Genomic DNA, 56,227 nt, shown 5'->3' with positions numbered 1-56,227 from the left:
CCTTCGACAAGTGCTTCACGGGGCGTCGAGACCCGACGATCAAGGACACGTTCATGCGGGATCCCGAGGTGCTTGAGTACGTCCTCAAGGTCGCCCTTGAGCTGCCCGACTTCGACGACTTCATCGTCGGAGCGAAGGCCGTCGAGCTCGGCGAGGACGTGAAGCTCAATAACGATCCGGTTCGGGCTTGGTGGTCGGAAGTCGGCGATCGACTGCTTTCATCTGTGCTTCCCGTCGAGTTCCTCTTCGCACTGTTTTGCGCGTGGTTCAAGAAGACGAATCCGTCGGGCCGCGTGATCTCATATCGGAAGTTCCGCGACCGTCTCAAGTCGATCGTGGACGGCGAGAACCCGCAGCGGTTCAGGTTGATGGGTCGTGATGAGAACCCAATCTCTTGGGGACAGTACTGGACGGGCGAGCCGGTGATGAATGAGTACAAGTTAACGATCGCGGTGGAGTGGGCAGAGACCTTTTTCGGCAACCCGACGTTCTTCAACAATCGTCCGCGCGGTCGGGGCCTTGTGCGGCTGACCTCGACGACGGCGATAACGACCGACGAGGACGTGCAGCCTGAGGAGCAGCAGCCGGTGCGTGCCGTCGACGAGCGGATCGTGATGGCTGAGACTGCCACACAGGAGGAGCTCCACGAGGGGGCCGAGCAGGCCGCAACGGCGTTCCTCGCCGGACAGACGATCAACACAACCAACAACTAGGAAAGGACACCATCATGGCTAACCTCGACAAGGAAATCGCGGACGCGCTCGCGAAGGTCGAACGACTTCGCGAGAAGAAGCGCGACGCCGAGCAGAAGGAACGCTCCCGTTTCGCTGAGGCGATCATGAGCGTTCTCGACGAGATCGAGAACGCTGAGCAGGTGAGCGTACGAACGCTCGTCGATCGAGCACGAGCACGCATCGACGAGCAGAACGCGAAGCGGCGTGCGGCTGCTCAGCGTGCCGCTGCGAAGCGTCGCGCTGCTGCTCAGGTCGAGAGCGAAGCGAACGATGCTGAGCAGAACGCCGAGCGTAACGATGAGACCGACAACCAGACCGGATGGGGTGGTTATCGTGGCGAGTCGTGAAGCGAGTCTGCTGGGGGGGATCCAAGGGGGCGGGCACCGACCCCCTTGGCCAGCACGTCCTGTCGTCAGACAGGGCGTCTGCTGGCCGGTGGGCGTTAACACCCCTTAGCTCGGCTCGGAACGAGACGAGCGTCAAGGGCGCGCCCACCCAGCCGGAGGTCCACGCCACGGACGAGCACAGCAATGTGCAAGTCCGTGGCGGGGACCGGAGGATCACGAGCCGACAGGCTCGTGAGTCGCGGGTGACGGTGCGGCTCTCCGATGAGGAGAGCGCACAGCTCACCCGCGTTGCGCAACGCTACCGGCTCGCAGAGTCGGGGGCGATCAGGGCCGCCATCGACTATCTCGATGGTGCGCCCGCGCCGAAGCCGGTCAATCGCGACGTGTTGCGATTGATCGGTGAGGTCAACGCCGTGGGCGTCAATGTCAACCAGCTCGCCCGGCAAGGGTGGGCTGGTGTGGAGCCGGACATCGACGCTCTGCGTCGTGTGACGGCGACGCTCCTCGCGATAGCGAAGGAGATGTCGTCATGAGCATCACCAAACAGACAACGACAGTGCGGGCGGCAGCGGCGATCATGTACGCGCACTACGGGAGGCCCACCAATGTGAAGCAGTCTCGTGCGGCTGCATGGCGGTCTGACTTCCGCAACCCCTATGACGCGATCACGAAGATCGAGTCGATGCTCAAGGGCACAGGTCGTAAGAACCAAGCGCTCATGGTGATCCAGTCGTTCTCTTCCGACGAGCTCGATCCGAGTGATCCGGCAACGCCTCAGATCGTGTGTGACGCTGCCTATGCACTCGCGAAGGAGGTCGCGCCCAACAGTCCGTGTGATGTTGTGGTCCATCTCGATAGTGAAGGGGGCAACCCGCACGCGCACGTGACGATCGCGAACGTCGATCTCGTGACGGGGAAGGCAGCTCGTGAGAACGGCCTTGCTCATTGGGTGCTCAAGAGAGCCAACGACAAGGTGATGAAAGAGATGGGCTTGCAGGTCTTGGAGCCTGCTGCTCTCGCTCACGATGTCAATCGGTCCCGTTCCGGTGCGACCGCACAGGGGCTCACCGTGGATGAGCTCGACAAGAACACCTGGCGTGAGTTCCTCGCGGATCGCGTGGACGAGGCCCTGCTTGACCCTCGCTCAGTGGACTTCGAGAGCCTCCGTCAGGTTGCGCGCGAGCACGGCGTCTCGATCGAGAAGAAGACGAGCGCAAAGAGCGAGGCCGAGGGACGAGACCCGAGCGTGACGTACGCACTCGTCGATGACAACGACGAGGTGAGGCGGTTCGGCAGATCGAAGGCAGCCTGCACGGCCCGCAAGCTCGGTGCTGATTACCAGTGGAGCTCGCTCCACAACACGATGAACGAACGCATCATGCGAGAACGGGAGATGGACGATGTCCAGGGCCTTGCAGAAGATGGAGAGCAGCTCGACGCCGCCCTCCGCGAGCTCAGAGCAGCTGAAGAAGATCGAGGAAGCGCTCCTCGCCTTGGTGGACTCTCAGCGGGAGTTGAGCAAGCGAGTGACGAGCGTCGAGCAGGAGATGATCACACGCGTGAACGCGTTGAAATCGTCGATGCAGACCTCGGAGGTCTCGTTGCCAGACTCGCTCACGAGCGACGTCAACGAGATCAAGCAGATGCTGAACGCGCAGAGCGCGACGCTGAGCGAGCTCGGCGAGACCGTGAGCGACAAGCGCGTCGTGAAAACGAGCGACGGCTCCACAGTCAGCGCCTCAGAGCTGGAAGCACACAGCATGATGAAGAGGCTCGAAGCCTCGCAGCAGACGATGACTACGGCCTTGGGTGAGCTCAAGCAGACTGTCGGCAACGGTCGAACCGTCCGTATCGACGTGAACCGCCTCAGCGAGCACGCCGTCAGAGTCCTCGATGAGCGGCTCGCTCAGGCTGTTGAGGGCCCTGTTCAGCGCGTTGAGAGCACTCTCGATGAGGTGGAGCAGCGGGTCGCCGTGATCGGCACTCAGAAGGCCTCAGAGGCCGCTCAGGCGCTCGAGAGGGTCACGGACAAGGCCGAGATGAGCTGGTGGCGTCTGTGGGTCGCGCAGAGCGCCGCCTGGAGGCCCTGGAGGGACGTCTCGGCTGGACGGCGGTCGGGAGGTTCTGCCTCGCTCTGCTACCGCTCTTCGCCTCGCTCCTGCTCGTGGGCGGCCTCGTGTGGGGGCTGGGCTCGATGCTCGGCATCGGCCCGCTCTTCGGCTGGGCGTGGGACTCGTTCGCTGCTGCCTCACTGTGGTGGGCGAAAGCGTTGATCGCGGTCGGGACGCTCGGTGGAGCTGGGCTGTTCGTCTGGCTTGTCCTGCGGGTCTCGCAGTGGATCTATGACGAGCTGCGATGAGGAAGGAGGTGAGGACGATGATCCAGCCAATGATGGGAAAGGGCCTCAAGATCGGAAGGCCTAAGGCGCCCGAAGAGCGCGCAAAGCGAGCCGAGCGCCTCGACGGCAGGATCCGGGAACGCGAGAGCGTCGTTGATTATCAGCGCCGAATGATCGGCCAGATTGAGTCCCTGGACTGGGGCTCGGAGGGCGATGATGAGCCCGAGCTGTGAGGAGGAGACAAGAAAGCCCCGGTCACCGATGAGGTGACCGGGGTCTTTCTTTGGCCATTGATGGCCCAGTAATGGCCCAGTAATGGCCCGGAGGACCTCAGGGACAACGAAGGCCCAAAGTGGGGCCGATGTGGGGCATGAAAACGCCAGATGGGATCTGCGCTAGCGGGCGGTCAATGAGGGCCATTTTTAAGGCCCGATAGAGGGTCCGTCTTGAGACCTTCATTGACCGGGCGACCGGGGTCAGGCTCAGGGCTCAGCAGGCCACTCCATGACCATCCTCAAGGACCGCATCCGCACCCGCGCCCACCGAGAACTCCTCACCAAAGACCGCAACAACTAGGGGCAGAGAAGAAGATGCGTGGCTGGGGCGCCCACCTCGCGCCAGGGCTCACCCATCAACACGTCAGCTGATGCTGTATTATTCAGCATATGCTGACCATTGCTTCGCGTCTTGACGCCCTGAACCGCATCGGACGGGCCCTGGCTGACCCCACCAGAGCGCGCATCCTGTTGAGCCTGCTGGATGCGCCCTCGTATCCCGCCGAACTCGCCCAGAGTCTGGACCTGACCCGGTCGAACGTGTCGAACCATCTGGCCTGCCTGCGTGATTGCGGCATTGTTGTGGCCGAGATGCAGGGGCGCAAGGTCCGCTACGACATCGCCGATCATCACCTGCGCGACGCTCTCACTTCGCTGGTCGAGGTGACACTGGCCGTGAACGACGCCGCACCCTGTCTCGATCCGGCCTGCAGCAATAGCGCCTGCCAGGAGGTCCGCTGATGTTGGCCACCATGATCCAAGCCGTCGGCCTGTTCGTCGCGACCAACATCGACGACGTCATCGTGTTGTCGCTGTTCTTCGCTCGTGGCGCTGGCCGCGCAGGAACCACGCGACGCATCGTCGTGGGTCAGTACCTGGGATTCCTGGGCATCCTTGGCGCGGCTCTCCTGACTACTTGGGGCGCGAGCCTGGCCCTGCCGGAATCCGCCATCCCCTACTTCGGTCTGGTCCCCCTGCTCTTGGGGCTTCGCGCCGCATGGGAGGCATGGCAGGGCGAGGACGATGACGAGCTCGATGACCGCAAGAAGGTCGCGCCGCTGACCGTCGCGGCTGTGACCTTCGCCAATGGCGGGGACAACATCGGTGTCTACGTCCCCGTCTTCCTCAGTGTCAGTCCAGCCAGCATCCTGACCTACTGCGCAGTCTTCCTGCTGTTCGTCGCAGTCCTCGTGGCCATTGCGAAGTTCGTGGCCACCCGGCCGGGTATCAACGAGGTCCTCGAGAAGTCCGAACACATCCTGTTCCCACTCGTCCTGATCATCTTGGGCGTCGTGATCCTTGTCCAAGGAGGCGCTTTTGGCCTGTGATCTCAGTCGGACGGCGCCCGGACCTGCTCAGTTTTCAGGCGTCGATTCCTGCTCACTTTTCGGCCGTCGTTGACAGCGGATGATCGCGAGGATGACGGGCCCGAGCTGTGAGTGAGAAACGAGAGACCCCCTAGCCACCTGGGCTAGGGGGTCTCTCGTCGTTCACAGATCTAGGAACACGTGGACGCCGCCGTTCTGAGCCTCGCAGAGGGTGTAGTCGTGTTGCGCGTCTCGCTCATAGAGGTCCCAATTGAAGTGCCTGACTGCCTCCTCGGGCCAGTCACGCTGCAACTCCGCAACCTCCTCAGCGAGGTAATCCCGGAACGACTCCCACCAGCCTCGGTAGGCATCCTCGAAGCCCGTGAGGGACGGAGCTCCGTCCTCGTCGAGCACGGCCATGCCGCTGTCGATCCACAATTCGAGCACTTCCTGCGTGTTCTTCATGTTCACGATGACCTCCCGAGCTAGGTGGAGGCCGGGCTGCGGCAGTCCACTCGGGAAAGGACGCTCACGAACAGCCCGACCTCCAGGAGGTCGCTCGGACCCCGGCAGGGGTCTGCCTCACCTACAGCGCCCCTACGGGGCGGCAGGAACATTCATCGGATCAGCGAGACCTCCCATCCTGCGTAGGGATCGGAGGGAGCAAGGGAGCAGGAGGGTGACGAGGTAGGTAGGCGCCGTTTTCTGTGAGGCGCATCACCTTGAGATGCACACAAGTTGGGGCCTTGTTGAGATGTGTGCAGGGATGTGTGCAGTGGTTTTGCCTGGTATCTCAATGAAAACTCGTTAAATGCACACATTGCACACATCTTTCTCACTCATTGCTATAGGGAGAGAACAGCGCCCAAAAATTGCTCTATAGAGGACGTAATGCGTTCAGATGTGTGCATGTGTGCAGGGGCCGAGTTTCGCCTGGCATTCCAACGAAAACTAGTGCACACACACCAATGTGTGCAGATGTGTGCATGTGTGCAGCGATGTGTGCAGCAATGTGTAACCGGCGTCACACAGCGCTGCACACACACCCCACCCGCTTCCCCTACGTGCTCGCCTTCCTGTACGGATGACCTCGCGCCCCGAAGGGGCGCTGACCAGTTTCGCCTCATCGCGCCCGCTAGGGCGCGGTCTGTGTGTGATAGGGGGATCTCACTGCTTCCACACGATCTCAACAGACTCGGGATCGAAGCCCTTCTTGCCCTGCTTCGCACGCCTGAGCCTCACGGTCATGAGCGTGTCAATGACGGCACGTTGCAGGGCCATCGGGGCCTCAAGGAAAGCCGCTGCCGGGTCTGGTGTCCCAAGGATCGGTTGGAGCACCGTTCCGGTGCCAGAGGCGAGACGTTCGGCCTCCAGGCGGGCGATCTCAGCCCGAGCGCCCTTGCGGATTCGTGCGAGATCCTGACCCTCGATGACCTGGGAGTCGTAGTCACGTTCAGCGCGAGCAATGCGGGCGCGCTGCTCCGCGATCCGCTCCGAGAACGCGTCCTTGACCTCAGGATCCGCCTGCTTCCTCCGGCGCCTGAGGTCCTTCCTCCCGAGCCGCTCGACAACAAGAGCCCGAACGAAGTCATCAATCGCGTCCCGGGTTCTGTTGAGGTGCCCTGCCTTGCAGCTGTAGTAGCGAGCACGAGTTCGCACGGGTTCCCCACACATACCACACCTGAAGAGCCCTGCTCCCAGGTGTTTGCGGACGGTGGAGCCCGAGCGGTTCGTCACCCGGGCCGGGTCGTCGAGGAGGTTCTGAACTGTCCACCATTCGTCGGCCTCGACGATGGGCTCCCACTGCCCGAGGACGAGCTCCCAGTGCTCGTCTTTGACGAGGTTATCCCGCAGGGCTTTGCGGCGAGACTCTCCGGCCTCTTGCCGACGAGTGTCCTTCGAGGTGTAGACCGAGTAGCCCGCGTAGCGAGGGTTCCGAAGGATCCCGAGTACGGTCGAGGCGCTCCATGGGCCGTCCTCAGGCACCGGACGGGGGTTCTTCCCCTCGGCCTCACGCCGCGCGTTGCGTTCCAGGACGATCGTCCGGCTGTGCAAGGGCAGGTGGGGCACGCCAGACCCCTCGCCGTCGCCCTGCGCTCCGCTCAGAGCGCGCGCAATGCCTGCGAGGGAGTCTCCCCGGAGGAACGCCGCGAAGATGGCCCTGACAGCCTCCGCCTCGTGCTCGATGAGCTCGCCAGCGGTCGTGTAGCCGAGGGGGCGGACGCCCTTGGGCGGGCGTCCCTGGCGAGCACGCTGGACGTGCGCACGGGACTGCCGAGCTCCCTTGCGCTCGACCTCAGCACGGGCCACGGCTGCCTTGATACGGGCGTACATCCGCCCGCCGTCGGTGCTGAAATCAGCATCACCGTTCGCGGTCACGAGGAGCAGGCCACGGGATTCGGCTCTATCTATCCAGTCTTCGAGTTCCCGAGGCTGGCGAGTGAGCCGATCCAGGTCGTAGCAAACTATGGCGTCAAGGAGACCAGCCTCGTAATCAGAGATCATCCGCAGGTAAGCAGGCCGCTTCTTGGTCTTATCTGAGGCTGATATTGACTGATCGACGTTCGTCTCCACGACCTCCCAGCGGCGGTACTTCGCGAGATTCTCACAGTCTTCCCGCTGTCGCTCGATAGCGAGCCCGTCCATCTCACGGTCGAGAGAGATACGCAGGTAGATAGCGGCGCGGACGGGCGAGGAAGGAGGCTGGTTCATGCCTCCAGTCTACTTCTTAGACGTCAGCCCCGTTCGGAACTCGACCACGTCACCATCGGCCATGACGTAGTCTTTGCCTTCTTGGCGGACTTTGCCGTGGGCGCGGGCTTCGGCCATGGAGCCGAGCTCGTCGAGGTCGGTGAAGCTGACGATCTCGGCTTTGATGAAGCCTTTCTCAAAGTCGGTGTGGATCACGCCAGCAGCTTTAGGGGCGGTGTCGCCTTGGTGGATAGTCCAGGCGCGGGCCTCCTTCGGCCCTGCGGTGAGGTAAGTCTGCAGGCCGAGAGTTTCAAACCCGGCCTTGGCCAAGGTCTGCAAGCCCGGTTCGTCCTGGCCGACGGCGGCGAGAAGCTCAGCGGCTTCGTCCTCGTCGAGTTCAAGCAGCTCGGTTTCGCTTTGGGCGTCGAGGAACACGGCCTTGGCCGGGGCAACTAAGTTGCGTAGCTCGGTTTTGCGGGTGTCGTCGCTTAGCACGGACTCGTCAGAGTTAAATACGTAAAGGAAAGGCTTGGCGGTCATCAGGTGCAGTTCGCGCAGCAAAGCGAGGTCGATCTCCCCGGCTTTCGCCGCGGCGAACAGCGTGCGGTCGGACTCTAAAATTTCCTGGGCTTTCTTGACCTCCGCGACTGTGGCGGCTAGGTCCTTGGCCGTGCGGGCTTCTTTTTCAAGGCGCGGCAGGGCCTTTTCAATCGTCTGCAAATCGGCGAGGATCAGCTCGGTGTTGATCACCGAAATGTCGCTGCCCGGATCCACCTTGCCGTCGACGTGAATGACGTTGTCATCGGAAAAAGCTCGCACGACCTGACAAATTGCGTCGGCTTCGCGGATGTTGGCCAAAAAGGCGTTGCCCATACCTTCACCCTTGGAGGCACCTTTGACAATGCCGGCGATATCCACGAAGGATACGGTGGCTGGCAATATGCGCTCGGAACCGAAAATCTCCGCCAACCGCTTTAGGCGCGGATCCGGCAACTCCACCAGACCCACGTTCGGCTCGATGGTGGCAAAGGGGTAGTTCGCCGCCAGCACGTCATTGCGGGTCAAGGCGTTGAACAGGGTGGACTTGCCAACATTGGGCAAGCCGACGATTCCAAGTGTAAGGCTCACGGGCGCCAATCCTATCTCACACGGCTTCTGGGTCGGGAAAGGCCCGCGGGTGGTCGTCGCAAAGCGAAGCGTCATCGGGCAATATGGGGCGGGTGAGCACTACCACCCAACCCGAGTCCGGGGCGACCGAGCACCGCGACCTTGTCGACCGCGGCGTCGTGGCCAACGCGTGGCTGAAGTCAGCGGCGATGTTTACCCTGCGCCTTTTAGCAGTCGCAGTATTTCTTTTTGCCTTGGCAAAAATCATCGGCACGTTCTGGGCAGGAGTTCTCCCGGTGGTGCTGGCGATCATTGTCAGCACCATCCTTGCCCCCATCGCCACAACTCTGCGGCGCTGGAGGTTTCCTTCGGCGCTCGCCGCAATTTCTTCCTTGCTGGCCTTTTTTGGCATTACCGGGTTTATGGGCTCCCTCATTGCGCCCGACATCGCGGCGCACTCGCAGATCCTCTACTTGCAGGCCCTGGAAGGAATCCAAAGGCTGCAACTGTGGTTGCAGGGCCCACCGCTAAACGTCAACCCGGATGACTTAAACGAAGCGGTCAATGAGATTGCACAGTGGCTGCAAAACCAGGCCGGAGCAATCGCAGGTGGGGTGTTCGCGGGAATCGGCACTGCGGCAGGGGTTGCCGTGACTTTGACCGTGGTGCTCGTTTTGACTTTCTTTTTCCTCAAAGACGGCCACCACTTCCTGCCGTGGCTGCGCTCGGCGACGGGCGGGCGCACCGGCTTACACCTCACCGAGCTTTTTACCCGCGGGTGGAACACCTTGTCGGGTTTCATTCGCGCGCAAGCGATCGTTTCCCTCGTCGATGCCGTCTTTATCGGTGGTGGCCTCGCCCTGCTCGGCGTGCCCATGGCGTTTACGCTGGCCGTAATCACTTTCTTTGCCGGATTCATCCCGATCGTTGGCGCCGTCGTCGCCGGCGCTTTGGCAGTGTTAGTCGCGCTAGTTTCCCTCGGTTTCACTAAGGCCCTGTTTGTTCTCGGTTTGGTGCTTGCCGTCCAGCAGTTGGAGGGCAATGTTTTATCCCCCATCCTGCAGTCGCGGGCGATGAACCTTCACCCGGTGGTCGTGTTGGTTTCCGTCACTGTCGGCGGTGGTCTTTTTGGTCTGGTCGGCGCTTTCTTAGCGGTCCCGGCTGCCGCGATGGTGGCTGTGGTTTACCGTTACCTTTTGGATATGCTTCGCATCCACGCCGGCGAGGTGCGCGCCGCTGAGTTGGAGTTCATCACTCCGGAGGGCAAGGCAATCGCGGAGTTGGAGGAGCGCGAAGCGGTCTACGATAGGCAGCAGTGGCGTGGTGACCGGGAGTGGCAGGCCCCGTCGGTGCCTGCCGATGTACCTGCTGCTCAAGGTGAAGGGGGGTTGTCGATTCCGTGGCGCAAATTGAAGAAGCGTCGCCCGCTACGTTTTACCCTCAAACCCGACAAGGTCGCCAATATGTTCGATAAGAATAGGGGTAACGGGGCGTAGGGCGCGGGGCATGTCCGCGGCGTGTGGCACACTTCGGGCCATGTCGATCGTCGCTGTTCTCGCTGTTTTCATTGGCGGCCTCCTTTTTGGGGCCGTCGCCGCGGTTTTCGTCTTAGGGAGACATTTGAAATCTCAACAACCGCAGACGCAGCAGACGGATATGGTGCCTGTCACCCGCGCGCTAGAGCGCCTAGCGAGCCAACTCAATGACATGGACGAGGACCGTGCAGTGGCCTATTCGGCGCTGGCCAGTCAAGTCCAGGCCATCACGCGGACTTCAACACGGCTTAGCGACCGCACCGACCAACTCATTTCCGCCTTGCGCTCCCCGCAAACACGCGGCCGGTGGGGGGAGATGCAACTCGAGCGCGTCGTCGAACTCGGCGGCATGATGGAGCATTGCGACTTTGATGTTCAATCGAGCGTGCTTGTCGACGACACCCGCGTGCGCCCCGACATGCTTATCCGTCTTTCCCACGGCCGCGTCATCGTCGTCGATGCCAAAACGCCTTTTTCTTCCTACCTCGACGCCCTCAACACCGACGACCCGGAGGAAAAGCAGGCGCACTTGCGCCGCCACGCGCACCTGCTGCGCCAACACGTAGACGCCTTGTCCGCTAAACCTTATATTGAGGCTTTCCAGCCCACACCCGAGTTCGTGGTGATGTTCGTGCCCGCGGATCCCTTCCTTGACGCTTCCCTTGCCATCGACCCCGAGCTTTTGGACTACGCCTTCGACCGCGATGTTGTTATTGCCACCCCCACCTCCTTGTTCGCCCTGTTGCGCACCGTGGCTTTGGGCTGGCGCCACGATGCCATGAACGACAAGGCGAAACAGATCCAACGCCTCGGCACTGAGCTTTACCAACGGTTGGGCACCATGGGCGAGCATTACGCGCGGCTGGGCCAGTCCCTGGAAAAGGCCGTCGACGCTTATAATTCCACCCTCGCCTCATTGGATGCACGCGTTTTAGTCACAGCCCGCAAGCTCGATGAGCTGGGTGCAGCGCCCCGCACTAGGCGCTCCCGTACGGTCCAACCCGAGCAGATTTCGGTGGCGCCGCGCCAGGTGGACACCGTCGGCACAGGCTCAGCAGAACAAGACGCCGTGTTACGGCGTTGGGAATACGAATCCGACGTCTTGAGTGAGTAGACTCTACAGCCGTGTCACACGCGCCTACCCGGAAAACCACTGCCCGGCAGACCACCTTCGTCGGCTTGCCCACAGGCTCCGGCATTGCCGTGATCGCTGCGGCGTTGTTCACGGGAGCCGCGCTGTCGATCTACGACGAAACAATCGGGTGGCCTTTCTTCACCCTGTTTTCTCTGGCCACGATCATCGTCACAGCGTCCGTGAATCCTCGCGGGCTTTACCTCGTGGTCGCCTCCGCACCCATCCTCTACATTCTGGGGCTCTTGGGGGCGGGGTGGTTTACCCCCCGCCCCCAAGGAACCGCTGAATCGGGTGTAGCTTCCCGCGCTGTCCTTTTATCCATCGGCTACCCGGTGGTGGAGTTTTTCCCCGTGCTCGCCGCGGTGACGGTTGGTTCTGTCGCCCTGGCCCTTTTGCGCATCGGTTTGCTTAAGAGACACAACGAGATCGCGCAGCGCAACGCCGCGACGCAACGCGTGCGGCAGGCCGAAAGCAACCGACGCACCACCCACCAAAACAGGCGCGCCCGCGAGCGTTCCACGACTGTGACCGTGCAAGAGTTGCTCCAGCGTCGCGCCCAGTCCGAAGAGCTGCGTCGCCCGGCGCAACCTGAAACCGGGGGTGGTCGGGGCTCGACGAGGACCCGCCGATCCCTCAGCGACGACCTCTACCAAGAATGAGGAAACTAAAAGCGCGTCGATTGAACTCAATTTCAACCCAGCCCTATAGGTGCCGGGCTTTCATGGTCGGCGTTTGGTTTTAGGCGTCTACTGCCGCTGGCGCGCCCTTGCCACGAGTGCGGGCGGAGCGCAAAACGCGCGGTAGCGCGAAGGTAATTGTCTCGGTGGTGGTCGTGATTTCCTCGACGTCGCTGAAGCCGCGTTGCCTTAAAAACTCGACAACTTGCTGCACCAAGATCTCGGGCACAGATGCGCCGGAGGTCAGCCCGACGGTCTTGACTCCTTCAAGCCAGCCCTCCTCAATCTGATGGGCGTAGTCAACCAGATGGCTGTCCTTCGCACCGGCTTCGAGGGCGACTTCGACGAGGCGTTTGGAGTTCGATGAGTTTTGGGAGCCGACCACAATCATCAAATCAACATCGGGCGCGATCGCCTTAACCGCCACTTGGCGGTTTTGGGTGGCGTAGCAGATGTCGTCGCTCGGCGGATTTTCCAGGTTGGGGAAACGCTCGTGCAGACGGTTGACAATCTCCATCGTCTCATCGACCGACAGGGTGGTCTGGGACAGCCACACCAGCTTCTGATTGTCCGGGAAATCGGGCAGCTTGTCTACGCCCTCTAACCCGTCCACCAGGTGCGTGACTTCTGGAGCCTCACCGGAGGTGCCCTCAACTTCCTCATGGCCCTCGTGGCCGACCAGCAAAATTTGGTAGCCGTCGCGGGCGAAACGCTTAGCTTCGTTGTGGACCTTGGTCACCAGCGGACAGGTCGCGTCGAGAGTCTGCAACTTACGCTCATCGGCGGATTCTCGCACGGCAGGGGAAATACCGTGGGCGGAGAATACAAGGTGTGCGCCCTGGGGAACCTCGTCGGTTTCGTCGACGAAGATCACGCCGCGCTCGCGCAGCGTTTCCACCACATATTTGTTGTGCACGATTTCTTTGCGCACGTACACGGGTTTACCGTACTTCTCCAGGGCCTTTTCCACCGTCTCAACGGCACGGTCAACGCCCGCGCAGTATCCGCGCGGCGCAGCGAGAAGAACCTTTTTACCCTGATCTGTCATGGAACCTAGGGTATCCAATCGACGTCTAAAAGGATAGGTGGCGAGACTCGTGTGTAGATTCGCTTCACAAAGGCGCCACCAACACTGGGGCCAGCGCACAATTTTTCATTCCTCCGAGCAGCTCAAGAAAGGGTGAGGACGGCGACGTGACTGAAAGTACAAACCAAGGCAAATCGACGGTTAACACAGCGGATAATCCGTGGGCCGTTGCCGAACTCAATCACAAAGTTAAGGTTTGGATTGAAAAACTTGGGTGGCTTTGGGTCGAAGGTCAGCTCACACAGGTCAACATGAAGCCGACGTGGAAGCTGTCGTATCTGACGCTGCGTGATACCCAACATCAGGCCAGCGTAGAAATCACCGCTAGTACGCAGATGTTGCGTTCTTTGCCCACCCCTGTCAAAGACGGCGACCATGTGGTCATTCACGGCAAGCCAGCTTTCTACGAGGCCCGCGGGAAGTTTTCGATGTGGGTTACCGACATTCGCCATGTTGGTGAAGGCGAACTACTCGCGCGCATTGAGCGGCTGCGCAACCTCCTTGCCTCGGAGGGTTTGTTCGACCCGGCGCGGAAGAAGCCCCTGCCCTACCTTCCGCGCACCGTCGGGCTGATCACTGGCAAGGGCTCCGCCGCTGAACGCGACGTCCTTTCTGTCGCTCAGGGACGCTGGCCTTCGGTACATTTCAAGGTACGCAATACCGCCGTCCAGGGCCCCAACACCGTGCCGGAGGTCATTGCGGCGCTGCAGGAGCTGGACACGGATCCTTCAGTAGACGTGATCATCATTGCCCGTGGTGGCGGCAGCGTCGAGGATCTTTTACCGTTTTCCGAGGAAGCTTTGCAGCGCGCGGTTTCTGCCGCCGCGACACCGATCGTCTCCGCGATTGGCCATGAGCCGGACAACCCCGTGCTAGACAACGTGGCGGATGTGCGGGCCGCCACCCCGACGGACGCCGCGAAGCGTGTGGTGCCCGACGTGGCGCAGGAGTACGCCCTTCTTGCTGAGGCACGCTCGCGGATGAACGCGGCGTTGCGCGGTTGGGTGCAACGTGAGCAGTCCAACGTGCAGTCGGTGCGTTCCCGGCCGGTGTTGGCTAACCCTTTAACCCCAATCGAGCAGCGCCGCGAGGTCATCGAGCGTGGTTTGACCTTGATTCGGCGCGACATTTCCTACTTGCTTAAAGAGGAATCGTCGGCTGTTGCAAGCCTGCGCGCCCAGGTCTGCGCCCTTGGCCCTTCTGCCACGCTGGCCCGCGGCTACGCCGTAGTCCAGGTTCTGCCCCGCGACGGCAGCGAGTATGAGGTAGTGACGAGTATCGGACAGTCCCCGCCTGGCTCGCAGTTGCGCATCCGCGTCGGCGACGGCTCGATTAGCGCCGCCTCTATGGGCACTACCCCCGCCAATTAGCGAATCATCTTCCACACAAAGGACAAACTCAATGACCGATCACACCTTCGGCTCCGGTCGGCAGGGCAACAACGCCCTGCCGGATCCTTCAACTTTGAGCTATGAGCAGGCACGCGACGAACTCGTCGAAACCGTCAAGATCCTCGAGCTCGGACAGATGAGCCTTGACGAGTCTTTGCACTATTGGGAGCGCGGCGAGGCGTTGGCGAAGCGCTGCGAGGTGCTTCTCGACGGCGCCGCCAAACGTGTCGAGGAAGCCATCGGCCGCGCCGCAGATAGCGACGCAGGTTCAGCCGATTAATCCTTCGGCAGGACTTTTGCGTCTTTAGTTGCAGCGACGACTTCGAGGAAATCCTCGTCCGTTCCGGCCCCAGTGACGAGGATGCGCGCATCGCCGAGGTCGGCGGCCCACATGTCGCGCACGTCCGTGTCCTGCGAGGTGTAAACCTGCACGGAAAGTCCTTCGACGTCGACGGTGCGGGTGAGTTCGCGGGGGTGGTGGTCGGCGCTGGCGGTGGCGTCGGCAAGCGCGGCCCCCGTCTGCGTGAGCTGGATGTAGCCCTTCTTTGGCGTGACCCAACCGATGACAGGGGCAGGCGCGTTGTCAATCATCGAACGCCGCGCAGAGTTCGTTGTCCAGCCCTGTGGCATCTCCGGGTAGCGAACCGGGTAGTTGACGCCGCGCGCCTCAAGCCCCAGGAAGGATTCGGCGTCGACCTTTTGCACCGGCCCTTGCTCGGGAGCGCCCGGATTAAACGAGCACATTCCGGTGAAACCGACGACGACAAGCATGATGGCGACAATCAGCACGACATTGATCAGCATGTCTCGGCCGTCTTGGAAGATGCGGGGTTTGTTATCGGCAGCCACGACCCTAAGTATGGCACGGACGCGCCATTTCTCCGCCTCGCACCCCTTCACCCCCGATAGTGTGTGGCTAAGGCCCGCGATCGGGCACAAAAGTGGAACAATAATCGCACAAGGCCCTAGCCGCGTGGCACCCCCGTGCTGTGCGGGCCGGGACCAAGCTACAACCAAACACAATTTACACAGCTCAGGAGGCTGCCTTCATGGCGGAGATGTCTAAGGAGTACCCGGATCGAAACCTTGCGCTCGAACTCGTGCGCGTGACCGAGGCGGCGGCGCTAGCTTCCGGCCGCTGGGTGGGCCGCGGAATGAAAAACGAGGGCGACGGCGCCGCTGTCGACGCGATGCGCAAGATGATCAACTCCGTCAGCATGGACGGCATCATCGTCATCGGTGAGGGCGAAAAGGACGAAGCCCCCATGCTCTACAACGGTGAGCACGTAGGCAACGGGCAAGGCGCGGCCGTCGACATCGCTGTCGACCCCGTAGACGGCACCACCTTGATGGCAGAGGGCCGCCCGAACGCGATCGCAGTGATCGCCGCCGCCGACCGCGGCACGATGTTCAACCCGAAGGACGCCTTCTACATGAATAAGATCGCCGTCGGCCCCGAAGCCGCTGGCCGTATCGACATCAGCGCATCCGTCGCAGACAACATTAAAGCCGTGGCTGACGCCAAAGGTATCAAGGTTTCTGATGTGACCGTGGTTGTCCTCGACCGTCCCCGGCACGTGGATCTGGTCAAGCAGATCCGTGAGGCGGGTGCGAAGGTGCGATTCATTTCCGACGGTGACGTCGCAGGTGCGATTGCTGCCGCCCAGGACACCAACTCAATCGACATCGCCATGGGCATCGGCGGTACCCCCGAAGGTGTCATTACCGCCTGCGCACTGAAGTGCCTCGGCGGTGAAATTCAAGGCCAGCTCGCTCCACAAAGTGAACAGGAGCGCGCGGCGGTAGAGGCCGCCGGACATGACATCGACCGCGTCCTTGGCATGGATGACCTCGTCGCGTCCGACAACTGTTACTTTGCGGCCACGGGTGTAACTAATGGCGATCTGTTGCGCGGGGTGTCCTACCGCAAAAACGGCGCGACCACGCGCTCCCTAGTGATGCGTGGCCGCTCCGGCACTGTCCGCTACGTGGAGTCAATTCATCAGTTGTCGAAGCTGCAGGAGTACTCGGTCGTCGATTATTCAGACCCAACCGAGTAAGCCCTAAGACCGCAGTTTTTCCGGCCCATCGTTGCTAAAGCGTGTGGGAAAATAGGCATAATCAGTAAATATCAGTTCCTCTAACTCGACAAGTAAGGATGTTTGTACATGGCTGAACAGGAATACCGCATCGAGCACGACACCATGGGTGAAGTGAAAGTGCCGGTAGATGCGCTGTGGCGCGCTCAGACCCAGCGTGCGGTGGAGAACTTCCCCATTTCTTTCCGCCCCCTGGAGTCCCAGCAGATTCGCGCCTTGGGTCTGCTCAAGGCAGCCTGCGCCCAGACCAACAAGGATCTCGGCGCTCTTGATGCAACGAAGGCGGACGCCATTATCTCCGCGGCGCAGGAGATCGCCGACGGCAAGCACGACGACCAGTTCCCGATCGACGTGTTCCAAACCGGCTCCGGCACTTCCTCCAATATGAATACGAACGAGGTCATCGCCTCGATTGCGAAGCGCAACGGCGTGGAGGTCCACCCCAACGACGATGTAAATATGGGACAGTCGTCCAACGATACTTTTCCGACGGCCACCCACGTCGCCGCCACCGAGGCCGCTGTCAACGACCTCATCCCGGGCCTAAAGGTTCTCCACGAATCTTTGGACAAGAAAGCCAAAGAGTGGCACAACGTGGTCAAGTCTGGCCGCACCCACCTGATGGACGCCACCCCCGTCACCCTCGGCCAGGAGTTTTCCGGCTACGCCCGCCAAATCGAGCTGGGTATCCAGCGCGTCGAGGCTACCCTGCCGCGCCTGGGCGAACTGCCAATCGGCGGCACTGCCGTGGGCACCGGCATCAACACCCCGGCCGAGTTCGGCGGCAAGGTCACCGAGGAACTGATCAAACTCACCGGCATCAAAGAGCTGTCCGAGGCGAAGAACCACTTCGAGGCTCAAGCCAACCGTGACGCTTTGGTCGAGTTCTCCGGCGCGATGCGCACGATCGCTGTGTCGCTGTACAAGATCGCCAACGACATCCGACTGATGGGCTCTGGCCCGCTGGCCGGCTTCGCCGAGATTCACCTGCCGGACCTGCAGCCGGGTTCCTCCATCATGCCGGGCAAAGTCAACCCGGTTTTGTGCGAGACCGCCACCCAAGTCTCCGCCCAGGTCATCGGCAATGACGCCGCCGTCGCCTTCGGCGGCTCGCAAGGCCAGTTCGAGCTCAACGTGTTCATCCCAATGATGGCGCGCAACGTGCTTGAGTCCGCCCGCCTGCTCGCCAACACTGCCCGCCAGTTCGCCACGAAACTTGTCGACGGCATCGAGCCCAACGTCGAGCGCATGAAGGAGCTGGCCGAGTCCTCCCCGTCCATTGTGACCCCGCTGAACTCCGCGATCGGCTACGAGGCGGCCGCCAAAGTTGCAAAGACCGCTTTGGCCGAGGGCAAGACAATCCGCCAGGCTGTCATCGACCTGGGCTTCGTCGATGGCGACAAGCTCACCGAGGAGGAGCTGGACCGCCGCCTCGACGTGCTGAGCATGGCCAACACCAACCGCAACTAACACCAACGGTTAGGATTTACCCCCAGCACCGACTGGGGGTATTTTCATGTCCGATTCTTTCTCGCAATTTCGTCCCGAGCGATCCACTGAACGCAAATGGGTCGCCGTAGCTGCTGGTTTTCTCAGTCTCGCGGTTGTGGCGGCGGCGGCCGCCGCGATCTGGGCCGTGACCCGCCCCGCCGAGGAACGCCGCGCGCTTCCACAGACCGTCACGGTTACCGCCCAGCCATCTCAGGCGGGACAACCTATCTCCCCCGAGGGCACCATCGAACCCGGCACCTACACCGGGTGGATGACGGCGCGTTCACAGAAAGGAGAATCCGGCTGGAGGGTCGCCTTGACCATCACGCATGACAGCGCCATGCTTGCCTTCCTCAACGATCGCTGCACCACATTGCTTACCCCCTCCGACGAGGACACCTGGGAAACAAAGACGCTGAATAAATTCTGCGGCCCGGTCGACGGCGCGTGGGAATTGACCCAACCTGAACCGGGTGTGGTGGAAGCGGAGCTGGTGTCCAGCGCTAACCAAAGGGTCCAGGGTGTTCTCTCCCGCGAATTGAACACGCAGTAAACTTCGTCACGCTAATCTGTTGCATTGCTGCACTGAGTGTAAAATCGCACCCCATGCAAGAAAACAATGAAGGGCTTCGGGAGCGCAAAAGGCGTGACACACGCGAGCGCATCGTCGATGCGGCGATGCGCCTGGTCCACGAGCGCGGCTTCGACGCCGTAACCGTCGAGAACATTTGTGCTGCTGCTGACATCTCGCGCCGCACCTTCTTCAATTACATGGACTCCAAAGACGAAGCAATCCTGGGTCCGCTTCCCTACCAGATCTCCGATAAAACCATCGAGACGATCGCCACAACGCCGTCCGACAACCTGCTGGATCTTATCTTTACCCACATCGAGATCAGGCCGGACGTTTTGTCACGCACCCAACTGGCACGCCGCAGAGAAATCCTGGCGGACAACCCTTCCCTAGCTGGAGCGGCCTATGTCCGCAAAGCGGAGCTTTTATCCCGGCTCACACAGGCAGTGGCCAGCCACTTCGAGGCCTTCCCGCAGGACCGCAAACTTGAAAATGCCCCAGTGAGCATCGAGGTCAACGCCATCGTCAACCTTTTTTATGTCGCGGTCGCCACCTATTTATCCAACCCTGATTTTCCCGCCTCTGAACCACCCGGCCCCGCAGCCTTACGCCTCGCTGCCCGCTTTCACACCGACCTCGCAAAGGAGATGACATGGTGACCACCTCTCCGCCGGCGCCAGGAGAGATCGACCAGCACGCAGCCAAAAAGACAGCACCGCGCATCGGGTTGATCTTCACCGCCTTGATGACAACGATGCTCATGAGCTCTTTGGGGCAGATGATCTTCGCCACAGCACTTCCAACCATTGTTGGCGATCTTGGTGGCGTCGACCACATGAGCTGGGTGATCTCCTCCTTCCTGGTGACCATGACAATCGCCATGCCGCTCTTTGGCAAGCTTGGCGACGGCCTCGGGCGCAAATGGCTCTACATCGCCGGCATCGTGTTTTTCCTCGTCGGTTCCGCCCTCGGCGGCTTCGCCGCCACGATGGAAACACTCATCGTCGGGCGCGCCATCCAAGGCTTCGGGGCCGGCGGAATGATGGTCACTTCCCAAGCAATCATTGCCGAGGTCGTGCCCGCCCGAAAGCGCGGTAAATACATGGGTGCGATGGGCGCTGTCTTTGGTGTCTCCTCCGTCCTCGGCCCCGTTTTGGGCGGCTGGTTCACCGACGGCCCCGGCTGGCGATGGGGTCTGTGGATGAATATTCCGCTGGCCCTCATCGCTATCGGTATCTCTGCCGCAGTTTTGAATGTACGCGTCGGCTCCCGCCACGGCCTCAACTTCGACTGGCTAGGCACCCTCCTGCTGGTGGTGGCCACCACCAGTTTGATCCTCACCACAACGTGGGGAGGCACCCAATACGACTGGGGCTCGACCATCATCACCGGCCTCGTGATGACCTCGCTCGTGTCCTGGTTGCTTTTTATCGTCCAGGAACTCAACACCCGCAACCCGCTGATTCCAATGCACCTGTTTCGCAACCGCAACATGGTCCTAAGCACCCTGGCGGGCCTCGTTCTCGGCATCACCATGATGGGTGTTGTCGGCTACCTGCCGACCTACCTCCAAATGGTTCACCGTCTCACCCCGACCGGGGCCGGATTGATGATGCTTCCTATGGTGCTCGGCATGCTGGGCACCGGCATCGGCATTGGCTTTTTAATCTCGCGCAGCGGGCGCTACAAGCTCTACCCCATTGTCGGCATGGGAGTTACCGCCGTCGCACTGTGGCTGTTTTCCCACCTCGAGGTCACCACGTCCTTGACCACCCTGGGCGGATACATGTTTGTTTTCGGTTTCGGTCTTGGGCTTGTGATGCAGGTCTTGGTCCTCATTGTCCAAAACTCTTTCCCTATGCGCATAGTCGGTACCGCCACCGCGACGAACAATTTCTTCCGCCAGATCGGTGGCGCCGTCGGCGCCTCGCTCGTCGGCTCACTGTTCATCCACAATATGTCCACCAATCTGGACAACCGCCTGCCCGCTGCTCTCAAAGCCATGGGCGATGACGCCGCCCCTTACGAAGCAGCGTTTTCTTCTGGCGCGGCCCGTCAGTCTCTCACACCGCAGATAGTCAATCAGTTGCCGGCAGCGCTTCGCGACGCCATCCTGTCGAGCTACAACGACGGCCTGACCCCCGTTTTCCTCCTCATGCTGCCGTTGGCGATGACAGCTTTGATCCTCCTTTTGCCGATCCGCGAGGAAGCCTTGGCCGAGGCCATCTCCTAATGCCTGGGGAAGCTCAAAGCGCAGGCTCACCGCTTTGTTGTGCAGCCTGTTGAGCGCGTTGCGCCTTTTCATCCGGCTTAGGCAACAAAAGCTCGTAAATGTCGGTATCGCGCCAGACACCTTCCATGTCGCCGTAGGTCATCTTCGCCATGTCGTGGAAAGTGCCTACCTTCTTGAAACCACGTGACTCGTGCAGGCCAGCGGAACCTTCGTTCTCCGGGAAGATCCAGGAATGGATCGCCCACTTATCCAAGGCAATGCACGTCTCGATCAGCTTGTCCAACAGCGCACCGGAGACACCGCGACCGCGGGCATCCGGGTGGGTGTAGATCGAATCTTCGACAACGCCGTGAAAAACGGTGCGCGATGACGCCTTTGCGGCAGCGACCCAGCCTAATATCTTGGACGCGTCCGTATCGTCAACGGCGACGAAAACCGTCTCCATGATTTTCTTCGCACTAAACTCGCCCCAAGTCGGGCCACTCGTTTCGTAGGATGCGTGGCCTGAATCGAGACCCATTTCGTAGATAGCCCGGACCTGGGGATAGTCAACGGGGTGGATCGGACGGATGTGAAAACCGTTCAAAGGCATAGCGCCCATTTTTCACACGTTTTTGGGGGCGCGCAACCTTGTCCTTGACCATTGCGACCCCCATTATCCCTTTACAGTCGGGCTGGTGTTGCTACATCACCTCAACGGTCGGGCCGAAGGTGCCGTCCTCGCCCTCAGCCCAGGTGATTGTGCCGTGCTCAAACTCTTGGGTCCAACCGTTGCCCTCGGCCAGAGCCTGCTCCGGTGCCGTCGGGAAGCCGAGCGTGTTGTCCGAACGCAAGTTGCCCAGCCACTCCTTGGAGATCTGGCCCCACGTCGGAGCGCCGCCGGTGCTCTCATTCCAAGCGACGTAATGTTCGTCATCGTATGACACGATCCACCCATTGTCGGTCTGCTCGATAGACGCTGGCATGCCCCAGTCGGCACCATACTCATCCATCGCGCCCTTTACACCTTGCGGAACCAAGGTGGTTTGACCGTCAGCGGTGGCGACCTCCACGGTTTCGCCTTCGGCGGCCTCGGTTTTCGTGGAGGTAGTCACGGAAGTAACGGACTCGGAGGAAGTCTCGGCAGCAGTCGAGCCCTCGGTAGCGGTCTGTTCGACCGTGGAGGTAGCGGTGGCAGAAGCGTTCTTATCCTCGTCTTCCTGGGAGCAGGCGACAAGGCCGCCGGTCAGGACGAGAGCAGATGCTACGGCGGCTGCCTTCTGTGTGAAGTTCACGTTTTAACCTTTCTCTACAGTGTTGTTACCCATCCACGGTAGAGAAGCTAGCCTCACCGCCGCCCACGCTTGCCCCCTTTATGGGGGACTTTGCCGGTTCGCCGTAGACCCCGCGTTGACTGTGTCCTAGAATTTTTCTTTTTCACATTCGCACTCGGGGCCTGCGCCCGCGAAGAGTTCAAGGTTCGCCCCTTCGCCACCCCCACAAAATCCTGGATCGCATCACTATCCTCACTTTTCTTCCACACCAACGCGATCTCGGTGGGCACCGGTTCACCGCCCCTCAATGCGAGAGGAACCACCTGCTTTTTGGACAACGCCTGCAAAAGAGGCAGCGGGGCGTAGGCCACACCGACATTGGCCGCCACCACCTGCAAGGCGGCGCGCAGATCGTTGTAATCCGCGCCCACCTCGAAGGTGAAGTTCACAATTTCCCCGGCCAGGTCCGAAAACAAAACCGGCTCTCCCACCTCAGCGAAAACCGAATCTTTAGAAACGGCGACGCCGGGGGTTTCGTCGTAAAGCCGCACGACGTGGTGCTCACCTGTTACCCGCTCATCGGCGAGTCGGACAAGCGTGAGGTCGCACTTTCCCGCGGCGAGCACAGCCAGAGGATCGTCATCAGCCGCCGCATCAAGGCCGTGCGTGGTTGCCTGCGAGAAGCGACGCAACCATTTTCCAGGTTCGGTGCCAGTTACGAAACTTAGCCTGAGCATGGGTCAATGCTACCGTCAACAGCATGAACTCCGATGAAAACCTCACCCCCTCCGGCACCGCCATGAAACCGGCGACGGCCGCGAAGAAGCTCGGCATCTACCTACCCGCCACCCCAGAAAGCTTCCAGTCCAACGCCGTAACGCACGCTCAACTGCGCGAGCTACACAACACTCCCCCAGAATGGCTGACCCAACTGCGAGTCAACGGCCCCCATCCCCGCCCCGAAGTTGCCCGCAGGCTTGGCATCAGCATCGCCGCACTGAAAAACAACGGCATGGACAAACCACTGACCACCGAAGAAATCAGGGCGCTGCTGGCCGACCAACCCGAATGGCTCCAAAAGGCCCGCGCTACCTTTGCCGAAAAACGCGGGCCCGCCGAGGACTAAAAAACCGTCCTCTAAAGCATCTTCCAGTCTTCGAGATCCGCATAAAGCGGGTACTTCTGTGCCAGCTTCTCCGCGCGGGCGCGCAACGCATCCACATCCGCGCCCTCACCCTTGATCAAAGCCTCGGCGATAATCTCGGCGACCTCACGGAAATCCTCAGCACCGAAACCACGGGTAGCCAACGCCGGGGTGCCGATGCGCAGACCGGAAGTGACCTGCGGGGGACGCGGATCGAAGGGCACAGCGTTGCGGTTGACGGTAATGCCAACGCGGTCCAACAAGTCCTCCGCCTGCTGACCATCCATCCTGGAGTTGCGCAAGTCGACGAGCACCAAATGGACATCGGTACCACCGGAGACAACATCGACACCAGCAGCCTTCGCGTCCTCTCGGGTCAGGCGCTCAGCGAGAATACGGGCACCCTCAAGGGTGCGCTCCTGCCTCTCTTTGAACTCAGCAGTACCGGCAATCTTAAAAGCGGTGGCCTTCGCCGCAATGACGTGCATCAGCGGGCCGCCCTGCTGCCCCGGGAACACAGCCGAGTTAATCTTCTTGCTCAACTCCTCGTCGTTAGTGAGGATAAAACCGGAGCGCGGGCCACCAATCGTCTTGTGCACCGTGGAGGACACCACGTGCGCGTGCGGCACCGGGCTCGGGTGCAGGCCCGCAGCAACTAGGCCCGCGAAATGCGCCATATCGACCCAAAGGTAGGCACCGACCTCGTCCGCGATGGAACGAAACTCAGCGAAGTCCTCCTCCCGCGGGTAGGCGGACCAGCCAGCAATGATCACCTTCGGTTTGACCTCGCGCGCCTGCTCACGCAGTTTCGCCATGTCGATCGTATGGGTGTCCTTTTCAACCTCGTAGGCAGCAACATTGTAGAGCCTGCCAGAGAAGTTGATCTTCATCCCGTGAGTGAGGTGTCCACCGTGGGCCAAGCTCAGCCCCAAGATCGTCTCACCTGGACTAGCCAGTGCCATAAGAACCGCCGCGTTCGCCGACGCACCCGAGTGGGGCTGGACGTTGGCGAACTTCGCACCAAAGACCTCCTTGCCTCGCTCCCGCGCCAAATCCTCCACAACATCGGCGAACTCGCAGCCACCGTAGTAGCGGCGGCCCGGGTAGCCCTCGGCGTATTTATTCGTAAAAACGGAGCCCTGTGCCTGCAGGACGCAGCGCGGCACAAAGTTCTCCGAGGCAATCATCTCCAAAGTGTTGCGCTGCCGGCCAAGCTCGTTGACTATTGCCTCGTGCACTTCGGGGTCGAAGCTTGCTAGATCCTGGTAACGGAGGTCTTCAGACACGTAGACCGAGTCCTTTCCTTCGGATGGATAAAACGGTGCGTTTGCCCGCGTCGCGGGGCCTAGACAGCAGTATAGGCACCACCCTTCGAGCGAGCACCGATTCCTCCTTATATACCCACTGATGCAACAATAGGGCCCATGTCCCGAGCTGCTGACTCCAGCCCGTACCTAGAATTCAGTCGCGATGCCTGGCACAAGCGACGCGCCGCCTGGCCTCAAGTACTGACCGAAAAAGAGGCCGCGGAGCTTTCCGGCATCGGCGAAAACCTCGACCTCGACGAGGTCGCGAGAATCTACCTGCCTTTGTCGCGACTCATCCACCTACAGGTGCTGGGCAGGCAAAAACTCACCGCCGCCACTGAAACCTTTTTGGGCAACAACATGCACGTGCCCTACATCATCGGCGTGGCAGGGTCAGTGGCCGTCGGCAAATCCACCACAGCCCGCGTGCTCCAGGTCCTGCTCCAACGCTGGGAATCCCACCCGCGGGTAGATCTCGTCACCACCGACGGATTCCTGTGGCCCAGCAAGGTGCTTAAGGAACGCAAACTCATGGGGCGCAAAGGCTTTCCCGAATCCTACGACCGGCGCCACCTCATGCGCTTTGTCACCGAAGTCAAATCGGGGCTGCCCGAGGTAAAAGCGCCTGTGTATTCCCACAACGCCTACGACATCGTGCCCGCCGAATACCAGGTCGTGCGCAAACCGGACATCCTCATCCTTGAGGGCCTCAACGTCTTACAGACCGGACCCACCCTCATGGTCTCCGACTTGTTCGACTTCTCCGTCTACGTCGACGCCGCCACCGAACACATCGAACGCTGGTACATCGAACGCTTCCTAAAGTTACGCACCACCGCTTTCCGCGAACCAGGCGCGCACTTCGCCCGCTTTGCAGATATCGACGAAGAGCAGGCCATCCGCGAGGCACGAGAGATCTGGCAATCAATCAACCTGCCAAATCTGGTGGAAAACATCCTGCCTACCAGGGTCCGCGCCTCCCTAGTTTTGCGCAAAGGACCCGATCACGCAGTGCAGCGAGTACGTATGCGCAAACTGTAGAGCCGCACGAGGGCTACACCTTTACTTGCCGAAGCGCCGCGAACGCTGCGAGTAATCACGCAGGGCGCGCAAAAAATCAATCTTGCGAAACGCCGGCCAATACGTGTCGGTGAACCAAATCTCCGAATACGCCGCCTGCCACAATAAAAAGCCGCTCAGTCGCTGCTCACCGGAAGTCCGGATAACTAAATCTGGATCGGGCTGGCCCGAGGTGTAAAGGTTTTTCGAAATCGAATCAATCGTGATTGATGTGGACAACTCGTGAGCGGGCACACCATTGGCAAGGTTAGCGTCGATAAGCGCGCGCACAGCGTCGACGATCTCCTGGCGTCCGCCGTAGCCCACCGCAATATTGACGCTCAGCCCAGGCTTCTCCGTCGTCATGGCCGCCGACTTGCGCATCCGCTCCGCAACATGCTCCGGAAGCAAGTTAAGGTGGCCGACAAGCTTGACGCGGCAAGAATGGTTCTCCGCCGCGAGGTCGTCAATGACATCTGAGATGATGTCAAAAAGCAAAGTGACTTCCTCAGTTGTGCGCTGCAGGTTTTCCGTAGACAACAAGTAAATAGTGACAATTTCGACGTTCATCTCCGCCGACCACCGCACCAACTCGCCAATCTTGGCCGCGCCCGCCCGATGACCAAGAGAAACGTCGGCGAAGCCGGACTCTCGAGCCCACCGGCGGTTACCGTCCGCCATCACCGCAATGTGTTTGGGGTGCTTTTTGCCCCGCAGCTTACGCTTGAGGCGCGCCTCGTACACGGGGTAAAGGATCTTCTCCAGCACAGTCACGCCTTACAGCTTATCGCCGCGCGCCATCGCAGTTGACCGCCAACCCGCACCAAGGTGGAGCAAGGGCCTAGAAAAAGGTCGTGCGCCGACGATCAAGAACGCCAGCTTCCTCCATCGCCTTATCCAACGCCTCATGGTCAAACGGGTCGATGCCGTGCGCCTCCGCGAAGATACGGCGACGATTGAACCGTGAAAAACGACGGTGAAAAGCAAAACCAAGCGAGAGCACGACAACGGCTAAGGCAACCAAAAGCAGCAGACCTATCGGCGAAGCCTTGCCAAACTCAGGGCCGACCGGTGTTTGGGACGGCGCCTGGGCCAACACCCAGGTCGACACATGTGTCACGGTGGTAGCAATCATTCCTGAGCTCCTTGAAATGTAGAAGTGCCAGTGCCAGTGATGCCGGCGAAAAGGTCAGTTTCCGGCAGCGCGCTATCCACACGGCTGCGCGCCAGCTCAAACTCCTCAGTGGGCCACACCCGCTGCTGGTCTTCAACCGGGCTGGCCAAAAAAGCGCCGGCCGGGTCAATCTGGGTGGCGTGCGCAGCCAAAGCCGCGGCTCGCTGAGCGAAGTATTTGCTGCACTCGACGCGGGTGGTCACGCGGTCCATCACGTCCGCCTTGTTTTCCTCCCACCGCTTAATCATCATCTCGTAGGGGCTTCTTTGCCCGCGGTCAACGAGCAGCTTTTGCAGCAGCTTCATGCGGCGCAGGATGAAACCGTGCGTGTAATACAGCTTCAGCGGCGTCCACGGCTCCCCTATTTCTGGGGCGTAGTCCGGATCACCGGCCTTCTCCCAAGCCATCATCGAAACTTCGTGAACTTTCAAATGGTCAGGGTGCGGGTAACCACCATTTTCGTCGTAAGTAATAATCACGTGCGGGCGGAACTTGCGAATGATGGACACCAGGTCCCGGCACACCTTCTCGCTGTCTTGCAGGGCAAAGCAGCCCTCGGGCAAAGGCGGCAGCGGATCGCCCTGGGGCAGACCAGAATCCTCATAGCCCAACCATTCATGCTCCACACCGAGGGCGGCGACAGCGCGCGCCATCTCCTCCTCACGTACAGCGATCATGTTCTCCAGGACGCCGGGACGATCCATCGCCGGGTTAAGGATGTCCCCACGCCGACCGTCGGTGCAGGTGACAACCTTGACACGATTGCCCTCAGCGACGTACTTCGCCATCGTGGCCGCACCCTTGGATGATTCATCATCCGGGTGCGCGTGGACCGCCAGCAGGCGCTTTCCGCTCACTGATCCTCCAACTTAAGTAGGGGTAATTCTTTAACCTGCCTCATCTTAGTACCATCAGTAGCTAACCCCTACCTCCTGTTTTCCTCCCCCGTCTAGCCCTAAGGTTTTCGCCGTGTCTCCAACCGCCCGCCCGCACACCACCAACTCCCGCTACGGCGACCCGTCGCGCCGCAACGTACCCGGCGGCCTCAGCGGAAAAATCCTCGCCATCGCAACGGTCGCTGTGTTGCTGCTCGTCGCCGTGGCATTCGGCCGCAACGTCATGCAACGCCAGTCCGTGCCCGTCACCGCGGACTTCATTACGCAAGAGGCGATCGACGACACAACTACCCGCCTATGGATCGATGTGGACCGCAAAGACCCCTCCATCGTCTCCTACTGCATCGTTACCGCCGTCGACTACAGCTTTGCTGAAGTCGGGCGCCGCGAGGTGCTCGTCCCCGCCGGCGGAGAGCAACTTGTTCGCATCGGCGTTGAGTTGCCGGTGCGCTCGCCGGCCGTCTCCGGTCGCGTCTACGGCTGCTCGCAAGACATTCCTTTTTATCTAAATACCGAGCAAGAAAACTACGAGGCCCGCTAAACCGCTGCTGTTGGGCGTGCTAGAATCTGCACCGTATATGCGCGGGTTACACCTGCCGGTCGCCCCACTTCCACGTCGGACGTGCGGCGACCGCGCCGTGCACGCGGCGCACACAATCATATTTTCCAACGGAAGGCTCCCTATCTCATGGCTGAAGCTGAGAAGCAGTACATCACTCCGGAGATGAAGGCCAAGCTCGAGTCCGAGCTGCAGGCGCTCATTGACAACCGACCTATTATCGCCGCCGAGATCAACGAGCGCCGCGAGGAAGGCGACCTCAAGGAAAACGCGGGTTACGACGCCGCCCGTGAGCAGCAGGACCAGGAAGAAGCCCGCATCAAGCAGATTTCCGAGCTGCTTGCCAACTCAACTACTGAACGCACCGGCATTGTCGACGGTGTGGCGTTGGTGGGCTCCGTGGTGCACGTTTACTACAACGGCGACGAAAACGATAAGGAAACATTCCTGATCGGTACTCGCGCTGCCTCCACCGACAACGAGCACTTGGAAACATACTCCGAGCACTCCTCACTCGGCGCCGCCGTCGTCGGCGCCTCGGAGGGCGAAACCCGCACCTACACCGCCCCGAACGGCCGCGAAATTTCGGTCACGATCGTCGCCGCCGAGCCGTATGATTCTGTTAAGGCTTCGACGCCGCGCGCGAACTAAGCCCGCCCGAGCCACCAGGTTTTTGGTAAGACCTAGTTAGAAGGACTAAATCCGTGAAACTCACAGCCTCCCGCCCCGCAGTTGCAGCAGGTTTCTTCGCCGTCGCCGCTCTCGGCCTAGCCGCATGCTCCCCTCCCGGCGAGGTGGACTCGACGCAAAAGATTGACACCGCGACGAGCCAAAACCCGAACTCGCTGCCCGACGCTGGCTCCAGCTCCGCAGCAACCACCCGTGCTACCAGTACTCAAAGCTCCACGGCAAGCAACGTGGCCGAAGCTGAATCCGCCACTGCGACCACAACCTCCGCCTCCGATGAGCTACCAGTTCTCAGCAACTGCGGCCAGGCAGGACTGGTCGAACCACAGCGCGTGATTTTGGCCTGCGAAGACCAAGACGACTTCATCGAGGACATCACGTGGGTGCAGTGGACTTCGCAACTGGCTATCGGAACCGGCACCCGCATCACCGTCGACCCGAACCGCCGCGTTGCGGACACCCAGATCGTCCTTGGCTCCCCTGAGGTCGTCAACGGAAAGCTACAGTTCGCCACCGTCACCGTCGATGGCGCCACGATCAACCCCGAAAGCCAACTGCGCTAGGCACAGTAGATCCTCACAACAAAAAAGGATACGCCCGGTCTCCACATGGTGGAAGGCCGGGCGTATGTGGTGTCTAACGGCGTCAGTCGCGGTTGAAGTAGGACAGCAGGCGCAGGATCTCGGTGTAGAGCCAAACGATGGTCACTGCCAAACCGAGGGCTACACCCCAAGCCATGTTGGCTGGCGCTCCGGTGCGCACGAGGCGGTCTGCCACGTCGAAGTCCTGGAGGAAGCTCAGGGCTGCCAGGACAACACAGACCAGGCCGAAGATGATGGACAAGATGCCGCCGTCTCGCAGCGGGTTCTGCGTGGTGAAGATGGCCAGAAGGAAGTTGCCCAGCGCCATTACAGCGACGCCAATGATGGCGCCGGTGAGGATGCGGTTAAAGCGCGGGGTGACGCGGATCGCGCCGGTCTTGTACACGAACAGCATGCCGAAGAACACGCCGAGGGTGCCCAGGATCGCCTGGAAAATCAACGCGCCAGCATCTGCCCCGCCGACCGTGTAGCCACTGAGGATCAGCGAGAAACCGCCGACGAACAGTCCTTCAAATACGGCGTAGATCAGGGTCACGGCTTTGCTGCCATACTTCTTGCCAAAAGCGTGGACGAGAACGGTGATGAAGCCTCCGATGGCGCCGACCAGGGTCAGTGCCATGGCCAGTCCCTCATAGCCCACCATGTACAGACCGAAGTTGAGCACCGCAAACACGACGATGACCGCCAGGGTAATACCTGATTTGGTCACCACGTCATCGATGGTGATTGGGCGGTCTGTAGCAGAGCCGGCAGAGCCGAACTGTGGGTATCCGACTTGGCCCTGCTGGTATCCGTATCCGTTTTGCGACTGTGCCCCCGGCAGGGAGTTCAGCACAGGGTTGTTGGTTTTCACTTTGAGCCCGTTTCCTTTCGTCATGGGTCACTCACTAGGTATTAACGCCATAGTTGTCCGATTAGTTCCCCTGCATCGTAAAAATACCTGTTCTCGGGACACGTTTCTCATTGGGCGTGCCCGACAGCCGGGATTCAAGCGTGGTGCGCTTGGTGAAATCTGCTTCGCTGCACGCTGCTGCCTTGGCATTTTCCCGACCCGGCCATGCTGGTGTTCGTGCGCTTAACGCTTGTCGACGACCACCTCACCGCACTCAACCCCCATTCTTTGAGTGCCCGGTGTTTAGTTGTTGCGGACGTTGAGCGCGGCGATTCAGACGTTGAGCAAGGTGGCAAAACCGCACCAGGCCGCGTAGGGGGCCAACCACCACGCGCGTTGCGGTTTCTCGCGGTGGGCGCGGCGCACAAGATCGGCTGAGGACACGGCGAGTGCCCCGGCGACCGCGGTGGACAGGGCGCTACGCTGCGTGCGGAAAAACAGCGCGCACCACGCGACGTTGAGAACGAGGTTGACACCCAGCGCGACAGCGTTGCCGCGGCCTTGTTTATCTTCTCCGCGCTCAAAGGCATCGGCGATGGTCAGGGTGCTCATCACGGCGAGGTCGGTATACAGGACCGTCCACACCATCGGAAAAACCCAGCTCGGCGGCTGCCACACGGGTGTGCGCAAACGCTTGTAGCTCGCCCCCGAGGTGTTGGTAAGCAGGCTGCCTACAGCCGCAGCGAGAAGCACCGCGACGTGGACGGTGGAGGCAATTTTTCCGTAGCGGCCAGCATCGACCCCCTCGGCGGCGCTTCGCACCGCCTCCTCAAAACCCATGTTGCCGCCCTGTGGCACACCCACCTTATTCTCCAGATCTCGCTCCTTGACCACCGTGGAGGCAGAGACGCTATCGAAAATTGGCATAATCTCGTCGTAGCTCAGCGGCGTCAGTAGCCCCAAGCCCCAAGAAGCGATCCGGCGGGTCATGATCGGGGCGACGAGGTATGGGCGGTAATGCAACCCCATTGCTTTGGCGTAGCGTCCCAACATGTCGACGTACTTCATGGTGTCGGGCCCGCCGACGTCGAAGGTGCGGTTGACTTCCGGCGCCAGGTCGGCCGCAGCAACGAGATAGTAGATGATGTCGCGGGCGGAAATTGGGGTGATCTCGTTGGTAATCCAGCCGGGCGCGCCGAAAAGCGGGACACGCTCTGCGCAGTGGCGCAACAGCGCGAAAGATAAAGAACCGGCTCCGATGACCACGCCGGCCTGCAGTGCTGCAGTGGGCACACCAGAGTTCATCAGGATCTCCCCGACTTTCACCCGCGAGCTAAGATGCTCGGACAATCCGGGGCCAGACGGGTGCAGCCCTCCCAGGTAGACGATGCGCCCCACCTCTTTGTCCTTTGCTGCCGCACCGAAGTTACGGGCCATGTCCTGTTCACGCCCGCCGAAGCCGCTGCCATGAGCCATCGAGTGCATGAGGTACCAAGCGCAGTCGATACCATCTAAGGCACGGTCGAGGTCGCAACGCTCGGCGGCATCACCTTCAATGATTTCTACCTCGCCGGGCCCGGCGGGGCCTCCTTCCGGCACGATTGCGTTGCCCCAAGGCTGCGCGAGGGCTTTGTCGCGGCTGCGCGAAAGGGTGCGAACAGCCCAACCATCGCGAAGCAACTGGTCTACAACGAGGCTGCCAATGAAGCCGGTGGCTCCAGTGACGAGGGCGAAACGGCCGCGCGGCGAATTCATGTTCCAAAGTCTATACTTTGGCGGAGGCGCTTGTCTGGCGCGTCCATTTCCTCCCCCTCAACCACAGGAAAGTGACTGCCGTGGCCCGAAACCTCGTCTTCTTTCTGCCCTGCGCACTGGGTTTTCTCGGCCTGTTCACCGCGCGCTTCATGGGTGATGGCACCGCAGGCTACTACGCCGCCACATTGTTTACAGCCGCCGTCTACGCGAGTGCGTGGTGGGTGTGGGGCCGCCGCGACATGCTCACCTGCCGTCGCGTCGGCCGGGACATCGCTGTCGGAGTGGGACTTGGCGTCACGCTCGGGGCCGTGTTCGTCCTCGGAGCGACGGTTGTCAGCCACATTCCCTTTTTGGCTGACCCTGTGACCCAACTGCTCACCGCCTCACAGCGCGGGGGTTTGCCCATGACCATACTCGTGCTAGTAATGAACGGCATCGGCGAGGAACTGGTCTACCGAGACGTCGTTCCGGGCCAATTGGAAAAAACCGGCCTGGTGCGGGGCAAAGTGGCACTTGGCGTTGCCTCCGTAGGTATCTACACGCTAGTTACCGTGGCCATGGGTGTGCCGCTTTTACTCCTCGGCGCGGCCTCATTAGGTGCCCTGTGTTACCTGCTCGCAAGCAACACCAGTCGGCTATGGGCACCGCTGGCGGCACATCTGAGCTGGAGCATCTCAATGCTTTTCCTGCTGCCGTTGTTTTTTCACTGATGCAAACAAGCTAGGTTGGTACGTCATGATTGAATTCCGCGCCGTGAGCAAAACCTACCCTGGTGCGGACACGCCCGCCGTAAAGCACTTCAGCCACACCGTGCGCAAAGGTTCGACCACTGTGTTCGTCGGGCCTTCGGGGTGCGGAAAAACGACCCTTCTGCGCATGGTTAACCGCATGGTAGAACCCGACTCCGGTCAGGTTGTGGTACGCGGACAAGATGTCTGCGAAGCTCACCCTGTGCAATTGCGGCGCAGCATCGGCTACGTCATGCAACATTCCGGGCTGATGCCACACCGCAACGCAGTGGAAAACGTCGCAGATATAGCGGCGTTAGCGGGGGCGTCGAAAAGCGAGGCGCGACAACGCGCCAAAGAGATGCTGCGCCTTGTCAACCTCGGCCCGGAACTGTTTGATCGCTACCCGGCGGAGCTGTCCGGCGGGCAGGCGCAGCGCGTCGGCGTGGCCCGGGGAATGGTCACGCGCCCAGACATCCTCATCATGGACGAGCCTTTCGCTGCCGTGGACCCGGTGGTGCGCCGCGGCCTGCAACAAGAAGTTATGTCCTTGCGCAATAGGTTCGACACAACGGTGTTGATGGTCACCCACGACGTCGACGAAGCTTTCCTGCTTGCCGACGAAGTTGTCATCCTCGGCCACGGCGCACATATCGAACAGACCGGCTCTCCCGCCGACATCCTCTCCTGCCCCGCTAACGCCGCCGTTAGCGACTTTATCGGCGCGGAAGGCCGCAGCCTTCACATTGAACGCCGAGGCGATAAGACCTTTGTGATCGACGCCGCCGGAAACATCAAAGGGGTCCTCGAATGAACTGGCAATGGTTGGGCGCCAACACCGGGCGCATCGGCGCGCTCGCGCTCGATCACCTGCTGCTCACCCTGCCAGCAGTTGTGGCCGCCTTCGTGATCGCCGTGCCAGTGGGCTGGCTCGCACATTCTTCGGGCAAGGCCCGCGAGGTCATTGTCATGGCGACGAGCCTGATTTATGTCATCCCCTCGTTAGCTCTTTTTGTGCTGCTGCCGCTCGTGCTGGGCACCTCCGTGCTCTCACCGCTCAATGTGGTGGTGGCGATGACTCTCTACGGCACCGCTTTGATGGTGCGCACCGCCTCGGACTCTTTCGCCGCGGTCCCTCAAGCTGTGCGCCAGTCCGCCATAGCCGCCGGATACACTCGGGCCAGCCGCGCGCTTCGCGTCGAGCTTCCGCTGGCAGGCCCCGGTTTGCTCGCCGGGCTGCGCGTCGTGTCCGCATCGACTGTCAGTCTTGTCTCCGTCGGTGCGCTAATTGGCGTACATTCGTTGGGCACCTTATTCACGGAGGGTTTCCAGCGCTCCTTCCCCACCCAGATCATCGCGGGCCTTGTCGCCACGATTGCGCTGGCTGTGCTTCTCGACGCCGCCCTGGTCGCCATCAGCCGCATCCTCATGCCCTGGACCCGAAAGGCGGCGCACCGATGAACCAACTTCTCGCCGCCTTCGAGTTCCTCACGACCTCCGCGAACTGGTTTGGTGCGGCGGGCATCGGGACGCGCACGGCTCAGCACCTCGGCTACTGCGCGCTGGCTGTCGCCCTGGCAGCATTGATCGCAGTACCAGTCGGCATCGCAGTAGGCCACAGCCGCCGGGGCGCTACCACAGTGCAAACGATTGCAGGCGCCTTGCGCGCACTGCCTGTGCTCGGCTTGCTCACCTGGTTGGCGATCATTTTGCCTTTCGGTGTGACCGTCCCCCTCGTGCCGGCGACCATTGTCCTGGTGCTGCTCGCGGTCGCGCCGCTTCTTGCGGGGGTAGTCTCCGGATTCAATTCCGTCGAGCGCGATGTGGTCCACTCCGCCCGCGCAGCAGGATACAGTGAAACCCAGATCCTCACCCGAGTCGAGCTGCCACTAGCCGCACCAGTCATAGTCGGCGGGCTCCGCTCGTGTGTCGTGCAGGTCATCGGCACCGCCACGGTGGTCTCCTACATAGGTTTAGGTGGGTTGGGACGCTTCCTCATAGACGGCCTGGCCGTCCAGGATTACCCGCGTATGGTCGCGGGTGCGGTGTTGGTCACGACCGTGGCACTCGCAGTCGATGTGATCTTGGCGGGGGTGCAGCACCTGATCCAGCCCACATTAGGCTCGAAGCCCGATTAGCCTGGGGATGTATGACTCCCCACAAAATCACCGTCGCTTCCACCGCAGCCATCGCCACCCTGTTTTTATCCGCGTGCGGCTCGTCCGATCCTTTCGAAGACGCTTCGACTGCCCCGTCGACGCCAGCAGAAGCCAACACGGTAATTATCGGCACCGCGAACTTCCCCGAATCCGAAATCATCGGCCAGATTTGGGCGGAGGCGTTGCGCCAGGAAGGCTTCGACGTCAAGGTCGCCTCCGGCATTGGTTCACGCGAGGTCTACCTCAGTGCCCTCGAAGAAGGCTCCGTAACCCTCATCCCGGAGTACTCGGGCAACCTCGCCCAGTTCTTCGGGGACCTGCCGGCGGGCGCAGATGAGCAAACGGTCAAAGATACCCTCACCAGTGTGTTGCCCCCTTCCCTCAGCACGGGCGAGTTCAGCCCTGCAGAATCTAAAGATGCCTACCGCGTCACCCGGCAGATCGCTGAGGAATTCGGCCTGGCCACGATCGCGGATCTCGACAAACTCGAACACATCACCATCGCCGCTCCCCCAGAGTTTGCTGAGCGCCCCGCCGGCCCGCAGGGTCTGACGGCTACCTACGGCATCGACGCTGCCAAAATCACCGTTGTTCCCATTTCCGACGGCGGTGGCCCCCTCACCGTCCAAACCCTGGTGCAGGGTGCGGCGAACACCGCGAACATTTTTACCACCTCACCTGCGCTGCTTAGCGACGGCTCCGAGGCTGACCTGGTCACCCTCAGCGACCCGGAAAACCTCATCCCGCCACAAAATGTTGTTCCGGTGCTCAAGGCCGGCTCACTTCCCCGCGGCGCGCTTGAAACCATCAACAAGGTCGGCGCGAAGCTCACCACCGATTCCCTCGTCCACATGAACCTGCGCAACGTGGGCCCGGAACGCACCGAACCAACGCAGATCGCCAAGGAATGGGTCCATAACAACACCTAAAATCACTGTGTTCTCTCCCTCTATCTGCCTCGTTGTTCCCTGCCGCAATGACGCAGCCCTGCTTGAGCGCTGCCTCCGAAGCTTCACTGACCAAAAATCACCACCGGACGACATCGTCGTGGTCGACAACGCTTCCACGGACAACACATCTGAGGTAGCACGCAGCTTCGGCGCGCACATCATCTACGAACAACAAGTAGGAATCACCTGGGCCGCCAGCGCAGGCTACGACGCAGCCACCCAGCTCGGCCACCACATCATCCTGCGCACAGACGCAGATGCTTGGGCGCAACCGGGGTTCGTCGATAAGCTGCGCCACGAATGGGCACGCCCCGCGCCCAACAGCAAACGCGTCGTCGGAGTGACAGGGCGGGCAACCTTCGACCTCGTCGCCGGCGGCAAACTAGCCAGCGCAATCTACCTCAACGCGTACCGGCTCAGCGTCGGCGCCGCGCTCGGCCACACCCCATTTTTCGGCACCAACGCCAGCTTCACCACCCAATGGTGGAGCGAAGTACGCGACAGCCTCGACCTTTCCGACACACAATCCCACGACGACATCCAACTATCTTTCGCAGTGCGCCCCAATGAGACTGTCCGCTACGTGCCCACACTGAACCTACACATGGACCCCCGCGCCCTGAAAGGTGCTGCGCAACTACACAGCCGCTTCTCGCGCGGCTGGCACTCAATGCTGAAAGGTTTCGCATATTCCGCACCACCGCGGCGGCTTGTGGAAAGGTGGACCTCATAATGGACTCCACCACTGCTTCCTCCCTGGATCTCTACGACAAGACTTGCGACGCCGCCGCCGCCCGCGTCATCGCCGCCTACTCATCTAGCTTCTCGCTGGCCACGCGCGTGCTCAGCGCACCAATGCGCCGAGACATCCGCAACCTCTACGCCATGGTGCGCATCGCCGACGAAATCGTCGACGGCGCCGCAGCCGAAGCCAACCAAGACGTGCGCGCGCTTATCGACGCCTACGAAAAAGCCGTCCTGGCCGCACCCGACCAACACTTCCACACTGACCCCGTCCTGCACGCCTACGCACGCAGCGCCCGACGCTGCGGGTTCAACCCCGCACACATCCGCGCCTTTTTCGCTTCCATGCGCCGCGACACCGCCCAATCCACCTACGACGAAGCCGAGTTCGCTGACTACGTTTACGGCTCCGCCGAGGTCATCGGCCTTTTGTGCCTATCGGTTTTTCTTTCCCACCACCCGGTCCCGCACAACCAACGCCCGGAACTTGAAGCGGGGGCACGAGCGCTTGGCTCCGCCTTCCAAAAAATCAATTTTCTGCGTGACATGGCGGAGGACAACGGCGAGCTCGGACGCACCTACTTCCCCCAACTTGGCGACGCCCCACTTAACGACACCGCCAAGGCCGAGATCGTCGCCAACATCCGCTTAGAACTTGACCACGCACGCCGCGTCATCCCCTTATTGCCCGGCAGCGCACGCCTTGGAGTCGCCGCAGCCGAGGCACTATTTCGGGAACTTACCGACCGGGTCGACGAAACCCCGGCGGGAGTTCTGCTTCGCCAACGTGTCTCCATCCCCACTCACACCAAACTCGTCGTCACAGCACGTGCAATCCGCAACGCCAGAAAAGGGGCACCACGTGAGTAAAACAACAGCCGTCGTCATCGGCGCGGGTGCTTCCGGGCTGGCCACCGCAGCCCTGATCAGCCGGGAGGGCTACGACGTCACCGTCGTCGAACGCCTCGCAACCTACGGTGGGCGCTCAGGGGAGGAAACCATCGACGGTTTCCGCTTCGACACCGGCCCGTCCTGGTACCTCATGCCAGACGCCTTCGACCACTTCTTCGGATTATTCGGCAAACGCACCGCAGACCTGCTGGACCTGGTAGACCTCTCCCCCGCCTACCGTGTATTTCCCGAGGGCCGCGCAGCAGTAGACGTCGAGTCTGGCCGAGACAACGCGGTCCGACTTTTCGATTCCATTGAGCCCGGTGCAGGCGCCCGACTGAAGGACTACCTCGATTCGGCAGCCAGTGTCTACGACATGGCCGTTGAGCGTTTCCTCTACACCACGTTCACCTCGCTGCGCCCCTTTACCGCGCGGGAAGTGCGCTCGCGTTACCTGGAACTGTTTCGGCTCATGAGTGTTTCCTTAGACAGGTTCGTCGCCCGCCGCTTCCACGACACGCGCCTGCGCCAAATCCTGACCTACCCCGCGGTCTTTCTTTCCTCCCATCCGGCGCGCACCCCATCGATGTACCACCTGATGAGCCACACCGACCTTGTCCAAGGGGTGCGCTATCCGCAGGGCGGCTTCGCGGCAGTCATGGACGCAATCTACAGCCTCGCGGCAGAAAACGGCGCCACATTCCGCTTCGGCGCAGACGTCACCGCCATCTCCCACGACGGCGCACGCGCCACGGGCGTCACGCTTGCCGACGCCACCGAAATCACCGCCGATCTCGTCGTTTCCTGCGCCGACTTACACTTCACCGAAACCCGCCTACTTCCCACAAAGCTGCGAACTTACGACGAAAAATGGTTCGGCGCCCGTGACCCAGGCCTGGGCACGGTACTGCTCATGCTTGGAGTCGCAGGTGAGATCCCTCAACTAGCGCACCACAACCTGCTGTTTAGCGAAAACTGGGAAGAAGACTTCACCGCCGTCTTCGACGGTCCCACCAACACCCGCCCCGAGCGCTTTTCGCGTTCCATCTACATCTCAAAACCCTCAGCCACAGACCCGTCAACCGCCCCCGAGGGCCACGAGAACCTGTTCGTTCTCATCCCCACCCCGGCTGCCGTCGACATCGGGCGCGGCGACATGTACGCCACCAACGCATCCCCGGCTGTCCGGCGCATCACCGAAAGCGCCATCGACCAGATCGCACACTGGTGCAACATTCCTGATCTTGGCGAGCGTATCCTTATCTCACGCAGCCTCGGACCCGCCGATTTCGCCGAACGCTACCACGCTTGGTCCGGCGGCTCCATCGGCCCGGCCCACACCCTGCGCCAATCCGCGTTCCTGCGTGGAACCAACCGTTCGCGAAAACTTCCCAACCTCTACTACGCCGGCGCGAGCACGGTGCCCGGCGTCGGCGTGCCCATGTGTCTGATCTCCGCCGAAAACGTGCTCAAGCGCCTGCGCCACGACTCCACCCCCGGCCCGCTCCCGGAGGACCTATGACTCCCTTCACCTACCTGTTTATCCTCACCTTCTCCCTGGCCGGAATGGTGATCTGCGACCACCGCTGGAGCCTCGCTTTCTACCGCAACGCCCAGCGCTCGCTGGCACTGACGCTTGGAGTAGTGATTCTATTTCTCGCCTGGGACGCGCTCGGAATCATCACCGGCACCTTTTCCCGCGGGCAATCCCCTTACATGACCGGTGTGGAACTCGCCCCCGAAATGCCCCTGGAAGAACCCATCTTCCTGTTCTTTTTGACTTACCTGACCATCAACGTCACCTCCGCCGTACGAAAGGGGCTGAAAGCATGACCTACATTGCGTTGAGCACGCCCTTCCTTGTCGCGGCTGCAGCGCTATGGTGTATCCGCCGGAAGGCACACACCCGGCAAACGCTTGTGACCCTGATAGTCTTGACGGTCCTGGTTGTCTTGACGGTGATCTTCGACAACCTCATGGTCGCAGCCGACCTCGTGCAATACTCCGCCGAGAACAACGTGGGTGTATTCCTCGGCCGCATCCCTGTAGAGGATCTGTTCTACACGGTCTTCGTCGTCCTTGTCGTCACCGCGCTGTGGCCCGGAGAAGAACGATGATCCGGGGAATTCTCGCCGCGTCCAGACCGATAAGCTGGGTTAACACTGCTGTTCCTTACGCACTGACATATCTTTTGGCCGCGGGGAGGGTCGACTGGTTGCTCGTAGTCGGCTTTATCTTCTTCCTCATCCCGTACAACATTGCGATGTACGGCATCAACGATGTCTTCGACTACGAATCAGACATCCGCAACCCCCGAAAAGGCGGTGCGGAAGGTGCTGTCCTGCCAAAAACAATGCACCGACCCCTACTCATCGCCTCCGCCCTCACCGTCATTCCTCCGGCAATGGTGCTGTACGCGGCTGGCACTGCCACATCCGCAGTGTGGCTGACCTTAGCGCTGTTCACCATTGTGGCGTACTCCGCGCCTCCGCTTCGCTTCAAAGAGGTACCGCTTCTCGACTCTCTCACCTCCTCCTCACACTTCACCCTTCCCGCCATGGTGGGAGCGACAATTACCGGCGCCTCAATCGACGCCAAAACCACACTCGCCATGACTGCTTTCTTCCTGTGGGGCATGGCCAGCCACGCCCTCGGCGCGGTACAAGACATCACCGCCGACCGCGAAGGGGGCCTGCGCTCAGTGGCAACACAATTCGGAGCCCGAATAACTACCCGCCTCGCCGCAACCCTATATTTTGTTGCCGCGACCTTGGTGGCGGTGTTGCCCTTTCCCGGCCCGCTCGTCGCATTGCTGGGCATGAGCTACGGCGTAAACACAATGCGCTACGCCAACGTCACCGACGAGAACGCAGAAAACGTCAACCGCGCCTGGCGAGTGTTCCTCTGGTTGATCTACCTCACCGGCGCGATCGTGACAGTCGGCATTCTCTTCGCAGTCTTCCCCGGCTAAAGCCCAACTCACAACCCGGCGGTGGTGGAACTTTCACCAGCACGAAGAGTGCAGCAACACGACCGGCTTTTAGCCCCCAGCACTGCGCGGACTTTGAATCTCGAAAACCACCCCCAAAAAGAAGCCCTTCTCGCTGTCTATGTATGAGCCCACCGAAACGTCGCCGCGCTGTTCGAGCCTCGCACGACCAGCATAAAGAGCGTGCTCACGTCAGCGACCTGTCGAAGTGATCATCGGAGGCAAATACGAAACGCTGGCTTCCCAACAAAAGTGAAAATCCAGAACGACTCCGAGCGGATCATTTCGACGGTCTAGTTCCAGTAATGAATTCTGCTAGGCACGCCCCGTTTCACCCCCTAGAAGTCGCGAGGTTGGCGGACATTGTCCCCGATGACCTCGGGAAGCAGCGCCGGCGCTTCCCCCAACAACGCCCGCAGGTTACCGTCGCGCTCTACCGCACTGGTCACAGCCTTAATCCGCTTCCGCGGATTATCCCGGCCACCACCGGCTGGCCCAACAGGAGCACCAACCGGATACCCACGCGAAGCGTGAGCGCCACTCGATACCCCCGGCGTAACAGATACACCAGGTGATACCAGCCCACCACGCGGCACCGCCGCGCCCGGTGCCGCGCCATAGGCCAAACCACGGGAAACCCCAGCACCACCACGACCAGACCCAGCACCACCCACAGGCCCACCACCGATAACACCCCCGCCGAACGCCCCGGAAGCCCCCGCAAACACCGGAGACGACACACCTGCACCTAACCCACCCGAACCTGGCACACCCGCTGATATACCCGCACCTGGGTGCAACGAAGGCGGCATACTCGGCGCTGCCACCGCCGCTGCCTGCGTCGGCGAAGCACCAGCAGACAACGCCTCCAACACATCCGGGTTTACATCACCAAACTGCTCAATCACTTCCTCCGGAGTCTGCGCCTGCGCCACATCCCCAAACCCACGCTGATGAAACGCCTCTGCCACCACACGCGGCAACCTAGACTCACCAAACCCAGGAACTTTCGGCACCGAGACCGACTCGGGTACATAATCATCCCCCGGCATCTCCGACAACGGCTGCAACAACTGATCAAACATCGGGGTAACCGGCACCAACCGCGCTGTCAACATCGCAGGAAAATACGCCAAATACGCTTGCTCAAACGGCACCTTCTCCTCCGGAGACGGCAACGCCATCCATGTCCCATGCGCCACCGTAGTGTGAATCTGCATCTCCTTCGCCACAGCCGCCAACGTCGACGTATGACCCGACAACGCACCAGCCTTAGCCGCAAAATCCCCGCCAACCCACTGAATACGATTCACCCGAGCAATCGCCTCACTCACCCAACTCGTCTCAGCCGACGACGCCAACAACGCCTTAACACCATCTAAGGACGCAACAGCCCGAGCAATCGCTTCCGCATCACTCGCCCACTGTGCAGCAGCATCGACCGCTATTTCCGGAAAAGTCGCCATAATCTGCGAATGCAACCCCGGCAACGACGACTGCGGACCCGCCACCGCAGGCGTATTCGCAAACCGACCAATCGTCGGATTGATCAACACCGGCGCAGGAGAACCCTTCTCCACATCCTGCACCCGCTGCTTAAAAACATCATTGCTTCCCACACCGATATCCGACATCACCATTGAAAAATCGGCATCCGCCATCAACGTGTTATTCACATTCGATTCCAATAACGCCGCCGCGTTCTTCATGTAAATGACAAATGCTCTCGCCGCCGGAGGCTGATACTCACCAATGATTGTTTCGTGCGTGCGCCCCGCGTGATCGAGGCCCGACACAGGCGAAAAGTCCCTAAGAAGAGAAGAGTCAACATGAGAAGCTACCCGACCGAATGGACTGAACGCCTGTGACACGGATTGCAGTTTGTCGATCGCAGATTGAATCGACTCAACGTCAATGCTGATTTGTGACATGTTTTTAGAGGGTGTCAGGAAGTTTGTGTGTGAGGCTCTGATACAGAAGGAGTTTCACCGATAATGACAACGGTGACAACGAAGAAAAACCATGACCAGGACAAGATCAACGAGATCAGCGAGAAGCTGATGGAAAATCCTGAGCTCGCCAAGCTGATTGGCGAGTTGTCGACGTCCACCGGTGACGCCAGTGACCTGGTCAAAGGTCTGTTGCAGGCGTCGATTAACGCTGGTCTGCAGGCGGAAATGGATGCCCATTTGGGCTACCGTCATTCCGACCGGAAGATGAAGGCCCAGGTTGAACCAACACAGGGTGGTAACCACCGCAACGGGTCGTACACCAAGACGGTTAACTCTGGTTACGGCACGTTGGAAGTGACTGTACCCAGGGATCGTTGCGGCACGTTTACGCCCCAGATGGTGCCCAAGGGCGCACGCCGGCTGACAGAGCTCGATGACATGATCATCTCGCTGTACGCCGGTGGGATGACAGTGCGTGATATTCAGCACCATCTTGGGTCCACCCTGGGGGTGGATATGAGCCCGGATACGATCAGCACCATTACCGATGCAGTCTTAGACGAGGTCATGATCTGGCAGAACCGTCAGCTCGACGAGTTTTACCCAGTAATCTTCCTTGATGCGCTACGCGTGAAGATCCGCGATGGCCACCGTGTAGTCAACAAGGCGTGCTACATGGCGGTGGGCATCGACATCGACGGTATCAAGCGCATCCTGGGTTTGTGGATTGCTGATAATGAAGGCGCCGCCTTGTGGGCATCGGTGTGCGCAGATCTGGCCAACCGTGGCGTCCAGGATGTCTTCATCGTCTGCTGTGATGGGCTTAAAGGCTTAGCGGAAGCCGTGGAGGCGACCTGGCCGAATTCGATGGTGCAGACCTGCATCGTGCACCTGATCCGGGCGGCGAACCGGTGGGTGTCCTATCAGGACCGAAAAGCTGTCTCCAGCGCGTTACGTGCGATCTACACGGCCGCAAACGAAGATACCGCCCGTGCCAGCTTAGATGCGTTCGAAACCTCTGAGCTTGGCCAGAAATACCCGCAGTCGGTGAAGGTGTGGCGTGATGCGTGGGAACGGTTCGTGCCGTTTTTGCAGTTCCCGCCAGCAGCGCGCAAGGTGTTGTACACCACGAATTCGATCGAGTCACTTAACGCTGAGCTGCGCAAAGCTACCCGGAATCGGGGCCAGTTCCCGAACGATACAGCGGCTGTGAAGACGCTTTGGCTGATGATTTGCAACATCGAAGACAAACGCGCTGCCAAACGCGCGAAGCAAGCCAAGCGCGCCGTTGAGTGCAACGGGTATGTTGAAGGAGCAAAGGCCAATGGCTGGAAGCAAGCCATCAACCAACTAGCTGTGGCATACCCCAACCGATTCGCGGAGTACTTGTAAACCAAACCCCCGCACACAAACTATCGGACACTCTCTGTTTTTACCCCCAAAGAAATCTGCTGCTTGATGCAAGAAAAACAATAAAGGCCGCAAGACCACTGTGCAGCAAAGTTTGTGTCACTTAAGTGACACCCAGCAACGAAACCTCACCGACCCAAGGAATACAAAAGCTCAAGGTTGTGCCGCGCAACTGCACACAACTCCTGATAGGAAAGTTGCGTGTCCCAAGCCTCCGCAAAAGCCATCAACGTTCCCCTCGTTGTTTCCACCCCAAAAAAACATATGAAATCCCCTTCTACAAATGGAATCTCATAGGAGTTAGGGATAATCGCAGACTCATCAACCAAGGGACGTGGAGTTCTTTCCTCAGCGCTCTTCGTTTTGACGGCGCTAGTTAAAAATCCCGTGTCCACGAGGTAGTCTTGCGGAACTATGTCGCAGCCAACAGATTGAGATTTAGGAAGCACAACCGGCTCTCCCACCACCAAACCCAGTGACGCGAACTCCTCCTTAGAGATCTCAGTGCATGGATTGAAAATATCGTCCCAAATCGTAGTCGGGTCATACTCCCCCAACACCAAATCACCACTATGAAAATGGAAAGCAGCCGGCGCCTCCTCCACCTGTGATTGCGTAACCGGAACCACAGAACTATCCACCGGCTGCTCCTGTCGAACCCCACCACACCCGGCAAGCCCGAGCACGACCCCGAGCAACACAACGACAAAACCGCGCATTATCAACCCCCGGAAAACAAATAGCTGCTTTCCCCGATCATCCATGCACTCCGAAGCTTTCGCAACTTCTCAACTCAATCTGTGAAACCGACTTAGGCCATGACCCGGGGTTTGCTGCGCTTAAGGAGATGGAAGAATCTGGAGCGCACCTTAGCAATCTGAACAAGATACGCCAGAACAGGTGGAGCAAGTCCTGGGTGGTGGTGTATTTGGTTTCGAATCTTGGTGATTTTTGGGGCTTGTTGTCAGGGCAAGGCTCGAAGCTGGGGTGGGGGTGCGATCATTTCGTGATCTCGTTTCCTTTTGCCGGGGCAGCATCGATCGTGCCGGCAGCAACGATGTTCTTTGGTCTGCTAGAGACTCATCACGGACATGTAGCGTTTCTGTTGGATCCTTTGCACTCGTGTTGATCAGCGCTTAGCGCCTTGAGCAAATGCACGACGGCGTTGTCGAGGTCGGGCAAGACTCCGGCGACGTATCTTTCTGTTCAATCAGTCGGTGGGGTGGTGTGATCAGACTTTCGTCCACACTGTTTTCGGGTTTCGGGGCGTGGGTAAACGCCAACAGATCTCCTAAGGATTCCTCCAAGTAATCCGCCTCGTGCGGGAACCTCTGCTGGCAGAACTCAACGACATCCCGGGCATGGTGGCGTGCGCTGTTAGCGTCGGGTTGCTGGAAGATCGTCTGAAACATCGCCAGCACTATCGGCCACGTGGGTTGTTGGCACCATCGCTGAGGAGGTTCTGCGCGAAATGCGTACGGCACCACTGCCTGGTCGCGTTGGGCAGATAATCACTTATAGCGGCTTGAATGCTTGGGGGAGCGTTTAATGGTGTGAGCGCTCTTCGAAATGTAGCCCACTGGCGCTCTTTGAAATGTAGCCCAGTGTGGTCGTTGTTATTGTGCCTGATGTGGGGTTGGTGAGGGGGTTGTTGGTGCGGGTATTTCGCGTCCTTTGATGCGGTGGCTTACTCCTCGGTGTTGAAAGATTTTGGCGTGGTGGACGATGCGGTCGACCATGGCGGTGGCTACTGTGATGTCGCCGAAGCATTGCGCCCATTGGGAAAACGCTAGGTTTGAGGTCACGATGATGGAGCCGTGTTCGTAGCGTCTGGAGACGAGTTGAAAAAACAGGTTCGCCGCGTCAGCTTCGACGGGAATGTAGCCGAGTTCGTCGATGATGAGCAGGTGGTAGCGGTTTAATCGTTTCAGCAGCGTTTCGAGTTTGCCGGTGTTGTGGGCTTCGGTGAGGGTGTTTACCCACCCGGCGGCGGTGTCGAAGAGGACGCGATAGCCTTGCTGCGCTGCTGTGATGCCAAGTGCGGTGGCGAGGTGGGTTTTGCCGGTTCCGGGTGGGCCGAGCAGGACGACGTTTTCAGCTGTGGCGACCCAGGCCCCGGTTTCAAGGCGTGCGATTTCAGTGCGGTCAATACTGGGTTGTGCGGTGAAGTCGAAGTCGGCGATGGTTTTCACGGCCGGAAAGCCGGCGCGTTTGACGCGTAATGATGCTCCGGATTCCGCGCGGGCGGTCGCTTCGACAGATAGCACGGCGGCGAGGTACTCCTCGAATGTCCAGGATTGGCTACGTGCTTGATCGGCGATGGTTGAGTAGACGTTGTCGATGCGTGGGGCTTTCAACTCCCGTGCGAGGTGACTAATTGCCGCCGCGGTGTCGTGGGCGCTGGTGCGGGTCATAGGAAAGAGCTCTCCTTGAAGTTTGTGGGGCGTTGAGGCCGTGTTAGGCGATGTGGTCGTAGATGGATAGGTCAGCGATGTCAACAGCGGTATCTGGCTGGAATCTCTCGCCCGCCGTAGCTAGGTCGCGGCGCATGGCGCGGGCAGTTTGGGCGTGGGCGGGGTCGGTGATGACCTTGTGCTGGCCCCAGTGGCGCGGGTGCACCGCGGCGGGTTCACCGTGTGGCCCGGTCACGGCGATTTCATCAAGCGTGCTGCGCACAGTGACTAGTCGGTCAATGAATGTCGGATCCACGCTGTACTGGTTGGTGTCAACGGTGACGTAGTAGTTTCGCGGCAGGCGCACCGCGGGCCTGACACCGAACACCGGCGGATACGGTGGCAAGGGGCGCATCGCCCGCTGATCAGCTGCAAACAAGTCCGCCGGTGTGGCCTTCAACGTGGTGTGAACGCGTGCGTTGGCGATTGTGGTGAACCACTCATCAAGTTGGGCTTGCACATCCACCGGGTCGCTGAACCGGCGCCCGGGGAAGAAGGAACGCTTCATGTACCCGTTGGTGCGCTCGACGATGCCTTTAGATTCCGGGTCCCGCGGTGGGGTCTGAACGATTCTGCAGCACAGCGCCCCGCCGAATGCGGCAACAGGCTCGCACAGCTTCGCCTTGCCAATCCCGGACTCGTGATCCCACACGAGCCGATCTGGTACCGCTTGGAAATCACGTGTTATCAACTGCCACATCCCGGCGATCAAGTCATCAGTCGTGCGCGAGGGAAGCACACACGCCGCAGCGAAACGAGAATGCGAGGCTGCCATCACCAACACCGGCAACGCGCGGTAGACCCCATCAGCATCAGGTAGTCCACCCGGTGCAAAAGTGAGATCACATTGGATCTCACGCCCCGGGGCGTGAGTAAGGGTATCGACTGGGTCGGCGGGCATATACTCAGTCCGGATCCTGGCAACGTGTTTGCGAAACCATGAATCCGAGCCTGTCCAGCCCACTCGCTGAGCCAACACCTTGGCATTAAGCTGCGGTGTTTCCGTGAGAAGTTCCCTGACCTGCGGTTCAAACGGATCGAAACTCGTGCCTTTGGCATCCCGTGGCTTGTAACAAGGCGGCGAATCTGAAGCCAAAGCCTTCTCCACCGTCTTCTTCGCACAGCCCACTTCGGCCGCGATCTTCCTCAATGACAGACCCTGCCCACGCAGGTATCGGATCTGCGCCCATTCCTCCAATGAAATCACCCATCCAATCTTTTCCGGGTGGGCTACTTTTCGAGGAGCGTTTTGGGCTACTTTTCAAAGAGCGCTGACAAATGGTCAACAGCAATACCCCGTTCACACAGCCGGCAAGCAGATCGCAGATAACCCAGTCCACGACGCGGTAGATTCCCTGGTGGCGGGCAACACGCTGGTTGTGATCACGCACTGACCTTTACGCACTTTTACTGTCAGCGCATTGCACGAGACGCAATAAGCACCTGGCTTGTGTCTAACGGGCGGGTACGGAAGTCTTTGGCCATGTCGGACACCTGCGATGTCGACAGGTTGGTGATCCCGCAGATGACAAGGTCGTTCATGCGGCAGGTGGGAGCCCCTTGAGGTAGCACTTCGCTACAACGGTGGTGAGGGAGCGTTTTGCTCGAAAGCGGCGCTGCAAAAGCCAGTGAAGGGAAGAACGAGCCGTGGCGAAGCTTCGGGATTTTCACATCGATGGTGCCCACGCAAGTGTCCAAGTCGCGGGGGAGGTAGCCGTTGCGGTGGTTGGTGCGGGTATCACTGCCGGTGGCGAACCCGCCCCGCAGACACTGTCTGCCCCGTCCGCCAAGGACCTAATTGATGAAGTCCTGCAGCATCTAACGCACCAGATCCGGAAAGGTATGGGCGAGTAGATCATCAAGGTAGGCGGTCGGGTCGATATGATTGGGTGCAGCGCCCATTCGCGGTTACTCCTTTCGAGGATAGGTACGAGTTGATTCGAAAGGTACTGCGCTGGCCACCTCACACATTCTTAAGACCCCTCACCGGCAGTCACAGATACACCACGCTAAAGGCCGCAAGACCATCGCGGAGGGTGTCAGGAAGTTTGTGTGTGAGGCTGGACCTGACCCCTTGGTGGTGGACACGCTGAAACCAGCATTTCGCTGGGGAAGTGAGGTACCTTTCCACCATGCCACGCAAGACCTACACCGAGCAGTTCAAGCGTGACGCAGTGACGTTGTACGAGTCGACCCCTGGAGCCACGATCAACGCGATCGCCTCCGATCTCGGGGTCAACCGCAACTCCCTGCGCACCTGGCTCGACGCCTTCGGCACCGGCACCAAAACCAACGCCAACGGTGAAAAAGTCGCCAGCCCGATCGCCGCAGCCAACAGCGAACGTACTCCTGCTCAAGGACTCTCCGATGCCGAACGCATCCGCATGCTGGAACGCGAAAACGCCACGCTACGGGAAGAACGAGAGATCCTGCGCAAGGCGGCCAAATATTTCGCGGAAGAGACGAACTGGTGAACCGCTTTCAGTTCGTTGATGACCACCGAGACTTCTACGAGGTCAAGCGGTTATGTGAGGTCCTGAAGATCAACCGGTCCTCCTACTACAAGTGGAAATCTGCTGCTCCTGCCCGCCGGCGACGCCTCGTCGCTGACGCGGCGCTGGGAGCGAGGATCAAGGCCGTGTTCACAGCTGAGAACGGCTGTTACGGGGCGAAACGCATCACAGCGGCCATCAACTCGGATCCGACCAGCGATGATCGCCTCAATCACAAGCGCACCGCCAGGCTGATGCGCCAGATGGAATTGTTCGGCTACACCAAGAAACGCCGCGTAAAGACCACGGTGTCTGCGAAACGCGCTCCGACGTTTCCGGATCTGCTCGCACGCCGTTTCACCGCGGAGAAACCAAACACGGTCTACGTCGGCGATATCACCTACCTCCCGATTGCAGATGGGTCGAATATGTACCTGGCGACGGTCATCGACTGCTACTCGCGGCAGTTGACCGGTTTCGCGATCGCCGTCCACATGCGTACGGAGTTAGTTGAAGAGGCTTTGATGATGGCTTACGGGATCCGTGGCGGGCTTGACGGAGCGATTTTCCACTCCGATCATGGCAGTGTATACACCTCTGATCGGTACCGAAGACTATGTGAACGTCTCGGTGTTACCCAATCGATGGGAGCAATTGGTACCAGCGCGGATAATTCTCTGGCGGAGTCGTTCAACGCCACGTTGAAACGGGAAGTCCTTCAAGATGCACCTGTTTTCGCCAGTCAGCTGGTGTGTCGCCGGGACGTGTTCCAATGGTGCAGTCGCTACAACACCAAACGCCTGCACTCGAGGTGCGGCTATCGTTCGCCGAACGCCTTTGAATCTTCCGAAACAGCTATACTCAAAACCGCATCTGATTAAAACTCCGTGTCCACTTTCCGGGGTTCAGACCCGCTCTGATACAGAAGGAGTTTCACCGATAATGACAACGGTGACAACGAAGAAAAACCATGACCAGGACAAGGTCAACGAGATCAGCGAGAAGCTGATGGAAAATCCTGAGCTCGCCAAGCTGATTGGCGAGTTGTCGACGTCCACCGGTGACGCCAGTGACCTGGTCAAAGGTCTGTTGCAGGCGTCGATTAACGCTGGTCTGCAGGCGGAAATGGATGCCCATTTGGGCTACCGTCATTCCGACCGGAAGATGAAGGCCCAGGTTGAACCAACACAGGGTGGTAACCACCGCAACGGGTCGTACACCAAGACGGTTAACTCTGGTTACGGCACGTTGGAAGTAACTGTACCCAGGGATCGTTGCGGCACGTTTACGCCCCAGATGGTGCCCAATAGCGCACGCCGGCTGACAGAGCTCGATGACATAATCATCTCGCTGTACGCCGGTGGGATGACAGTGCGTGATATTCAGCACCATCTTGGGTCCACCCTGGGGGTGGATATGAGCCCGGATACGATCAGCACCATTACCGATGCAGTCTTAGACGAGGTCATGATCTGGCAGAACCGTCAGCTCGACGAGTTTTACCCAGTAATCTTCCTTGATGCGCTACGCGTGAAGATCCGCGATGGCCACCGTGTAGTCAACAAGGCGTGCTACATGGCGGTGGGCATCGACATCGACGGTATCAAGCGCATCCTGGGCTTGTGGATTGCTGATAATGAAGGCGCCGCCTTGTGGGCATCGGTGTGCGCAGATCTGGCCAACCGTGGCGTCCAGGATGTCTTCATCGTCTGCTGTGATGGGCTTAAAGGCTTAGCGGAAGCCGTGGAGGCGACCTGGCCGAATTCGATGGTGCAGACCTGCATCGTGCACCTGATCCGGGCGGCGAACCGGTGGGTGTCCTATCAGGACCGAAAAGCTGTCTCCAGCGCGTTACGTGCGATCTACACGGCCGCAAACGAAGATACCGCCCGTGCCAGCTTAGATGCGTTCGAAACCTCTGAGCTTGGCCAGAAATACCCGCAGTCGGTGAAGGTGTGGCGTGATGCGTGGGAACGGTTCGTGCCGTTTTTGCAGTTCCCGCCAGCAGCGCGCAAGGTGTTGTACACCACGAATTCGATCGAGTCACTTAACGCTGAGCTGCGCAAAGCTACCCGGAATCGGGGCCAGTTCCCGAACGATACAGCGGCTGTGAAGACGCTTTGGCTGATGATTTGCAACATCGAAGACAAACGCGCTGCCAAACGCGCGAAGCAAGCCAAGCGCGCCGTTGAGTGCAACGGGTATGTTGAAGGAGCAAAGGCCAATGGCTGGAAGCAAGCCATCAACCAACTAGCTGTGGCATACCCCAACCGATTCGCGGAGTACTTGTAAACCAAACCCCCGCACACAAACTATCGGACACTCTCCCATCGCGCAGCAAAGTTTGTGTCACTTAAGTGACACCCAGCAACGAAACCTCACCGACCCAAGGAATACAAAAGCTCAAGGTTGTGCCGCGCTATTGCACACACCTCCTGATAGGAAAGTTGCGTGTCCCAAGCTACCGCAGAAGCCATCAACGTTCCCCTCGTTGTTTCCACCCCAAAAAAACACACGAAATCCCATTCTGAAAGTGGAATCTCATAGGAGTTAGGGATAATCGCAGACTCATCAACCAAGGGACGTGGAGTTCTCTCCTCAGCGATCTTCGTTTTGACGGCGCTAGTTATAAATCCCGTGTCCACGAGGTCGTTTTGCGTAACTATTCCGCAGCCAACATATTGAGATTCAGGAGACTCAACCGGCTCTCCCACCACCAAACCCAGTGACGCGAACTCCTCCTTAGAGATCTCAGTGCATGGGTTGAAAACATTGTCCCCCGCCGTAGTCGGGTCAAATTCCCCCAACACCAAATCACCACTATGAAAATGGAAAGCAGCCGGTGCCTCCTCCACCTGTGATTGCGTAACCGGAACCACAGAACTATCCACCGGCTGCTCCTGTCGAACCCCACCACACCCGGCAAGCCCGAGCACGACCCCGAGCAACACAACGACAAAACCGCGCATTATCAACCCCCGGAAAACAAATAGCTGCTTTCCCCGATCATCCATGCACTCCGAAGCTTTCGCAACTTCTCAACTCAATCTGTGAAACCGACTTAGGCCATGACCCGGGGTTTGCTGCGCTTAAGGAGATGGGAGAATCTGGAGCGCACCTTAGCAATCTGGACAAGATACGCCAGAACAGGTGGAGCAAGTCCTGGGTGGTGATGTATCTGTCTTCCGATGTGAACAAGCAGGATGACGGTGTGAGGGACCGTCACGAGCTCGGTGCTGGCGTGGACTCATGCAGCCTCCTGAGTGGAGTCGCCGGCATCAATGACGGTGGCTGTCATCATCGTTTCGGTCTGTTCCAGGCTGGTTAGCGACATGTAGCGTTTCTGCTGGATCCTTCTCACTCGTTCTGCTCGGCGAGTACCGCCCCGACCAGCCTGACGACGGCATCGCGGTTGGAAAGATCCCAACGACGTCGGTGCGGCGTCTGATCTCCCGGTTGAACCTTTCGGTGGGGTTGTTTGACCACACCTTCGTCCACACCGCTTTCGGCACATTCGTAAACGCCAGCAGGTCGTCTTAGGATTCCTCCAGGTAGTCGGCCACATGGGGGAATTTCTGCTGGCAGAACTCGACGACATCCCGGGCCTGGTGGCGTACGTTGTTAGCGTCGGGTTGCTGGAAGATCGTCTGAAACATCGTCGACAATGTCGGCCACTTGGGTTGTCGGCACCATCGATGAGGAGGTTCTGCGCGAAATGGATGCGGCACCGTTGCCAGCTGGCCTGCGGCAGGCAGGCCCCCACAGCGGTTTGGATGCCCTGGTGGGCGTTTCTGGTGACTAGGTACACCTGATCCAGGCCCTGGGCTTTCAGGTCGCGGAAGAACCCGGTCCACGACGCGGCCGATTCCGCGGTGGCGACCTGCATGCCAAGCAACTCCCGGTAGCCGTCGGCGCTAACCCCGGTGTCAAGCAGCACGCTGGTTTTAACGACGCGCCCATCTTTACGCACCTTTATGGTCAGCGCGTCACAGGAAACATAGAGTCAGGGGCTGGTGTCCAATGGGCGGGTGCGGAAGTCTTTGACCATTATGTCGAGTTTTTGGCCATGTCAGACACGTGCGATGTCGACAGGTTGGTGATCCCGCAGGTGACAAGGTCGTTCATGCGGCGAGTGGAGAGCCCCTTGAGGTAGCAGGTCGCTACAACGGTAGCCAGGGCGCGTTCTGCTCGTAAGCGGCGCTGCAACAACCAGTGAAGGAAAGAACGAGCCGTGGCGAAGCTTCGGGATGTCTAGGCAGATGGTGCCCACGCAAGTGTCCAAGTCGCGGGGGAGGTAGCCGTTGCGGTGGTTGGTGCGGGTATCACTGCCGGTGGCGAACCCGCCCCGCAGACACTGCCTGCCTCGGCCGACAAGGACCTAATTGATGAAGTCCTGCAACATCTGGCGCACCAGATCCGGAAAGGTGTGGGCGAGTAGATCATCAAGGTAGGCGGTCGGGTCAAGATGATTGGGTGCAGTGCCCACTCGCGGATGCTTTCCATTCGAGGATAGGTAGGAGTTGATTCGAAAGGCTCTGCGCCGGCCGCCTCACACATTCATAAGGCCCCGCACCGGCAGTCACAGATACACCACGCTAACGGAGCATCAGAACCGATGTGATTTCTGCCTGCACGCCTGAGCCGGGATGGATGATGCACACCGACCAAGGATTCCAGTGTCAACATACGACGTGGCGCAAACTGATCAGCGACAACGCTGGCACCCAATCCATGTCGCGCAAAGGGTAACTGTTGGGACAACGCCGTCATCGAGAACTTCTTCGGCCACTTGAAAGCCGAGATGTACCACGGCGAAAGCTTCGCCACCGTCGAAGAGCTCACCGGCGCAATCAACGACTACATCAACTGGTACAACACCGAAAAGTTCCAGCAACGACTCAAGGGCCTGACTCCGATGCAATACCGGAACCAGGCCCTTAAACCCCAAGCCGCATAGAACTAACCCAATCCAACTCTCGGGGGTCAGTTCAACGCGCGCGGTGGGTCTTCGCTTTTCGCGTCCACTCACAGCCTGTGGTGAAAGTCCCCTAGAGGTTCGCGCACGTCGCGCACTCATCTGAAGAGATCCCTCAACGCAATGTTTGATTTCTACCCACGCCCCGCGGAGTGGATGATGATGTGGTCACACCACCCTACCGAAAGGCTCAACTGGGATCTTGCCCGGCTGCGGCAGCGCCTTCGCGCGTTTGGTCGAGGCGACGGGCGTCGAGCAGCGCTAGGAGTGGATCTGGATTTGACTTCGGGTTTTCTCAGTTTTGATGCTGAGATTTGATGCTGAAGTCGGAGTTACTCTTGCATAAACCGCCTGGTGAATTCTTCGCCCGGCATGAGCTGAACCGTATCCTCGTTGGGGTTACCGCTTTCCGAAGGTATGGTCTGACTCGCCAGTTCAATCGAACCGTCGGAAGACCAGTAGTAAATCTCGGGACTGATCGGGGCGACATCGAGGCTTAGAGAAAGACTACGCATGACATTCATGACGTTATAAAGGTCTTCGGCGCCCGTGGGAGCTTTGAGGACAAGCACCGACTTATCTAAAAGACCAAATAGCAGTCCATCCGGAGCCTCAATTCCAACCTGAGAGGCGAGGGCCGACATATTCGAAATCTTCGAAGATGTGAAGGCGGTCTCGCCGGATACGATCAGGACACCTTCGTGCTCTACGATCTCATCGACTGGATCATTTTCCGTGTTACGACGGCCAAGATTGAAAAGCTCGTCGGCCGGCAGTTGGAGTTCACCGAGCGAATCATCGCTAACGAACGCAACATGTTGCGGGTAGTCCAAGCACAACACTTCGGCTAGACCCTCAGCCACCGGACGTGCGTACTGCTGGTATTCGCGACCGTTAGTCGAAACAATCCGGCTGCGAATCATTGAAGCCAAAGATTCAGGGTCAAGATCTGAAGGGTCTTGCTTTCGCGTAGCGTCCATTACAAACTGGAACCACTGCCCGAACAGGCTTTCCCATTCGTCTGAAGGAACTTGTTGCATTTGGTCTGCGAGGTTCTCCAGACTTACAAGACTGCCGTCGTTAATCTGTAGACAATGACCGTTTTCTGTTAGCACCTGCTCGGCCGGTATGCCTTCTGCCTGAAAAGCCTTGGTTAGATATCCAACTGCGAGTTGGATCATCTCATCACGATTCGGAACGGGTTTTGACTTTGCGTTCTTTCTTCTAAAAAATCCCATAATTTATACTAACACTTCGATCACAATTTTTGTCTCTAAACTCCGGAGGGGCGGGCACTGGGATGTGAAAGGGCACAAACCTACTGCACGTCCGGAGGGTGTCAGGAAGTTTGTGTGTGAGGCTCTGATACAGAAGGAGTTTCACCGATAATGACAACGGTGACAACGAAGAAAAACCATGACCAGGACAAGGTCAACGAGATCAGCGAGAAGCTGATGGAAAATCCTGAGCTCGCCAAGCTGATTGGCGAGTTGTCGACGTCCACCGGTGACGCCAGTGACCTGGTCAAAGGTCTGTTGCAGGCGTCGATTAACGCTGGTCTGCAGGCGGAAATGGATGCCCATTTGGGCTACCGTCATTCCGACCGGAAGATGAAGGCCCAGGTTGAACCAACACAGGGTGGTAACCACCGCAACGGGTCGTACACCAAGACGGTCAACTCTGGTTACGGCACGTTGGAAGTAACTGTACCCAGGGATCGTTGCGGCACGTTTACGCCCAGATGGTGCCCAATAGCGCACGCCGGCTGACAGAGCTCGATGACATGATCATCTCGCTGTACGCCGGTGGGATGACAGTGCGTGATATTCAGCACCATCTTGGGTCCACCCTGGGGGTGGATATGAGCCCGGATACGATCAGCACCATTACCGATGCAGTCTTAGACGAGGTCATGATCTGGCAGAACCGTCAGCTCGACGAGTTTTACCCAGTAATCTTCCTTGATGCGCTACGCGTGAAGATCCGCGATGGCCACCGTGTAGTCAACAAGGCGTGCTACATGGCGGTGGGCATCGACATCGACGGTATCAAGCGCATCCTGGGCTTGTGGATTGCTGATAATGAAGGCGCCGCCTTGTGGGCATCGGTGTGCGCAGATCTGGCCAACCGTGGCGTCCAGGATGTCTTCATCGTCTGCTGTGATGGGCTTAAAGGCTTAGCGGAAGCCGTGGAGG

60 protein-coding genes and 3 pseudogenes (2 of these 63 running past the window's edge) are annotated in these 56,227 nt (G+C 59.8%); 40 read left to right on the top strand and 23 right to left on the bottom strand.

Going from position 1 to position 56,227, the window contains the following annotated elements:
• The 8 genes from VLL26_RS01940 to VLL26_RS01905 form a co-directional block, all read left to right on the top strand.
• Positions 1-713: the 3' portion of a DNA primase family protein gene (locus VLL26_RS01940; RefSeq protein WP_342319455.1), read on the top strand. Its footprint begins 1,201 nt before the window's first position; only the last 713 of its 1,914 coding nucleotides appear in the window; its start codon lies off the left edge, out of view; it ends in the stop codon at positions 711-713.
• A gap of 14 nt (positions 714-727) precedes the next feature.
• Positions 728-1,081 (top strand): hypothetical protein, encoded by a 354-nt coding sequence (locus tag VLL26_RS01935; protein ID WP_342319454.1) that lies wholly within the window; start codon positions 728-730, stop codon positions 1,079-1,081.
• Positions 1,078-1,614, top strand: a complete 537-nt coding sequence (locus tag VLL26_RS01930; protein ID WP_342319453.1) for a hypothetical protein — start codon at positions 1,078-1,080, stop codon at positions 1,612-1,614. Before VLL26_RS01935 ends, VLL26_RS01930 begins: the two co-directional genes overlap by 4 nt.
• Complete coding sequence (locus tag VLL26_RS01925; protein WP_342319452.1) at positions 1,611-2,894, top strand: relaxase/mobilization nuclease domain-containing protein; 1,284 nt, start codon at positions 1,611-1,613, stop codon at positions 2,892-2,894. Before VLL26_RS01930 ends, VLL26_RS01925 begins: the two co-directional genes overlap by 4 nt.
• A gap of 243 nt (positions 2,895-3,137) precedes the next feature.
• Positions 3,138-3,440, top strand: a complete 303-nt coding sequence (locus tag VLL26_RS01920; protein WP_342319451.1) for a hypothetical protein — start codon at positions 3,138-3,140, stop codon at positions 3,438-3,440.
• A gap of 17 nt (positions 3,441-3,457) precedes the next feature.
• Complete coding sequence (locus VLL26_RS01915; protein WP_342319450.1) at positions 3,458-3,652, top strand: hypothetical protein; 195 nt, start codon at positions 3,458-3,460, stop codon at positions 3,650-3,652.
• 432 nt (positions 3,653-4,084) lie between these two features.
• Positions 4,085-4,435, top strand: a complete 351-nt coding sequence (gene cmtR, locus VLL26_RS01910) for a Cd(II)/Pb(II)-sensing metalloregulatory transcriptional regulator CmtR (protein ID WP_175954882.1) — start codon at positions 4,085-4,087, stop codon at positions 4,433-4,435.
• Complete coding sequence (locus tag VLL26_RS01905; protein WP_425292281.1) at positions 4,435-5,022, top strand: cadmium resistance transporter; 588 nt, start codon at positions 4,435-4,437, stop codon at positions 5,020-5,022. The genes cmtR and VLL26_RS01905 overlap by 1 nt, the downstream gene beginning before the upstream one ends.
• Before the next feature lie 162 nt (positions 5,023-5,184).
• Here VLL26_RS01905 and VLL26_RS01900 read toward each other — a convergent pair whose 3' ends face one another.
• The 3 genes from VLL26_RS01900 to ychF all read right to left on the bottom strand — a co-directional run bounded on the left by VLL26_RS01900 (position 5,185) and on the right by ychF (position 8,820).
• Positions 5,185-5,472: a hypothetical protein gene (locus VLL26_RS01900; RefSeq protein ID WP_342319449.1), complete on the bottom strand. Its 288-nt coding sequence runs from the start codon at positions 5,470-5,472 to the stop codon at positions 5,185-5,187.
• 696 nt (positions 5,473-6,168) lie between these two features.
• The gene (locus VLL26_RS01895; RefSeq protein ID WP_342319448.1) at positions 6,169-7,713 is read right to left on the bottom strand and encodes a recombinase family protein; all 1,545 of its coding nucleotides are present in this window, start codon (positions 7,711-7,713) and stop codon (positions 6,169-6,171) included.
• 9 nt (positions 7,714-7,722) lie between these two features.
• Positions 7,723-8,820 (bottom strand): redox-regulated ATPase YchF, encoded by a 1,098-nt coding sequence (ychF, locus tag VLL26_RS01890; protein WP_342319447.1) that lies wholly within the window; start codon positions 8,818-8,820, stop codon positions 7,723-7,725.
• A gap of 83 nt (positions 8,821-8,903) precedes the next feature.
• Between ychF and VLL26_RS01885 the strand changes: the two genes are divergently transcribed.
• The 3 genes from VLL26_RS01885 to VLL26_RS01875 are packed head-to-tail and all read left to right on the top strand — an operon-like array spanning position 8,904 to position 12,128.
• Positions 8,904-10,295, top strand: coding sequence for an AI-2E family transporter (locus VLL26_RS01885; protein ID WP_425292280.1), 1,392 nt, complete (start codon positions 8,904-8,906; stop codon positions 10,293-10,295).
• A gap of 40 nt (positions 10,296-10,335) precedes the next feature.
• Positions 10,336-11,448: a DNA recombination protein RmuC gene (locus tag VLL26_RS01880; RefSeq protein ID WP_342319445.1), complete on the top strand. Its 1,113-nt coding sequence runs from the start codon at positions 10,336-10,338 to the stop codon at positions 11,446-11,448.
• Positions 11,449-11,459: 11 nt separating this feature from the next.
• Positions 11,460-12,128: a DUF6542 domain-containing protein gene (locus tag VLL26_RS01875; protein ID WP_342319444.1), complete on the top strand. Its 669-nt coding sequence runs from the start codon at positions 11,460-11,462 to the stop codon at positions 12,126-12,128.
• A gap of 79 nt (positions 12,129-12,207) precedes the next feature.
• On the opposite strand, the gene VLL26_RS01870 is transcribed toward VLL26_RS01875, so the two are convergent.
• Positions 12,208-13,194: a 4-hydroxy-3-methylbut-2-enyl diphosphate reductase gene (locus tag VLL26_RS01870; protein WP_342319443.1), complete on the bottom strand. Its 987-nt coding sequence runs from the start codon at positions 13,192-13,194 to the stop codon at positions 12,208-12,210.
• Between the two features lie 146 nt (positions 13,195-13,340).
• Between VLL26_RS01870 and xseA the strand changes: the two genes are divergently transcribed.
• Positions 13,341-14,603 carry an exodeoxyribonuclease VII large subunit gene (xseA, locus tag VLL26_RS01865; protein WP_342319442.1) on the top strand — a complete coding sequence of 421 codons (1,263 nt, stop codon included), beginning with the start codon at positions 13,341-13,343 and terminating at the stop codon, positions 14,601-14,603.
• A gap of 31 nt (positions 14,604-14,634) precedes the next feature.
• Complete coding sequence (locus tag VLL26_RS01860; protein WP_342319441.1) at positions 14,635-14,904, top strand: exodeoxyribonuclease VII small subunit; 270 nt, start codon at positions 14,635-14,637, stop codon at positions 14,902-14,904.
• Here VLL26_RS01860 and VLL26_RS01855 read toward each other — a convergent pair.
• Entirely contained in the window at positions 14,901-15,473 is a 573-nt protein-coding gene (locus VLL26_RS01855) for a DUF4245 domain-containing protein (protein ID WP_342319440.1), read from the bottom strand. The genes VLL26_RS01860 and VLL26_RS01855 overlap by 4 nt on opposite strands.
• 200 nt (positions 15,474-15,673) lie before the next feature.
• On the opposite strand from VLL26_RS01855, the gene glpX reads away from it, so the two are divergent.
• From glpX to VLL26_RS01830, 5 genes are all read left to right on the top strand, one after another.
• On the top strand, positions 15,674-16,684 hold the full coding sequence (gene glpX, locus VLL26_RS01850; protein ID WP_342319439.1) for a class II fructose-bisphosphatase: 1,011 nt from the start codon (positions 15,674-15,676) through the stop codon (positions 16,682-16,684).
• A gap of 108 nt (positions 16,685-16,792) precedes the next feature.
• Positions 16,793-18,193 (top strand): class II fumarate hydratase, encoded by a 1,401-nt coding sequence (locus VLL26_RS01845; protein ID WP_342319438.1) that lies wholly within the window; start codon positions 16,793-16,795, stop codon positions 18,191-18,193.
• Between the two features lie 46 nt (positions 18,194-18,239).
• The gene (locus VLL26_RS01840; RefSeq protein ID WP_342319437.1) at positions 18,240-18,767 is read left to right on the top strand and encodes a hypothetical protein; all 528 of its coding nucleotides are present in this window, start codon (positions 18,240-18,242) and stop codon (positions 18,765-18,767) included.
• 53 nt (positions 18,768-18,820) lie between these two features.
• A complete protein-coding gene (locus tag VLL26_RS01835; protein WP_342319436.1) occupies positions 18,821-19,447 on the top strand; it encodes a TetR/AcrR family transcriptional regulator in 627 nt (208 codons plus the stop codon).
• Positions 19,441-21,021: an MDR family MFS transporter gene (locus tag VLL26_RS01830; RefSeq protein ID WP_342319435.1), complete on the top strand. Its 1,581-nt coding sequence runs from the start codon at positions 19,441-19,443 to the stop codon at positions 21,019-21,021. Before VLL26_RS01835 ends, VLL26_RS01830 begins: the two co-directional genes overlap by 7 nt.
• Before the next feature lie 13 nt (positions 21,022-21,034).
• On the opposite strand, the gene VLL26_RS01825 is transcribed toward VLL26_RS01830, so the two are convergent.
• The 3 genes from VLL26_RS01825 to VLL26_RS01815 form a co-directional block, all read right to left on the bottom strand.
• Complete coding sequence (locus VLL26_RS01825; RefSeq protein WP_342319434.1) at positions 21,035-21,613, bottom strand: GNAT family N-acetyltransferase; 579 nt, start codon at positions 21,611-21,613, stop codon at positions 21,035-21,037.
• A 91-nt stretch (positions 21,614-21,704) separates the two neighbouring features.
• The gene (locus tag VLL26_RS01820) at positions 21,705-22,295 is read right to left on the bottom strand and encodes an LGFP repeat-containing protein (RefSeq protein ID WP_342319433.1); all 591 of its coding nucleotides are present in this window, start codon (positions 22,293-22,295) and stop codon (positions 21,705-21,707) included.
• Positions 22,296-22,348: 53 nt separating this feature from the next.
• Positions 22,349-23,011, bottom strand: coding sequence for a LysR substrate-binding domain-containing protein (locus VLL26_RS01815; RefSeq protein ID WP_342319432.1), 663 nt, complete (start codon positions 23,009-23,011; stop codon positions 22,349-22,351).
• Positions 23,012-23,034: 23 nt separating this feature from the next.
• On the opposite strand from VLL26_RS01815, the gene VLL26_RS01810 reads away from it, so the two are divergent.
• Entirely contained in the window at positions 23,035-23,400 is a 366-nt protein-coding gene (locus VLL26_RS01810; RefSeq protein WP_342319431.1) for a DUF5997 family protein, read from the top strand.
• 11 nt (positions 23,401-23,411) lie between these two features.
• On the opposite strand, the gene glyA is transcribed toward VLL26_RS01810, so the two are convergent.
• Positions 23,412-24,704 carry a serine hydroxymethyltransferase gene (glyA, locus tag VLL26_RS01805; RefSeq protein WP_342319430.1) on the bottom strand — a complete coding sequence of 431 codons (1,293 nt, stop codon included), beginning with the start codon at positions 24,702-24,704 and terminating at the stop codon, positions 23,412-23,414.
• Positions 24,705-24,842: 138 nt separating this feature from the next.
• On the opposite strand from glyA, the gene coaA reads away from it, so the two are divergent.
• The gene (gene coaA, locus VLL26_RS01800) at positions 24,843-25,766 is read left to right on the top strand and encodes a type I pantothenate kinase (protein ID WP_342319429.1); all 924 of its coding nucleotides are present in this window, start codon (positions 24,843-24,845) and stop codon (positions 25,764-25,766) included.
• Between the two features lie 21 nt (positions 25,767-25,787).
• Here the strand turns inward: coaA and VLL26_RS01795 are convergent, their stop codons facing one another.
• The 3 genes from VLL26_RS01795 to mca form a co-directional block, all read right to left on the bottom strand.
• Positions 25,788-26,558 carry an isoprenyl transferase gene (locus VLL26_RS01795; RefSeq protein WP_342319428.1) on the bottom strand — a complete coding sequence of 257 codons (771 nt, stop codon included), beginning with the start codon at positions 26,556-26,558 and terminating at the stop codon, positions 25,788-25,790.
• A 67-nt stretch (positions 26,559-26,625) separates the two neighbouring features.
• The gene (locus tag VLL26_RS01790) at positions 26,626-26,919 is read right to left on the bottom strand and encodes a hypothetical protein (RefSeq protein ID WP_342319427.1); all 294 of its coding nucleotides are present in this window, start codon (positions 26,917-26,919) and stop codon (positions 26,626-26,628) included.
• Positions 26,916-27,815: a mycothiol conjugate amidase Mca gene (gene mca, locus VLL26_RS01785; RefSeq protein WP_342319426.1), complete on the bottom strand. Its 900-nt coding sequence runs from the start codon at positions 27,813-27,815 to the stop codon at positions 26,916-26,918. The genes VLL26_RS01790 and mca overlap by 4 nt, the downstream gene beginning before the upstream one ends.
• 112 nt (positions 27,816-27,927) lie before the next feature.
• Between mca and VLL26_RS01780 the strand changes: the two genes are divergently transcribed.
• The 3 genes from VLL26_RS01780 (at position 27,928) to VLL26_RS01770 (ending at position 29,663) form a co-directional block, all read left to right on the top strand.
• On the top strand, positions 27,928-28,395 hold the full coding sequence (locus VLL26_RS01780; RefSeq protein ID WP_342319425.1) for a DUF4307 domain-containing protein: 468 nt from the start codon (positions 27,928-27,930) through the stop codon (positions 28,393-28,395).
• 147 nt (positions 28,396-28,542) lie between these two features.
• Entirely contained in the window at positions 28,543-29,064 is a 522-nt protein-coding gene (greA, locus tag VLL26_RS01775; protein WP_342319424.1) for a transcription elongation factor GreA, read from the top strand.
• Positions 29,065-29,117: 53 nt separating this feature from the next.
• Positions 29,118-29,663 carry a hypothetical protein gene (locus VLL26_RS01770; RefSeq protein ID WP_342319423.1) on the top strand — a complete coding sequence of 182 codons (546 nt, stop codon included), beginning with the start codon at positions 29,118-29,120 and terminating at the stop codon, positions 29,661-29,663.
• An 82-nt stretch (positions 29,664-29,745) separates the two neighbouring features.
• Here the strand turns inward: VLL26_RS01770 and VLL26_RS01765 are convergent, their stop codons facing one another.
• Both VLL26_RS01765 and VLL26_RS01760 read right to left on the bottom strand, forming a co-directional pair.
• Complete coding sequence (locus VLL26_RS01765) at positions 29,746-30,555, bottom strand: Bax inhibitor-1/YccA family protein (RefSeq protein ID WP_342320122.1); 810 nt, start codon at positions 30,553-30,555, stop codon at positions 29,746-29,748.
• Between the two features lie 312 nt (positions 30,556-30,867).
• Positions 30,868-32,289, bottom strand: a complete 1,422-nt coding sequence (locus tag VLL26_RS01760) for a tryptophan-rich sensory protein (protein ID WP_342319422.1) — start codon at positions 32,287-32,289, stop codon at positions 30,868-30,870.
• Between the two features lie 80 nt (positions 32,290-32,369).
• Between VLL26_RS01760 and VLL26_RS01755 the strand changes: the two genes are divergently transcribed.
• From VLL26_RS01755 to VLL26_RS01705, 11 genes are read left to right on the top strand one after another with little or no spacing between them, the layout of a single operon-like run.
• Positions 32,370-32,999 carry a CPBP family glutamic-type intramembrane protease gene (locus VLL26_RS01755; protein WP_342319421.1) on the top strand — a complete coding sequence of 210 codons (630 nt, stop codon included), beginning with the start codon at positions 32,370-32,372 and terminating at the stop codon, positions 32,997-32,999.
• Between the two features lie 25 nt (positions 33,000-33,024).
• Positions 33,025-33,831, top strand: coding sequence for an ATP-binding cassette domain-containing protein (locus VLL26_RS01750; RefSeq protein WP_342319420.1), 807 nt, complete (start codon positions 33,025-33,027; stop codon positions 33,829-33,831).
• Positions 33,828-34,478, top strand: coding sequence for an ABC transporter permease (locus VLL26_RS01745; protein ID WP_342319419.1), 651 nt, complete (start codon positions 33,828-33,830; stop codon positions 34,476-34,478). Before VLL26_RS01750 ends, VLL26_RS01745 begins: the two co-directional genes overlap by 4 nt.
• On the top strand, positions 34,475-35,155 hold the full coding sequence (locus VLL26_RS01740; protein ID WP_342319418.1) for an ABC transporter permease: 681 nt from the start codon (positions 34,475-34,477) through the stop codon (positions 35,153-35,155). Before VLL26_RS01745 ends, VLL26_RS01740 begins: the two co-directional genes overlap by 4 nt.
• An 11-nt stretch (positions 35,156-35,166) precedes the next feature.
• The gene (locus VLL26_RS01735) at positions 35,167-36,105 is read left to right on the top strand and encodes an ABC transporter substrate-binding protein (RefSeq protein WP_342319417.1); all 939 of its coding nucleotides are present in this window, start codon (positions 35,167-35,169) and stop codon (positions 36,103-36,105) included.
• 7 nt (positions 36,106-36,112) lie between these two features.
• Positions 36,113-36,859, top strand: a complete 747-nt coding sequence (locus tag VLL26_RS01730; RefSeq protein ID WP_342319416.1) for a glycosyltransferase family A protein — start codon at positions 36,113-36,115, stop codon at positions 36,857-36,859.
• A complete protein-coding gene (locus tag VLL26_RS01725; protein WP_342319415.1) occupies positions 36,859-37,740 on the top strand; it encodes a phytoene/squalene synthase family protein in 882 nt (293 codons plus the stop codon). Before VLL26_RS01730 ends, VLL26_RS01725 begins: the two co-directional genes overlap by 1 nt.
• Positions 37,733-39,283 (top strand): phytoene desaturase family protein, encoded by a 1,551-nt coding sequence (crtI, locus tag VLL26_RS01720; RefSeq protein WP_342319414.1) that lies wholly within the window; start codon positions 37,733-37,735, stop codon positions 39,281-39,283. The genes VLL26_RS01725 and crtI overlap by 8 nt, the downstream gene beginning before the upstream one ends.
• A complete protein-coding gene (locus VLL26_RS01715) occupies positions 39,280-39,594 on the top strand; it encodes a lycopene cyclase domain-containing protein (RefSeq protein ID WP_342319413.1) in 315 nt (104 codons plus the stop codon). The genes crtI and VLL26_RS01715 overlap by 4 nt, the downstream gene beginning before the upstream one ends.
• Positions 39,591-39,878 (top strand): lycopene cyclase domain-containing protein, encoded by a 288-nt coding sequence (locus VLL26_RS01710; protein ID WP_342319412.1) that lies wholly within the window; start codon positions 39,591-39,593, stop codon positions 39,876-39,878. The genes VLL26_RS01715 and VLL26_RS01710 overlap by 4 nt, the downstream gene beginning before the upstream one ends.
• Positions 39,875-40,732, top strand: a complete 858-nt coding sequence (locus VLL26_RS01705) for a prenyltransferase (protein ID WP_342319411.1) — start codon at positions 39,875-39,877, stop codon at positions 40,730-40,732. The genes VLL26_RS01710 and VLL26_RS01705 overlap by 4 nt, the downstream gene beginning before the upstream one ends.
• A gap of 356 nt (positions 40,733-41,088) precedes the next feature.
• Here the strand turns inward: VLL26_RS01705 and VLL26_RS01700 are convergent, their stop codons facing one another.
• Positions 41,089-42,546 (bottom strand): hypothetical protein, encoded by a 1,458-nt coding sequence (locus VLL26_RS01700; RefSeq protein ID WP_342319410.1) that lies wholly within the window; start codon positions 42,544-42,546, stop codon positions 41,089-41,091.
• Between the two features lie 198 nt (positions 42,547-42,744).
• Between VLL26_RS01700 and VLL26_RS01695 the strand changes: the two genes are divergently transcribed.
• Positions 42,745-44,094 (top strand): IS256 family transposase, encoded by a 1,350-nt coding sequence (locus VLL26_RS01695; protein WP_342318462.1) that lies wholly within the window; start codon positions 42,745-42,747, stop codon positions 44,092-44,094.
• Between the two features lie 146 nt (positions 44,095-44,240).
• Here VLL26_RS01695 and VLL26_RS01690 read toward each other — a convergent pair whose 3' ends face one another.
• From VLL26_RS01690 to VLL26_RS01675, 5 genes are all read right to left on the bottom strand, one after another.
• Entirely contained in the window at positions 44,241-44,876 is a 636-nt protein-coding gene (locus VLL26_RS01690; protein WP_342319409.1) for a DUF3558 family protein, read from the bottom strand.
• 372 nt (positions 44,877-45,248) lie between these two features.
• Complete coding sequence (locus tag VLL26_RS11125; protein WP_425292279.1) at positions 45,249-45,596, bottom strand: transposase; 348 nt, start codon at positions 45,594-45,596, stop codon at positions 45,249-45,251.
• A gap of 132 nt (positions 45,597-45,728) precedes the next feature.
• Positions 45,729-46,526, bottom strand: coding sequence for an IS21-like element helper ATPase IstB (istB, locus tag VLL26_RS01685; protein ID WP_342319408.1), 798 nt, complete (start codon positions 46,524-46,526; stop codon positions 45,729-45,731).
• 43 nt (positions 46,527-46,569) lie between these two features.
• Complete coding sequence (gene istA, locus VLL26_RS01680) at positions 46,570-47,772, bottom strand: IS21 family transposase (protein ID WP_342318463.1); 1,203 nt, start codon at positions 47,770-47,772, stop codon at positions 46,570-46,572.
• A gap of 206 nt (positions 47,773-47,978) precedes the next feature.
• Complete coding sequence (locus VLL26_RS01675) at positions 47,979-48,251, bottom strand: transposase (RefSeq protein ID WP_342319407.1); 273 nt, start codon at positions 48,249-48,251, stop codon at positions 47,979-47,981.
• Here VLL26_RS01675 and VLL26_RS01670 point away from each other — a divergent pair.
• The 3 genes from VLL26_RS01670 (at position 48,213) to VLL26_RS01660 (ending at position 51,349) form a co-directional block, all read left to right on the top strand.
• Positions 48,213-48,419, top strand: a complete 207-nt coding sequence (locus VLL26_RS01670; RefSeq protein WP_342320218.1) for a hypothetical protein — start codon at positions 48,213-48,215, stop codon at positions 48,417-48,419. The two genes, VLL26_RS01675 and VLL26_RS01670, sit on opposite strands and share 39 nt — an antisense overlap.
• 278 nt (positions 48,420-48,697) lie before the next feature.
• A protein-coding gene (locus VLL26_RS01665; protein WP_342318167.1) for an IS3 family transposase occupies positions 48,698-49,938 on the top strand; the annotation gives its coding sequence in 2 pieces (ribosomal slippage) (positions 48,698-49,025 and positions 49,025-49,938; 1,242 coding nt in all).
• A 61-nt stretch (positions 49,939-49,999) separates the two neighbouring features.
• Positions 50,000-51,349, top strand: a complete 1,350-nt coding sequence (locus VLL26_RS01660; protein ID WP_342319406.1) for an IS256 family transposase — start codon at positions 50,000-50,002, stop codon at positions 51,347-51,349.
• 86 nt (positions 51,350-51,435) lie between these two features.
• On the opposite strand, the gene VLL26_RS01655 is transcribed toward VLL26_RS01660, so the two are convergent.
• Positions 51,436-52,071, bottom strand: a complete 636-nt coding sequence (locus tag VLL26_RS01655) for a DUF3558 family protein (RefSeq protein ID WP_342319404.1) — start codon at positions 52,069-52,071, stop codon at positions 51,436-51,438.
• 233 nt (positions 52,072-52,304) lie between these two features.
• A pseudogene (locus tag VLL26_RS01650) lies at positions 52,305-53,543 on the bottom strand (IS256 family transposase).
• Positions 53,544-53,656: 113 nt separating this feature from the next.
• Between VLL26_RS01650 and VLL26_RS01645 the strand changes: the two are divergent.
• Positions 53,657-54,014: pseudogene (locus VLL26_RS01645) on the top strand (transposase); the annotation flags it as partial.
• Between the two features lie 350 nt (positions 54,015-54,364).
• On the opposite strand, the gene VLL26_RS01640 reads toward VLL26_RS01645, so the two are convergent.
• On the bottom strand, positions 54,365-55,270 hold the full coding sequence (locus tag VLL26_RS01640) for a hypothetical protein (protein ID WP_342319403.1): 906 nt from the start codon (positions 55,268-55,270) through the stop codon (positions 54,365-54,367).
• A 150-nt stretch (positions 55,271-55,420) separates the two neighbouring features.
• Between VLL26_RS01640 and VLL26_RS01635 the strand changes: the two are divergent.
• A pseudogene (locus VLL26_RS01635) lies at positions 55,421-56,227 on the top strand (IS256 family transposase); it runs 542 nt beyond the window's last position.

The organism is Corynebacterium sp. BD556 (assembly GCF_038452275.1).
Taxonomy (GTDB): Bacteria; Actinomycetota; Actinomycetes; order Mycobacteriales; family Mycobacteriaceae; genus Corynebacterium; species Corynebacterium mayonis.
Note: the sequence above shows the minus strand (reverse complement) of the source record. Positions and strands in the feature narration are given on the sequence as shown.

What these genes read in the sequence shown, in the direction of transcription:
- VLL26_RS01880 (WP_342319445.1), top strand. Translation starts at nt 10,336, where the DNA reads ATGTCGATCGTCGCTGTTCTCGCTGTTTTCATTGGCGGCCTCCTTTTT.
- VLL26_RS01725 (WP_342319415.1), top strand. Translation starts at nt 36,859, where the DNA reads ATGGACTCCACCACTGCTTCCTCCCTGGATCTCTACGACAAGACTTGC.
- VLL26_RS01845 (WP_342319438.1), top strand. Translation starts at nt 16,793, where the DNA reads ATGGCTGAACAGGAATACCGCATCGAGCACGACACCATGGGTGAAGTG.
- VLL26_RS01790 (WP_342319427.1), bottom strand. Translation starts at nt 26,919, where the DNA reads ATGATTGCTACCACCGTGACACATGTGTCGACCTGGGTGTTGGCCCAG.
- VLL26_RS01860 (WP_342319441.1), top strand. Translation starts at nt 14,635, where the DNA reads ATGACCGATCACACCTTCGGCTCCGGTCGGCAGGGCAACAACGCCCTG.
- VLL26_RS01760 (WP_342319422.1), bottom strand. Translation starts at nt 32,289, where the DNA reads ATGAATTCGCCGCGCGGCCGTTTCGCCCTCGTCACTGGAGCCACCGGC.
- VLL26_RS01895 (WP_342319448.1), bottom strand. Translation starts at nt 7,713, where the DNA reads ATGAACCAGCCTCCTTCCTCGCCCGTCCGCGCCGCTATCTACCTGCGT.
- VLL26_RS01690 (WP_342319409.1), bottom strand. Translation starts at nt 44,876, where the DNA reads ATGGATGATCGGGGAAAGCAGCTATTTGTTTTCCGGGGGTTGATAATG.
- VLL26_RS01705 (WP_342319411.1), top strand. Translation starts at nt 39,875, where the DNA reads ATGATCCGGGGAATTCTCGCCGCGTCCAGACCGATAAGCTGGGTTAAC.
- VLL26_RS01735 (WP_342319417.1), top strand. Translation starts at nt 35,167, where the DNA reads ATGACTCCCCACAAAATCACCGTCGCTTCCACCGCAGCCATCGCCACC.
- VLL26_RS01715 (WP_342319413.1), top strand. Translation starts at nt 39,280, where the DNA reads ATGACTCCCTTCACCTACCTGTTTATCCTCACCTTCTCCCTGGCCGGA.
- VLL26_RS01695 (WP_342318462.1), top strand. Translation starts at nt 42,745, where the DNA reads ATGACAACGGTGACAACGAAGAAAAACCATGACCAGGACAAGATCAAC.
- coaA (WP_342319429.1), top strand. Translation starts at nt 24,843, where the DNA reads ATGTCCCGAGCTGCTGACTCCAGCCCGTACCTAGAATTCAGTCGCGAT.
- VLL26_RS01745 (WP_342319419.1), top strand. Translation starts at nt 33,828, where the DNA reads ATGAACTGGCAATGGTTGGGCGCCAACACCGGGCGCATCGGCGCGCTC.
- VLL26_RS01935 (WP_342319454.1), top strand. Translation starts at nt 728, where the DNA reads ATGGCTAACCTCGACAAGGAAATCGCGGACGCGCTCGCGAAGGTCGAA.
- cmtR (WP_175954882.1), top strand. Translation starts at nt 4,085, where the DNA reads ATGCTGACCATTGCTTCGCGTCTTGACGCCCTGAACCGCATCGGACGG.
- glpX (WP_342319439.1), top strand. Translation starts at nt 15,674, where the DNA reads ATGGCGGAGATGTCTAAGGAGTACCCGGATCGAAACCTTGCGCTCGAA.
- greA (WP_342319424.1), top strand. Translation starts at nt 28,543, where the DNA reads ATGGCTGAAGCTGAGAAGCAGTACATCACTCCGGAGATGAAGGCCAAG.
- VLL26_RS01830 (WP_342319435.1), top strand. Translation starts at nt 19,441, where the DNA reads ATGGTGACCACCTCTCCGCCGGCGCCAGGAGAGATCGACCAGCACGCA.
- VLL26_RS01915 (WP_342319450.1), top strand. Translation starts at nt 3,458, where the DNA reads ATGATCCAGCCAATGATGGGAAAGGGCCTCAAGATCGGAAGGCCTAAG.
- VLL26_RS01870 (WP_342319443.1), bottom strand. Translation starts at nt 13,194, where the DNA reads ATGACAGATCAGGGTAAAAAGGTTCTTCTCGCTGCGCCGCGCGGATAC.
- VLL26_RS01655 (WP_342319404.1), bottom strand. Translation starts at nt 52,071, where the DNA reads ATGGATGATCGGGGAAAGCAGCTATTTGTTTTCCGGGGGTTGATAATG.
- VLL26_RS01825 (WP_342319434.1), bottom strand. Translation starts at nt 21,613, where the DNA reads ATGCCTTTGAACGGTTTTCACATCCGTCCGATCCACCCCGTTGACTAT.
- VLL26_RS01660 (WP_342319406.1), top strand. Translation starts at nt 50,000, where the DNA reads ATGACAACGGTGACAACGAAGAAAAACCATGACCAGGACAAGGTCAAC.
- VLL26_RS01885 (WP_425292280.1), top strand. Translation starts at nt 8,904, where the DNA reads ATGGGGCGGGTGAGCACTACCACCCAACCCGAGTCCGGGGCGACCGAG.
- VLL26_RS01840 (WP_342319437.1), top strand. Translation starts at nt 18,240, where the DNA reads ATGTCCGATTCTTTCTCGCAATTTCGTCCCGAGCGATCCACTGAACGC.
- VLL26_RS01640 (WP_342319403.1), bottom strand. Translation starts at nt 55,270, where the DNA reads ATGGGATTTTTTAGAAGAAAGAACGCAAAGTCAAAACCCGTTCCGAAT.
- VLL26_RS01925 (WP_342319452.1), top strand. Translation starts at nt 1,611, where the DNA reads ATGAGCATCACCAAACAGACAACGACAGTGCGGGCGGCAGCGGCGATC.
- VLL26_RS01835 (WP_342319436.1), top strand. Translation starts at nt 18,821, where the DNA reads ATGCAAGAAAACAATGAAGGGCTTCGGGAGCGCAAAAGGCGTGACACA.
- VLL26_RS01750 (WP_342319420.1), top strand. Translation starts at nt 33,025, where the DNA reads ATGATTGAATTCCGCGCCGTGAGCAAAACCTACCCTGGTGCGGACACG.
- VLL26_RS01740 (WP_342319418.1), top strand. Translation starts at nt 34,475, where the DNA reads ATGAACCAACTTCTCGCCGCCTTCGAGTTCCTCACGACCTCCGCGAAC.
- istB (WP_342319408.1), bottom strand. Translation starts at nt 46,526, where the DNA reads ATGACCCGCACCAGCGCCCACGACACCGCGGCGGCAATTAGTCACCTC.
- VLL26_RS01905 (WP_425292281.1), top strand. Translation starts at nt 4,435, where the DNA reads ATGTTGGCCACCATGATCCAAGCCGTCGGCCTGTTCGTCGCGACCAAC.
- VLL26_RS01710 (WP_342319412.1), top strand. Translation starts at nt 39,591, where the DNA reads ATGACCTACATTGCGTTGAGCACGCCCTTCCTTGTCGCGGCTGCAGCG.
- VLL26_RS01815 (WP_342319432.1), bottom strand. Translation starts at nt 23,011, where the DNA reads ATGCTCAGGCTAAGTTTCGTAACTGGCACCGAACCTGGAAAATGGTTG.
- VLL26_RS01810 (WP_342319431.1), top strand. Translation starts at nt 23,035, where the DNA reads ATGAACTCCGATGAAAACCTCACCCCCTCCGGCACCGCCATGAAACCG.